58 protein-coding genes (2 of these 58 only partly in view) are annotated in these 57,671 nt (G+C 36.6%); 29 read left to right on the top strand and 29 right to left on the bottom strand.

Features of this window, described 5'->3' with window-relative positions:
- From MLC52_RS05795 to MLC52_RS05780, 4 genes are all read left to right on the top strand, one after another.
- On the top strand, positions 1–1,120 hold the 3' portion of the coding sequence (locus tag MLC52_RS05795) for a GGDEF domain-containing protein (protein ID WP_151900401.1). It extends 92 nt beyond the left edge of the window; 1,120 of the gene's 1,212 nt are visible here — the last part of the coding sequence; its start codon lies beyond the left edge, outside the window; its stop codon occupies positions 1,118–1,120.
- Positions 1,121–1,245: 125 nt separating this feature from the next.
- A complete protein-coding gene (sdhA, locus tag MLC52_RS05790; protein ID WP_418641369.1) occupies positions 1,246–2,958 on the top strand; it encodes a succinate dehydrogenase flavoprotein subunit in 1,713 nt (570 codons plus the stop codon).
- Between the two features lie 9 nt (positions 2,959–2,967).
- Complete coding sequence (locus MLC52_RS05785; protein WP_434581601.1) at positions 2,968–3,948, top strand: succinate dehydrogenase/fumarate reductase iron-sulfur subunit; 981 nt, start codon at positions 2,968–2,970, stop codon at positions 3,946–3,948.
- 102 nt (positions 3,949–4,050) lie between these two features.
- The gene (locus MLC52_RS05780; protein WP_151900404.1) at positions 4,051–4,932 is read left to right on the top strand and encodes a CoB--CoM heterodisulfide reductase iron-sulfur subunit B family protein; all 882 of its coding nucleotides are present in this window, start codon (positions 4,051–4,053) and stop codon (positions 4,930–4,932) included.
- A gap of 37 nt (positions 4,933–4,969) precedes the next feature.
- Here MLC52_RS05780 and MLC52_RS05775 read toward each other — a convergent pair whose 3' ends face one another.
- Entirely contained in the window at positions 4,970–5,371 is a 402-nt protein-coding gene (locus MLC52_RS05775) for a bacteriohemerythrin (protein ID WP_434581600.1), read from the bottom strand.
- Positions 5,372–5,504: 133 nt separating this feature from the next.
- Here MLC52_RS05775 and MLC52_RS05770 point away from each other — a divergent pair, with 133 nt between their 5' ends.
- Complete coding sequence (locus tag MLC52_RS05770) at positions 5,505–6,281, top strand: exodeoxyribonuclease III (RefSeq protein ID WP_151900406.1); 777 nt, start codon at positions 5,505–5,507, stop codon at positions 6,279–6,281.
- A 7-nt stretch (positions 6,282–6,288) separates the two neighbouring features.
- Here MLC52_RS05770 and MLC52_RS05765 read toward each other — a convergent pair whose 3' ends face one another.
- The 14 genes from MLC52_RS05765 to MLC52_RS05700 all read right to left on the bottom strand — a co-directional run bounded on the left by MLC52_RS05765 (position 6,289) and on the right by MLC52_RS05700 (position 21,214).
- Complete coding sequence (locus tag MLC52_RS05765; protein WP_434581599.1) at positions 6,289–7,116, bottom strand: helix-turn-helix domain-containing protein; 828 nt, start codon at positions 7,114–7,116, stop codon at positions 6,289–6,291.
- A 107-nt stretch (positions 7,117–7,223) separates the two neighbouring features.
- Positions 7,224–7,757: a molybdopterin adenylyltransferase gene (gene mog, locus MLC52_RS05760; RefSeq protein ID WP_434581598.1), complete on the bottom strand. Its 534-nt coding sequence runs from the start codon at positions 7,755–7,757 to the stop codon at positions 7,224–7,226.
- A gap of 140 nt (positions 7,758–7,897) precedes the next feature.
- Positions 7,898–8,419 carry a pimelyl-ACP methyl ester esterase BioV gene (gene bioV / locus MLC52_RS05755; protein WP_434581597.1) on the bottom strand — a complete coding sequence of 174 codons (522 nt, stop codon included), beginning with the start codon at positions 8,417–8,419 and terminating at the stop codon, positions 7,898–7,900.
- Positions 8,406–10,058 (bottom strand): AAA family ATPase, encoded by a 1,653-nt coding sequence (locus tag MLC52_RS05750; protein ID WP_151900410.1) that lies wholly within the window; start codon positions 10,056–10,058, stop codon positions 8,406–8,408. The genes bioV and MLC52_RS05750 overlap by 14 nt, the downstream gene beginning before the upstream one ends.
- Positions 10,045–11,319 (bottom strand): tRNA (N(6)-L-threonylcarbamoyladenosine(37)-C(2))-methylthiotransferase MtaB, encoded by a 1,275-nt coding sequence (gene mtaB / locus MLC52_RS05745; protein WP_434581596.1) that lies wholly within the window; start codon positions 11,317–11,319, stop codon positions 10,045–10,047. Before mtaB ends, MLC52_RS05750 begins: the two co-directional genes overlap by 14 nt.
- Complete coding sequence (locus MLC52_RS05740; RefSeq protein ID WP_434581595.1) at positions 11,319–12,950, bottom strand: mechanosensitive ion channel domain-containing protein; 1,632 nt, start codon at positions 12,948–12,950, stop codon at positions 11,319–11,321. The genes mtaB and MLC52_RS05740 overlap by 1 nt, the downstream gene beginning before the upstream one ends.
- A complete protein-coding gene (aroB, locus tag MLC52_RS05735) occupies positions 12,950–13,999 on the bottom strand; it encodes a 3-dehydroquinate synthase (protein WP_346388708.1) in 1,050 nt (349 codons plus the stop codon). Before aroB ends, MLC52_RS05740 begins: the two co-directional genes overlap by 1 nt.
- A gap of 70 nt (positions 14,000–14,069) precedes the next feature.
- Positions 14,070–15,476 (bottom strand): COG3400 family protein, encoded by a 1,407-nt coding sequence (locus tag MLC52_RS05730; protein WP_418641364.1) that lies wholly within the window; start codon positions 15,474–15,476, stop codon positions 14,070–14,072.
- On the bottom strand, positions 15,473–16,588 hold the full coding sequence (gene trmA / locus MLC52_RS05725) for a tRNA (uridine(54)-C5)-methyltransferase TrmA (protein WP_434581594.1): 1,116 nt from the start codon (positions 16,586–16,588) through the stop codon (positions 15,473–15,475). Before trmA ends, MLC52_RS05730 begins: the two co-directional genes overlap by 4 nt.
- Positions 16,589–16,609: 21 nt before the next feature.
- Positions 16,610–17,347, bottom strand: coding sequence for a flagellar type III secretion system pore protein FliP (gene fliP / locus MLC52_RS05720; protein WP_434581593.1), 738 nt, complete (start codon positions 17,345–17,347; stop codon positions 16,610–16,612).
- Entirely contained in the window at positions 17,344–18,123 is a 780-nt protein-coding gene (locus MLC52_RS05715; RefSeq protein WP_151900417.1) for a flagellar motor protein MotB, read from the bottom strand. Before MLC52_RS05715 ends, fliP begins: the two co-directional genes overlap by 4 nt.
- A 12-nt stretch (positions 18,124–18,135) precedes the next feature.
- Entirely contained in the window at positions 18,136–18,900 is a 765-nt protein-coding gene (locus MLC52_RS05710; RefSeq protein ID WP_151900418.1) for a motility protein A, read from the bottom strand.
- A gap of 48 nt (positions 18,901–18,948) precedes the next feature.
- On the bottom strand, positions 18,949–19,629 hold the full coding sequence (locus MLC52_RS05705; RefSeq protein WP_434581592.1) for a phosphatase PAP2 family protein: 681 nt from the start codon (positions 19,627–19,629) through the stop codon (positions 18,949–18,951).
- The gene (locus MLC52_RS05700) at positions 19,619–21,214 is read right to left on the bottom strand and encodes a phosphoethanolamine transferase (RefSeq protein ID WP_434581591.1); all 1,596 of its coding nucleotides are present in this window, start codon (positions 21,212–21,214) and stop codon (positions 19,619–19,621) included. The genes MLC52_RS05705 and MLC52_RS05700 overlap by 11 nt, the downstream gene beginning before the upstream one ends.
- Positions 21,215–21,550: 336 nt before the next feature.
- On the opposite strand from MLC52_RS05700, the gene glmU reads away from it, so the two are divergent.
- The 10 genes from glmU to MLC52_RS05650 all read left to right on the top strand — a co-directional run bounded on the left by glmU (position 21,551) and on the right by MLC52_RS05650 (position 30,898).
- The gene (gene glmU / locus MLC52_RS05695) at positions 21,551–22,855 is read left to right on the top strand and encodes a bifunctional UDP-N-acetylglucosamine diphosphorylase/glucosamine-1-phosphate N-acetyltransferase GlmU (protein ID WP_434581590.1); all 1,305 of its coding nucleotides are present in this window, start codon (positions 21,551–21,553) and stop codon (positions 22,853–22,855) included.
- Between the two features lie 72 nt (positions 22,856–22,927).
- Entirely contained in the window at positions 22,928–23,455 is a 528-nt protein-coding gene (locus MLC52_RS05690; protein WP_346388703.1) for a hydrogenase maturation protease, read from the top strand.
- Positions 23,456–23,463: 8 nt separating this feature from the next.
- On the top strand, positions 23,464–23,964 hold the full coding sequence (locus tag MLC52_RS05685) for a DNA-deoxyinosine glycosylase (protein WP_346388702.1): 501 nt from the start codon (positions 23,464–23,466) through the stop codon (positions 23,962–23,964).
- A 436-nt stretch (positions 23,965–24,400) separates the two neighbouring features.
- Complete coding sequence (locus tag MLC52_RS05680) at positions 24,401–26,323, top strand: nuclease-related domain-containing DEAD/DEAH box helicase (RefSeq protein WP_346388701.1); 1,923 nt, start codon at positions 24,401–24,403, stop codon at positions 26,321–26,323.
- Positions 26,324–26,442: 119 nt separating this feature from the next.
- Positions 26,443–26,703, top strand: a complete 261-nt coding sequence (locus tag MLC52_RS05675) for an AbrB/MazE/SpoVT family DNA-binding domain-containing protein (RefSeq protein WP_346388700.1) — start codon at positions 26,443–26,445, stop codon at positions 26,701–26,703.
- Complete coding sequence (locus MLC52_RS05670) at positions 26,697–27,023, top strand: type II toxin-antitoxin system PemK/MazF family toxin (RefSeq protein WP_346388699.1); 327 nt, start codon at positions 26,697–26,699, stop codon at positions 27,021–27,023. Before MLC52_RS05675 ends, MLC52_RS05670 begins: the two co-directional genes overlap by 7 nt.
- Positions 27,024–27,350: 327 nt before the next feature.
- On the top strand, positions 27,351–27,650 hold the full coding sequence (locus MLC52_RS05665; protein WP_434579638.1) for a type II toxin-antitoxin system HigB family toxin: 300 nt from the start codon (positions 27,351–27,353) through the stop codon (positions 27,648–27,650).
- Between the two features lies 1 nt (position 27,651).
- A complete protein-coding gene (locus MLC52_RS05660) occupies positions 27,652–28,023 on the top strand; it encodes a helix-turn-helix domain-containing protein (RefSeq protein ID WP_434579636.1) in 372 nt (123 codons plus the stop codon).
- Between the two features lie 74 nt (positions 28,024–28,097).
- Positions 28,098–29,717 carry a YcaO-like family protein gene (locus MLC52_RS05655; RefSeq protein WP_434581589.1) on the top strand — a complete coding sequence of 540 codons (1,620 nt, stop codon included), beginning with the start codon at positions 28,098–28,100 and terminating at the stop codon, positions 29,715–29,717.
- Positions 29,702–30,898, top strand: a complete 1,197-nt coding sequence (locus MLC52_RS05650) for a class I SAM-dependent rRNA methyltransferase (protein WP_434581588.1) — start codon at positions 29,702–29,704, stop codon at positions 30,896–30,898. The genes MLC52_RS05655 and MLC52_RS05650 overlap by 16 nt, the downstream gene beginning before the upstream one ends.
- On the opposite strand, the gene MLC52_RS05645 is transcribed toward MLC52_RS05650, so the two are convergent.
- Positions 30,895–31,335: a rhodanese-like domain-containing protein gene (locus tag MLC52_RS05645; protein ID WP_434581587.1), complete on the bottom strand. Its 441-nt coding sequence runs from the start codon at positions 31,333–31,335 to the stop codon at positions 30,895–30,897. The two genes, MLC52_RS05650 and MLC52_RS05645, sit on opposite strands and share 4 nt — an antisense overlap.
- Before the next feature lie 123 nt (positions 31,336–31,458).
- Here MLC52_RS05645 and coaBC point away from each other — a divergent pair, with 123 nt between their 5' ends.
- The 5 genes from coaBC to truA are packed head-to-tail and all read left to right on the top strand — an operon-like array spanning position 31,459 to position 35,964.
- A complete protein-coding gene (coaBC, locus tag MLC52_RS05640; RefSeq protein ID WP_434581586.1) occupies positions 31,459–32,733 on the top strand; it encodes a bifunctional phosphopantothenoylcysteine decarboxylase/phosphopantothenate--cysteine ligase CoaBC in 1,275 nt (424 codons plus the stop codon).
- Between the two features lie 3 nt (positions 32,734–32,736).
- Positions 32,737–33,414, top strand: coding sequence for a di-trans,poly-cis-decaprenylcistransferase (locus MLC52_RS05635; protein WP_434581585.1), 678 nt, complete (start codon positions 32,737–32,739; stop codon positions 33,412–33,414).
- Positions 33,414–34,229 carry a prepilin peptidase gene (locus MLC52_RS05630; protein WP_151901523.1) on the top strand — a complete coding sequence of 272 codons (816 nt, stop codon included), beginning with the start codon at positions 33,414–33,416 and terminating at the stop codon, positions 34,227–34,229. Before MLC52_RS05635 ends, MLC52_RS05630 begins: the two co-directional genes overlap by 1 nt.
- Positions 34,229–35,248: an LptF/LptG family permease gene (locus MLC52_RS05625; RefSeq protein ID WP_151900437.1), complete on the top strand. Its 1,020-nt coding sequence runs from the start codon at positions 34,229–34,231 to the stop codon at positions 35,246–35,248. Before MLC52_RS05630 ends, MLC52_RS05625 begins: the two co-directional genes overlap by 1 nt.
- Before the next feature lie 5 nt (positions 35,249–35,253).
- On the top strand, positions 35,254–35,964 hold the full coding sequence (gene truA, locus MLC52_RS05620; RefSeq protein WP_434581584.1) for a tRNA pseudouridine(38-40) synthase TruA: 711 nt from the start codon (positions 35,254–35,256) through the stop codon (positions 35,962–35,964).
- On the opposite strand, the gene MLC52_RS05615 is transcribed toward truA, so the two are convergent.
- Genes MLC52_RS05615 through MLC52_RS05605 form a run of 3 tightly spaced genes read right to left on the bottom strand, consistent with a single transcriptional unit; the run spans position 35,961 to position 41,445 of the window.
- On the bottom strand, positions 35,961–39,053 hold the full coding sequence (locus tag MLC52_RS05615) for an efflux RND transporter permease subunit (protein ID WP_434581583.1): 3,093 nt from the start codon (positions 39,051–39,053) through the stop codon (positions 35,961–35,963). The genes truA and MLC52_RS05615 overlap by 4 nt on opposite strands.
- Positions 39,043–40,116 (bottom strand): efflux RND transporter periplasmic adaptor subunit, encoded by a 1,074-nt coding sequence (locus tag MLC52_RS05610; RefSeq protein ID WP_418641341.1) that lies wholly within the window; start codon positions 40,114–40,116, stop codon positions 39,043–39,045. The genes MLC52_RS05615 and MLC52_RS05610 overlap by 11 nt, the downstream gene beginning before the upstream one ends.
- Complete coding sequence (locus tag MLC52_RS05605) at positions 40,117–41,445, bottom strand: TolC family protein (RefSeq protein WP_434581582.1); 1,329 nt, start codon at positions 41,443–41,445, stop codon at positions 40,117–40,119.
- Positions 41,446–41,578: 133 nt separating this feature from the next.
- On the opposite strand from MLC52_RS05605, the gene rd reads away from it, so the two are divergent.
- From rd to MLC52_RS05585, 4 genes are read left to right on the top strand one after another with little or no spacing between them, the layout of a single operon-like run.
- Complete coding sequence (gene rd / locus MLC52_RS05600; RefSeq protein ID WP_418641339.1) at positions 41,579–41,746, top strand: rubredoxin; 168 nt, start codon at positions 41,579–41,581, stop codon at positions 41,744–41,746.
- The gene (locus MLC52_RS05595) at positions 41,739–42,218 is read left to right on the top strand and encodes a cytochrome P460 family protein (RefSeq protein WP_418641338.1); all 480 of its coding nucleotides are present in this window, start codon (positions 41,739–41,741) and stop codon (positions 42,216–42,218) included. Before rd ends, MLC52_RS05595 begins: the two co-directional genes overlap by 8 nt.
- Positions 42,219–42,276: 58 nt before the next feature.
- Positions 42,277–42,753 (top strand): iron-sulfur cluster assembly scaffold protein, encoded by a 477-nt coding sequence (locus tag MLC52_RS05590; protein WP_434581581.1) that lies wholly within the window; start codon positions 42,277–42,279, stop codon positions 42,751–42,753.
- Complete coding sequence (locus tag MLC52_RS05585) at positions 42,740–43,555, top strand: iron-binding protein (RefSeq protein ID WP_434581580.1); 816 nt, start codon at positions 42,740–42,742, stop codon at positions 43,553–43,555. Before MLC52_RS05590 ends, MLC52_RS05585 begins: the two co-directional genes overlap by 14 nt.
- A gap of 201 nt (positions 43,556–43,756) precedes the next feature.
- Here MLC52_RS05585 and MLC52_RS05580 read toward each other — a convergent pair whose 3' ends face one another.
- Positions 43,757–44,506 carry an ElyC/SanA/YdcF family protein gene (locus tag MLC52_RS05580; protein ID WP_434581579.1) on the bottom strand — a complete coding sequence of 250 codons (750 nt, stop codon included), beginning with the start codon at positions 44,504–44,506 and terminating at the stop codon, positions 43,757–43,759.
- Positions 44,503–45,198, bottom strand: coding sequence for an alpha/beta hydrolase (locus MLC52_RS05575; RefSeq protein ID WP_434581578.1), 696 nt, complete (start codon positions 45,196–45,198; stop codon positions 44,503–44,505). The genes MLC52_RS05580 and MLC52_RS05575 overlap by 4 nt, the downstream gene beginning before the upstream one ends.
- 120 nt (positions 45,199–45,318) lie before the next feature.
- Here MLC52_RS05575 and MLC52_RS05570 point away from each other — a divergent pair, with 120 nt between their 5' ends.
- A complete protein-coding gene (locus MLC52_RS05570) occupies positions 45,319–46,053 on the top strand; it encodes a hypothetical protein (RefSeq protein WP_434581577.1) in 735 nt (244 codons plus the stop codon).
- A 9-nt stretch (positions 46,054–46,062) separates the two neighbouring features.
- Here MLC52_RS05570 and MLC52_RS05565 read toward each other — a convergent pair whose 3' ends face one another.
- From MLC52_RS05565 to glyS, 3 genes are all read right to left on the bottom strand, one after another.
- On the bottom strand, positions 46,063–47,181 hold the full coding sequence (locus MLC52_RS05565) for an NAD(P)/FAD-dependent oxidoreductase (RefSeq protein ID WP_434581576.1): 1,119 nt from the start codon (positions 47,179–47,181) through the stop codon (positions 46,063–46,065).
- A 386-nt stretch (positions 47,182–47,567) separates the two neighbouring features.
- The gene (locus tag MLC52_RS05560) at positions 47,568–47,786 is read right to left on the bottom strand and encodes an addiction module protein (RefSeq protein WP_434581575.1); all 219 of its coding nucleotides are present in this window, start codon (positions 47,784–47,786) and stop codon (positions 47,568–47,570) included.
- A 119-nt stretch (positions 47,787–47,905) separates the two neighbouring features.
- Positions 47,906–49,924 (bottom strand): glycine--tRNA ligase subunit beta, encoded by a 2,019-nt coding sequence (gene glyS, locus MLC52_RS05555; RefSeq protein WP_434581574.1) that lies wholly within the window; start codon positions 49,922–49,924, stop codon positions 47,906–47,908.
- Between the two features lie 109 nt (positions 49,925–50,033).
- Here glyS and MLC52_RS05550 point away from each other — a divergent pair, with 109 nt between their 5' ends.
- Together MLC52_RS05550 and MLC52_RS05545 are read left to right on the top strand one after the other, a co-directional pair.
- The gene (locus MLC52_RS05550) at positions 50,034–50,426 is read left to right on the top strand and encodes a YidH family protein (RefSeq protein WP_346388682.1); all 393 of its coding nucleotides are present in this window, start codon (positions 50,034–50,036) and stop codon (positions 50,424–50,426) included.
- Positions 50,427–50,571: 145 nt separating this feature from the next.
- Positions 50,572–50,958, top strand: a complete 387-nt coding sequence (locus MLC52_RS05545) for a class II SORL domain-containing protein (protein WP_151900453.1) — start codon at positions 50,572–50,574, stop codon at positions 50,956–50,958.
- Between the two features lie 29 nt (positions 50,959–50,987).
- Here the strand turns inward: MLC52_RS05545 and MLC52_RS05540 are convergent, their stop codons facing one another.
- Both MLC52_RS05540 and MLC52_RS05535 read right to left on the bottom strand, forming a co-directional pair.
- Positions 50,988–51,923, bottom strand: a complete 936-nt coding sequence (locus MLC52_RS05540; RefSeq protein WP_418641331.1) for an HD-GYP domain-containing protein — start codon at positions 51,921–51,923, stop codon at positions 50,988–50,990.
- 15 nt (positions 51,924–51,938) lie between these two features.
- Positions 51,939–53,531, bottom strand: coding sequence for an EAL domain-containing protein (locus MLC52_RS05535; protein WP_230973233.1), 1,593 nt, complete (start codon positions 53,529–53,531; stop codon positions 51,939–51,941).
- Positions 53,532–53,611: 80 nt separating this feature from the next.
- Between MLC52_RS05535 and MLC52_RS05530 the strand changes: the two genes are divergently transcribed.
- Together MLC52_RS05530 and MLC52_RS05525 are read left to right on the top strand one after the other, a co-directional pair.
- Positions 53,612–54,274, top strand: coding sequence for a uracil-DNA glycosylase (locus MLC52_RS05530; RefSeq protein ID WP_434581623.1), 663 nt, complete (start codon positions 53,612–53,614; stop codon positions 54,272–54,274).
- Complete coding sequence (locus MLC52_RS05525; protein ID WP_434581573.1) at positions 54,271–55,542, top strand: hypothetical protein; 1,272 nt, start codon at positions 54,271–54,273, stop codon at positions 55,540–55,542. Before MLC52_RS05530 ends, MLC52_RS05525 begins: the two co-directional genes overlap by 4 nt.
- On the opposite strand, the gene MLC52_RS05520 is transcribed toward MLC52_RS05525, so the two are convergent.
- The 3 genes in view from MLC52_RS05520 to MLC52_RS05510 are tightly spaced (at most 10 nt apart) and all read right to left on the bottom strand, a layout consistent with a single transcriptional unit that may run on beyond the window.
- Entirely contained in the window at positions 55,495–56,649 is a 1,155-nt protein-coding gene (locus MLC52_RS05520) for an MFS transporter (protein ID WP_151900457.1), read from the bottom strand. The two genes, MLC52_RS05525 and MLC52_RS05520, sit on opposite strands and share 48 nt — an antisense overlap.
- Positions 56,650–56,657: 8 nt before the next feature.
- Entirely contained in the window at positions 56,658–57,032 is a 375-nt protein-coding gene (locus MLC52_RS05515) for a YbgC/FadM family acyl-CoA thioesterase (protein WP_434581572.1), read from the bottom strand.
- Positions 57,033–57,042: 10 nt separating this feature from the next.
- On the bottom strand, positions 57,043–57,671 hold the 3' portion of the coding sequence (locus MLC52_RS05510) for a tyrosine-type recombinase/integrase (RefSeq protein ID WP_434581571.1). The gene runs 526 nt beyond the window's last position; 629 of the gene's 1,155 nt are visible here — the last part of the coding sequence; the start codon falls outside the window, past its right edge; it ends in the stop codon at positions 57,043–57,045.

Below are 57,671 nucleotides of genomic sequence, written 5' to 3'. Positions count from 1 at the left end.
TGAAGAACAACTCTCTTTTGATAAAGTCAATAATTTGAACAATCAAAAAAAGATTATTCAAACACTCACACACTTGGATACGGACGATATAGAACTGGCACTTATACAGTTTAACGGAAAAAGCACACAACTGCATCAAGAAATAGACAAACTGAAAATGCTTTATAAATACAACATTACAGACAGATATATACTGAGAAATGAGAAAGAGTATTTTGATGACTTACAAAGACTTTCTGTATTAACTGACAAATTTAACAATGCGGCACATAAATATTATGTCGGATCAAAAAATAAAAAACTTGCAAAAGAAGCAAAAGCAGAATTGGACAGATCACTGAATGAAATAATACAGCAGATAGATACTATGCTGTTTAAAAGTCTAACCTATAATCAGCAAAAATTTGATATTATAAAAATCCTGGTAATTATCACTTTCTTTCTTATTTTATTTGCAACATTTTGGTACAGAAAAATGCTGACGGCCATTTTACAGGATATTGAGTACCTGTTTCAGGTTGATAAAACTAAAAGCGATTATGAAATTTTTTCACTCGAGGCTGACGCTATTGCACTGAGGATGAACAGAAAAACTGTTGTTCAGAACAACCCCAGCATGCTTGATCCTGTAACAGAAATAAACAACTACAAAGGTCTTGTAAACTCTTATGGAGCAAAAAAAGGACTCAAAGACAGCAACTTTACAGCTGTTACTGTTCTTGAGGTGGATAATTTTTCAAAATCCAACAGAGCCTTTACCCAGGAAGTCACACAGGCAATACTGCGTAAAGTTGCTTACACTGTTTCTTTGCATGAGCAACCCATAGATGTCATCGCGAGAACAGACTACAATCAATTTACAGTCGTTCTTTCACGCTCATCGAAAGAACAGCTTTTCAAAGATATGGAAATAATACGAGAGAGTATTTCTGAACTCAAATTTAATGCACCTGGTCACGGTCCTATACATATAACTGTAACAGGTGGATTTGTCATCAAACCGAACAACACTTCACTTGAAGAGGCAATAAAACAGGCAAAGGAAATTTTAGAATATGCAAAAACAACAGGAAACAATAGAATTTTCCAACTAAGAGACTTAGCCCAAAGAGAGATGTAAAGAGTCACATGTCTCAAATAGTAACAAACACAAACTTCACAAAAACAAATACTGCATTTAACCTAGCCTAAGACTATTCACGCTATAATCAGCATTATTTTAGTTCTTTATTGAAGGATGGGTTAATGAGTATTCCTATTTATACTTACGATGCGATTATAGTTGGTGCAGGCCTTGCAGGATGTGCAGCAGCAAGAGAATTGCAAAATGCAGGAAAAAAAGTTGCTGTTATAACAAAGGTACATCCTTTGAGAAGTCACTCCGGTGCAGCTCAAGGTGGAATCAACGCAGCATTTAGTGATGAAGACAGTGTTGAACTTCATGAATTTGACACGGTAAAAGGATCTGACTATCTGGCAGACCAGGACGCTGTAGAATTTATGTGTAAAAATGCACCTGAAACAATCAGATGGGCAGAGAGAATGGGTGCTGCTTTTAGCAGAAAACCTGACGGTAAAATTGCACAGCGCCCTTTTGGAGGACAATCATCACCTCGTGCATGTTTTGCAAAAGACAGAACAGGGTTAACACTTTTACAAACAGTATATGAACAGGCGTATCGTGTCGGTGTAAAATTTTGGGATGAATGGTATGCAGCTGATATCATCTATAAAGACGGCAAAGTATCAGGTGTCGTTGCCTATAATATTCGTGATATGCAAATGGCTGTTTTTAATGCAAAAACTGTCATGTTTGCAACAGGCGGGTATGCCCGTGCCTATAAAATCAACTCAAATGCCCATGCAAATACAGGTGACGGACTCTCAATTGTAGCCCGTCACGGTCTTCCTCTTGAAGATATGGAATTTGTTCAGTTTCACCCATCAGGACTTTCCGGAAACGGTGTTTTAATTTCTGAAGCAGCTCGTGGTGAGGGTGGCCGTCTTTATAACTCCAAAGGCGAACGATTTATGGAGAAATATGCTCCAAATGCTCTTGAACTTGCATCACGTGATGTTGTTGCGCGTGCAATTTTAAATGAGATCAGAGAAGGTCGTGGTGTCGGACCGAGAAAAGATGCTGTATATCTTGACGTAACACATCTTGGGAAAGAACTTATTATGAATAAACTTCCTGAACTTCGTGAACTTGCGATGACATTTTTAGGCCTTGATATGATAAAAGAGCCTATCTTGATTTCTGCTACGGCACACTACTCTATGGGTGGTATTCCTGTAGATATTGACGGACATGCCCGTAAAAACAATGAAGAATTTATAGAAGGTTTTTATGCCGCAGGTGAGTGCTCTTGTGTATCAGTACACGGTGCAAACCGCCTGGGTGCAAATTCTGTGCTTGAAGCCCTTCTCTTTGGTCGTTTTGTCGGTAAAACAATGGTACGGGATGTAGATACTATTGAACTTCGCAAAGCAAGTGAAGAGGATGCGGCGACAGCACTCAAAGAAATTGAATTTTTACTCAATAATAACGGAAATGAAAGCGTGCCTGCCCTAAGAGAAGAGCTGCAACAGTGTATGACTGCAAATGCAGGTGCATTTAGAAGCAAAGAGACTTTGCAAATCGCAATTGACACAGTAAAAGAACTTCGTAAAAGATTTAAAAATGTACGTATAAAAGACAAATCAAAAGTATTTAACACCGAACTGCAGGAAGCTTTGGAGTTTGGGCATATGCTTGACTACTCTTTGTTTATTGTAGAGAGTGCTATTGCCAGAGAAGAGAGTCGCGGTGCACACTACAGAGAAGATTTTGAAAAACGTGATGATGAAAACTTTCTAAAACACACTATGGCATATATGGATGAGAATGGGAACATTACATTGGATTATATGGATGTTGTTCTTGGCAAACATGAACTCAAAGAAAGAAATTACTAAGGATAACTTATGAGTACAGAACATAAAATAACTACGCAAAAAGTAAACTTCAAAGTATTTCGCTTTAATGCTGATGAAGACTACCTTCCATATTATGAAAATTACGATATGGAAGTGACTTCTGAAGAAGTTGTATTGGATATACTAAACAGAATAAAATGGGATCATGACGGAAGTTTTTCATACAGAAGAAGCTGCCGTCACGGTATCTGCGGAACCTGTGCCATAAAAGTAAACGGAAGATCGACCCTTGCCTGTAAAGAGAGCATGAATGATATGGTAGAACTTTTCGGCAATGAGCTTGTTATTGAACCACTGAGTAAAAAAAGAGCTGTCAAAGACATGATTATAGACAAAGGTGACTTCTGGGAAAAACACGCTGCTGTCACACCATACCTTGTTGCAGATATTGATGAAAATCCGGAGTCTGAAAACCTTGTATCACCTGAAGATGCCGAAAAACTTGACGAAGCAGATCTTTGTATCCAATGCGGTGCCTGTCACTATGCCTGTCCTGCCGTTGAAATCAATGAAGATTTCTTCGGTCCTGCCGCTTTTGCAGCAGCATATCGCTTCAGTGCCGATGTACGGGACAACTCAACATCAAGACTCGCAGATGTCAATGAAGAGAAACAGGGTGTCTGGGACTGTGTAAAATGTTTTGAATGTGCCGAAGCCTGTCCAAAAGAGATTAATCCTATTGATAAAATTACAAAACTGCACCAAATGGCTTTCCAGGAAGGTATTGCCAAAAACAATGTTGCAGTTCGTCATGCCGTCGGCTTTAAAAAGTCAATTATGAAAAACGGTGTACTTGATGAGGGTGGACTTGTCCTCTACTCTGAAGGTCCGGCAATTGTTAAACATATACCTGTTGCATTTAAAATGTTTACAAAAGGTAAAATTGTTCCGCCGTGGGGTATCACAAAATCCCAAAATCTTGATGAGATTCAAAAACTTGTAAAATCTTCATCAACTGTAAAGTTTTAGGAGTGTAGCTAAAAGCTACTTTTTTACTAATAGTAAAAAACTTTAGTGATTGAATATTTATTGGACTTTGTTCAATAAATGTGAGAATGTAAGGAAATATAAATGGAAAAACTAAAATACGCACTTTTTACAGGATGTACTGCAAAACAAAGTACTCCTGAACAAATGATGTCAACTATGGCAGTTGCTGAAAAACTGGGAATAGAACTTGTGGAACTGACTGAGGCTTCATGTTGTGGCGCATCCCATCTTCAAGACTATGATGACTTTTTATCTTTGGTTTTAAATGCCAGAAACATTGCCTATGCTGAAAAACACGGGCTTACAATGGTTACTATCTGTAATACCTGTCAGCTCAATACTGCAATGACAAAGCACAGACTTGACAACAACGAAGAGCTCAAAGCAAAAGTCAATGAAAAACTTGCAGAAGTAGGTCTCGAGTATAAAGGTACTTCTGATGTTACACACTTTTTATATGCAATTATTGATGATTTTGGACTTGATAAACTCAAAGAGATGGTTGTTACACCGCTAAGTCAGTTTAATATTGCACCATTTTACGGTTGCCATAATATCCGCCCTTCAGAATTGCAAAACGAAACACATAAAACTGCTGAAAACCCTTATAATCCTACTTCACTTGATGACTTAATCATTGCCTGTGGCGGGGAGACTGTCGATTATGATGAAAAAAACAAATGCTGTGGTTTTCATGTTGAATTGCAGGCACCCCATACTGCAGCAGTTTTAACAGGAAATGCTATTGCCGGTGCGATGGATGGCAATGCCGACTGGATGGTAACACCATGTCCGCTTTGTCACCTTAAACTCGATACACAAACAGCACATGCAAGTGAAGCGATCGGTCGTGAAGTAGAACTTCCTGTACTGCATATGCAGCAAATGGTTGGACTTGCACTTGGTTGTACTCCGGCTGAACTTGGTCTCAACCATCACTTGGCAAAAGTAGACTTTGTTTAAAAAAATTTCCTAAACTGCCTGGTTTAGGAAATTTACATTACATTGTATCACCGATATGCATTGCAGTCTCAGAATCCCATCGTGCTACATGTAAAACAATCCAGTGTTTGAATTCCTCTTCCAAAAAAGTCTGTATTGCCTGAGGGTCTTTGTTTTTATTCCACTCTTCTAACAAATCTTTTATTTTTCCTCTCATTGTGTCATGTTCGCTCTTATGCATTTGCATTGCATAAAAGTTACTCTCTTCCATCATATCTTCTTCTGTTGTGAAGTGGTCCTCAACATCAAACAAAACAACCTGAAAAAGTTCATCTATTTTTTTAATATCTTTGGCAAGTACCGCATCGTGAAAATTATTAATTATTTCTATCTCTTCTTCATGCAAAATATTCATCATTGCATTTGATACCTGTTGTACATCTTTTGATTCTATTAACATTTTAATCCCTTTTACTTTTATAAAAAAATATTATAACATTAGAGTATTCTTGTCAGATTGATTTACATCAACTTTTTTCTATTGTACTCTCAGACTTGTGCTATAATTTTGAAAAAAAAAGTACAGGTCTTATATGTCAGATTCAATAGAAATAATATCATGGAATGTTAACGGAATACGTGCTGTAGCTAACAAAGAAGCGCTTAAATGGATAGATGAAAGAAGCACAGATATTTTATGCCTGCAAGAGATAAAAGCACAAAAAGAGCAAATTCCAGACAATCTGTTTGAAAAAGAGTTCACAGAAGTTGTCATTAATTCCGGAGAACGAAAAGGGTACAGCGGAACAGCCACTTTTAGTATGCTAAAGAGTGATTATACCTCACCATGTAATGACATTGATACAAAACATGAAGGACGTATCATTGAGACACATTATGGAGATATCGTTCTTTTTAATGTTTATTTTCCAAACGGTCAGAAGGATGAAGAGCGTCTTGCCTATAAGATGAAATTTTATGATGATTTTTTAGCCTATTGTGAAAAGCTCAAAGATGAGGGAAAAAGTATTATTGTATGTGGAGATGTAAACACCGCACACCGTGAAATAGATTTGAAAAATCCGAAAGCAAATGCCAAGACATCCGGTTTTCTCCCAATAGAAAGAGAATGGATAGACAAATTTTTAGATCATGGATATATAGATACATTCAGATATGTCCATGGAGACAAAACAGATGCGTACAGCTGGTGGTCATACCGTTCCAATGCACGTGTAAAAAATGTCGGCTGGCGCATTGATTATTTTTTCATATCTGAAGACTTGGCGGAAAATCTTGAAGATGCTTTTATTTTGGATTATATAGAAGGTTCAGACCACTGTCCTGTAGGCATTAAAATTGTTTTTTAATCATTGATCAGACTTCTGAAACTTTTAACTGATATACATTGAGTGTGTGTTTTTTATTTATCTCTTCAAAAGTCTGACTGGGGGATAGGCCGACTATATTATGAAAGACTTTGTTTAAATGTGCATTGTCGTTATATATGTACTGGGTGTCATTGAATTTCTTTCCATCAGAAATATATTCCATAAAGATCTGATAAAACTTACAGACAAAAATAAATTTTTTGGGAGAAAGACCAATGAATTTTTTAAACTGACGCTCTATAGTACGCCGGCTGCAGGCAAACTCCTGTGCCAACTCCTCTACAGTCACTTCATAATTATACTCTTCAATTCTCTCCAAAATATCCTCTATAAATTCTCTAGAATTATTTTGGTCATTATACATTTGCAAAAAAGCATCATCCAGATAACAAATATCCTGCTCCATACTTTTATGCATATAGAGTTTGGAAAAGTATTTATTGATCATTGTGGTTTCAAGAGGAAGATAGTGGTTATAAAGAGAAGCAGCATCTTTTTTAAATAACTTATAGAAACCTATTGGCAGAAGTTCAGCGAGTATCATAACAGCAGGTTCAACCTGCGGAATGCTTTCTAAGTCCAAAATGCTTTTTTGGGATTTAGCCGTTTTTATACTTGCAGAATACCCTTCCGGAATCTGATATTTTTTATTATTAAGAAGTGAGTAGCCGGTAATACCTCTGTTAAAAACTATAAAGTTCCCGCCATTTGGCAAAAAAAGCATATCAGAGAGTAAAGTAAAATCATATATAACAACATAGCACTTAATTATGCTGCTGAGTTTGATATCTGGTAAAAATACTTCATACTTCATATATCACCAATTGGATTTTATTTAACCCATTGTATCAGAAGTAGGAAGGTTTTTACTTGTACTTATACGACATAACAATTATTATTAAACAATAATTTATATATTCTTTACTTTGATTTAGGTCTAAATGCCTTTATAACATCCTCGTTTGTTTCTATAAACGGACCTTCAATAAGATCTATACAATAGGGAACGGCAGGAAAAACCGCATCAAGACACTCTCTGATTGATTTTGGTTTTCCCGGTAAATTAATAATTAAACTTTTACCTCTGATTCCTGCTGTTTGACGAGAAAGTATAGCTGTTGGAACATACTGCAAACTTACCTGACGCATCAGTTCACCAAAACCCGGCATCATCTTCTGACATACATTTTCAGTCGCTTCGGGTGTCACATCACGAAGTGCCGGACCGGTTCCGCCGGTTGTCACAACCAGGCAGCATCCTGCATCATCACACAACTCTTTCATTGTTGCTTCAAGCACATCCTGCTCATCGGGAATACATCTGTAAACTATTTCAAATTCACTTTTTAAATACTCTTTCATCGTGTCTTGAATAGCCACTCCGCTTATATCCTCATAAATTCCTTTACTTGCTCTGTCACTTGCAGTTATTACACCTATTTTTATTTCACTCATATTTTTTTCCTTTTTATTTTAATAATCAATATTCACTCTTTTATTTCACGGAGCTAGTATATAAATGCCTAAAGCGTAGAGGCTCAGACCAACGGGAGGATTTGCCCTCGGAGTTTTAGGCATTTATATACGGTAAAATTTCATGAAAGCTGCAAAAAGTGATTTGCCTCTTTTATGTATGTAACCGTTGCCACATCCAGAAAAAATTCTTTGGCACTCTTCGTATCAACTATCTGGTCTTTTCCACCTAAATAGACTTCAATTGTTACACCTTTATCTGCCAGTGTATATAATTTCTGTATATCCCATTCATAGTTTAAAAGTTCATCCAGCTCTTCGGACACTGTCACACTGCGTTCTACTTCTTTTCTCTCATATGGCAAAAAACAGGCATTTATAAACTGTTGCAAATAGACGTTTTCATTTTTCCTGTATGCCATCAGCTGCAGTTTCTTAAACTTTTCATTTTTACTTTGAAAAAAAGCCGGTGAAAAAAGCTGTAAAGTATCTACTCTTTTCCCCTCTTCCAAGGCTTTACATGTAAACTCAAAAGCTTTTATCGCTCCGTAACTGAAACCGCTTACGGTAAAATCACTTTTATACATGTAAGGGTCAAAAAAGTGTTTTTCATTTTTTAAAGAAAATCCGCTAAAAAACTTCATTTAAATACTCTTTTACTTCGGTTTTACTAATACTTTCACGTTCCAAAAGAACATATTCGATTTTTTCAAGCACTTTCAAAAGAGATTCAAGTAATACACGGCTCTCTTCATAAAGCCTTTTGAGCAGGAGTTCCTGCTCTTTTTCATCCGGCAGTAATGACGAGCACATACCATACTCTTCACACATTTTTTTCACAAGTTTTTTTGCTTCATCCAGATCATCTTTGGCACTGCTTGCGTGCTCATTGTACTTTATGTCACAGGCAGCTATTCCGGCTAAAAGCATTTTCACCCGAGATTCAAGTTCCTGTTTTATAAACGGCTCATCCGTAGCAGGTGTCAGCTTTTCGTTTGAAAGCATCAGTTTTTCAAAAGCTATATCATAATAGGTTGCCAGCACTACCTTTCCGGCCTGATAGGTTGCCCGGAATGCTTTTTGTCTTTCATTGAGCATTTGAAGTTTTTTCTTTCCAAACATCACTTTGTCTTTTACCTGCTCAAAATGTTCCAAAGTAACATGAAAATCATTCTGTCTCAAAGCCAACAAAGCCGCCTCATTTACAAGTGCTGCCAGTGCGGCACCGTTAAATCCCACAGTCATATTTGCTATTGTTTTGACATCCAGCTCATGCGGTACTTTTTCCAGATACTTCATCAAAATCGCTTCACGTTCTCGTTTGGTCGGAAGTTCTACAAAAATCCGTCTGTCAAAACGTCCTGCACGCAGCAGTGCCGAGTCTAAAACATCTATTTTGTTAGTCGCAGCAATAACAATCACTCCGCTTGAGCCTTCAAATCCGTCCATTTCAGTCAAAAGCTGATTCAGAGTTGCTTCTCTTTCATCATTTCTGTTGCCGTCTCTCTTTTTTCCTACGGCGTCGATTTCATCTATAAATATAATAGAAGGTGCATTTTTTTTCGCTGCTGCAAAAAGTTCATGCACACGTTTAGCCCCCATACCGACATAAATCTGCACAAATGATGCCCCGCTCTGATAATAAAAAGGCACACCCGCTTCATGCGCAACCGCTTTTGCTATCATCGTTTTTCCAACACCGGGAGGTCCTATTAAAAGCACTCCTTTTGGCATACGCGCACCAAAACTTTTGTATCGTTTTGGATTTTTCATGAAATCTATAATCTCTTCGAGTTCCACTTTAACATCGCTGATACCGCCTATATCATCAAAACTCACATCACTTTTTATCGCTTCAATGTGAGTATTTCCCTCAGAAGAAGAAAGATTTGTATCATTTTTGAGTTCATTTGCAGTAAAAATTTCTCTGAATGATTTTTTTTGCCATTTTCTAAAAGCTAAAGAACCAAGTCCCAAAACCAGTATAAACAGCAACAGATAAAGCAATATATTTGATTCATTGTCAACTTCAACTTTATAATCAGCAAACATATTAGGTGTTACCTGTGAAAAAGGGATTTTATAATATCCTTTTTTTGTTTTTAGGTAAACATATTGTTTCGTAGCAACAACCTTTTCAACATTATGGTTTTGCAACAGTTCTTTGGCCTGTTTCAGGGTTATGGCATCAGCATTGTCCCGAAGCAGAGCAAATAAAATCAATATTATAATAATAAATGCCGATACATAAATCGCAATTCTGTTTGTTTTAGATTCTGGCATAATTGAAGTCCTTTTTTACTTCATAGTTGGTAACAGTAATCCAGTTTCCAACCAGATCTTCTTGAGACTCTACAACAATTTTATTAAAATGCTGATCAAGCCCGTGATAGAATCCTTCTTTACAAGACTCTATCAGTACCTCAAGCTCTCCCCTGTAAGCCTTTCTGAAATCAAAATTTTTCTGTTGAATCAACTCTTGCAATTCGTGCAGTCTCTCTTTTGCTGTTTTACCGTTTACCTCCGGCTTCATAGTGGCAGAAGGTGTGCCATCACGCTTTGAATAGGTAAAAGCATGAATGTGTGTCAAAGGCAAATCTCTTGCATTTTGCATAGCTTCACGCCATAAATCTTCACTCTCCCCCGGATGCCCTGTTATAAAATCTGTGCCTATTGCGTATCCCTTTTCTGCCAGAAGTTCAAACAATGCTTTATCCTGCTTGTAAACATTTCTTCTGTTCATCAGTTTTAACATTTTTGGCGAGGTGTGTTGCAAAGCAATGTGCATATGTTTTTCCATCCACGGCTCATCCAAAATCTCTTTAAATTCATCTGTAATCTGAACAGGTTCAACACTCCCAAGACGTATGCGTCTGACACCACGAATTTGAGACATTTTTTTCATAAGTTTTGCCAAAGATGTTTTTGTATCCTGCCCGTAACTGCCGACATTCGTACCGGTTAGGATAAATTCACCGAAACCGTTCAGGGCAAGTCTTGCAACCTGCTCTAAAATTCTATTTTCATCCATGCTTCTGGCATCACCGCGTACATAAGGAATGATACAGTAAGAACAGCGAAAATTACATCCCTCCTGTATTTTTATAAAAGCTCTGCTTTTGCCGACAAACTCATCCACTATCATATCGTCTATATGGTTCAGATCACCCGGTTCGTAAAAGGGTTTTTCTTTTGCCAAAAGTGCATCTATCTTCTGCTTTTCACTCTGACCGAAAACTCCGTGTATACGGTTCTCTTTTAAAAGAGATTCTCCCTTGGTATGGGCACCGCAGCCGGTTAGAAAAAGCTTTGCTCCCCCATTGTTTTTTTCTACCTGTGAAATATAGGAACGCACATGGGTATCGGCACCATTGGTAACCGTGCAGGAGTTTATAACGATGACATCGGCTTCTGCCTCATTTTGGGTTATTTCATACTCTTTGAGCGAACTCATCATAACCTGAGAGTCATAAAGGTTTGTCCGGCAGCCAAATGTTTTAAAATATACTTTTTTTGCCCCGTGGACATTTTTTTTACTCTGCATTAGACTATTTCTCCGTTATGTGCACTCGGTGATTCACTCTGCATAGATACATGTAACTTCTGGGTAGGATACGCTATCGTAATATCATCCGCTTCCCTGAATGCATCCAAAATTTCCGTTGAAATGACACTTCTGAGTGTTAAAGTAGCATAGGCATTGGTAAGATACCAGGCTTCTATGTCTATACCGTTTGACTCTATAAAAGAGTAGATTCTTGGTTCTACGTTTGTGTTTTTCAAATTATAATGCTGTCTGAGTTTGTTAAGCTGTTTTCTTGTAATATCCGTATAACCCTTAGAAAATTTCTTAGTAATTTCTTTGACTATATGCATAGCTTTCTTATGGTTGGAGTCAAAGGTAATCGTAATCTTTACACCATCCCAAACCGTCTTGAGAGAATTATGTGTATAGTTTGCAATCATCTGGGTAAAAATATAGTTGTTCGGTATAAATATAATACGGCCTGCTCTTCTGTTGTGCATGATGGATGTCAAAGTTATATCTTCCAAAATCGTCATACGAAGGAGCGAAATATCTAAAACATCGCCGACATATTTCATCCCTCCCATATCTACACGGATTCTGTCCCCTACATGTATACTTCCGCCAAAGACGATAACAAGCCAGCCCAGCATCGACATGAACCAGTCTTTCATCGCAATGGCTATACCTGCTGAAGCAAATCCAAGGATTGTTACAAGATAGGAAGCGTTTTCAATATAGTTAAAAAACAGAATCAAAATTATAATGATGAAATTTGTAAATGTGATGATTTTGTTTGCCATATAAAAACGTTCGTTATCTGTAATATATTTCTTGACAACCAGCTTTAAAAGAAAAAATATAAAAAATACGAACAGTATTGCCATACCTATTTTTATCAGTCTGTAAACCTGTTTTTCAATGCCTTTGTTAATGTTTATCTCTGCAATATCCAGGCGTTTTTGATAGACATTCATTGTTACATTCATAGTATCAAGTGCCTGTTCAAACATCTCAAGCTGTGCAAGTTTGTTTCTGTATATCTGAGCATATTTTTTGTTTTTTGGCTGCAGTTGCAGAATTTTTTTATAAATCTTTTTCTCTTGTTTTAATTTGCTGATCAAATCTATCAGACTTTCTCTTTTTTTCTTGTACTCTTCAAGATTAGCATTGAGTGTTTTTATCATAGACAGACCGGTAAGAATATCAAAAGGATTGTTTATTTCCGGTACTTTGTCGATATTTGGCGGCGTTATCAGTTCTGAAAACGGTGCAGAACTGTTGGTGCCTTTTAATTTTTCAATCTGTGAAGCCAAAATATTTTCTTTGGATATCAAGGCGATGAGTTCATCTTTGTCAGCGTCTGTTTTAGCATGTTTTGCAAGATACCTGATTCTTTTTTTAATGGCATCAAGATTATGTTTCACATCCATAGATGTCAGGTAGGAAGAGTAACTTTTCATCCACATGTTTTCATCAGATATATCCGACTCTATGGTGTTTATCTGCTGTTCATATGCTTTTGTCTGTTCAAGTGCAAGTGCTTCTTCTTTTGTTGTATCTGTGGCATTTTGTTCAACAGAAATATCTGCCTGCAACAAAGAAGAAAAAAGTATACTAACAGTAAAAATGAAAGACTTTAGCAGCATCAGTTGTTTCCAAATGTACGAAGAACACTGAGAATCAACTCTTTATCAACTTCATCTGTAATTTTTACGCCACCAATACCTACGGGGATGATAAACGTTACAGAAGCATCCAGACTTTTTTTATCCAGGAAGAATGTTTCATAAAAACTGTTGACATCTTCGATGGTATAAGAAGTCGGCAAATCATACTTTTGTAAAAGCTCTTTTACCCTCTGTGCCTCCTGTGGCGTCATCAGGTTCATAGCCACAGCAACTTCGTTCGCCATCACCATACCGATGGCTACTGCTTCACCATGCAAATAGGTTTTGTATTTTGTTTCGTTTTCAATGACATGCCCAAATGTATGCCCGTAATTCAGAGCAGCTCTCAGTCCATGCTCTTTTTCGTCTTTGGCGACAACATCTGCTTTTGTCTGTACAGCCTGTTTGATGGCTTCTTGCAAAACTTCTTTATCATGCAGATCGGCTGTTTCTAAAAATTCAAAGAAATTTCTGTTAAAGGTTACTGCCATTTTGATAATCTCGGCAACACCGGCTCCAAATTCCCGCTTGGGAAGTGTCGATAAAAAATGAGGGTCAATATAGACAGCTTTGGGCTGATGAAAAGCACCTATTAGATTTTTTCCATACTTGTTATTTATACCTGTTTTTCCGCCTACACTGGCATCTACCTGAGAAAGCAGTGTTGTAGGTACCTGCACAAAATCAATACCGCGTTGGTATATACTTGCCGTATATCCTGTCATATCTCCTATAACGCCGCCTCCAAAAGCAATAAGCATTGATTTTCTGTTAAAACGGTGGTTAAACAAAGACTCCAATATCAAGTCAACAGAATCCTGGTTTTTATACTCTTCTCCGTCAGGTACTGTAATAATATAAAGTTCTTTTGCTGATATTTTTGAAAGGAAGTATGCCAGATGAAGTCCGGCCACTTTCGGGTTGGTAATAATAGCTACTTTTTTGTCAAAATGAACTTTTTTAATCGTATCTATAGTAATGTCATATGAGTTGTCAACTGTTTGTTTTAAAGGGATGTTTACCTGCATTGTCTATCCAAAATTATAATATGCTAGATAATACTTAACTTTTACTAAAAAAGGAATAAATTAACGCTGTTTATAGCTGTACAGGTATAAAAATTTGATGAAAATCATCCAGTTTAAAATAGAGTTTTTCACTGTCAGTTGAAAAAAGAGCATAAATATGGCGTGTTGTGAGTTTGTTTGTAAAAGGAATAATCTGTATAAAATTTTCTTTGTGCTTCAGGAGCCGAATCGGGTTTTCATTTTCTTTGAAGACTTTGATTGACTTGGAAAAAATCGTTGAAAGATTATAAAAATGCTCAATGACCTGTTCTTTTTCATCCTGGTGTTCGTTGATATAATTATAAAGCTCTATATTGAAATTCAGCTGCTCGGCTATATCAAAAATAGTAGCAGATATTTTTTCCAGGTCTCTGTTGTCTGAGAGTATCAAAGCGACATCTTTCACCTTGGAAAAAGATTTTTCTGAGAGTTTCAGTACCGGTACATGTACATCATACAAACATTTTCTCACATGATAATCGGCAAACATTTCTCTTGATACAATCACCAGTCCGACATGATACGACTTTACGTCATGCAAAAATGCAGATCGCAGATTAATACTGTCATAATCTATCTCGACAACAATATCCAGATCTCTTAAATCCTTGATTTTTTCAATAATATCAATATCTGAAGGGTTTACAATTTTTATAACAAGGTCATGTTTGAATTTTTCATGTATATACATTGCATGGTGCACAAGCCCAAGAATATTTGAGTGATTTACAATATTCATATCTATATATAAAAGAATATTTGTTCCAAAAGGCTCGGGGAACTGTCCGAGTTCACGCTTGATCGCTTTGTATACAGAACGCAGAACTGCCGGCTCACCAACAAGCAAAAGAGTGTCATTCGGCTGTATCATGCGTCTGCGCGAAGGCATAATGAGCTTTCTGTTTCTGTATATGGCAACTATACGCCAGTTCTTCTGCTCAATCACTCCGATATGCCGATAAACAAAAGAACTGCCAAAAGGCACAAGCACTTCCATTATTTCGCCCTCGCCTATACCGACATTCTGTGCTATAACCGGAACATTTGGCAGGTAATCCAACAAACGGGAGGCCAAAATCTCGTTTGCATTGATGAGTACAACATTCGGATCTTCATTGGTCATATTCCACTGATTTAAGACAACAACCCGCAACTGCTTTTTGACAACACGAATATTTTTAATCGTATTTTCCACTTCGATCTGGTTGTCCATCGCTATAACAACCTGAATAAATTCCATTTTTAGCAAATTTGCCAGTTTGTAAAAACTCGTAGGATCAAACTCGTAAAATTTAAACCGTGCAGGGCTTGCATCTTTGAATTTTTTCTCTTTTGTCTGTACTATATAGTATATATTTTCACTCGTATATGTCTCTGCGACCCGTTGAATAAAGTGTTGTCCTATCGGTCCGCTGCTTATTATCAGTATTTTTTTCATTTGAGATCTTTTTTAATAAGTTTCACACCCATTTCAACATGATGTGTGTAGGGAAACTGGTCAAAAAGCGCCATGTCTGTCACCTGATGTGTTTGGCACAATATTTCCAAATCATCCAGGAGGGTCAGCGGATTACAGGATATATATACTATATGATTATACCTTGAAACAAATTTACAGGAGTATTCGCCCATTCCGCTTCTTGGAGGATCTACAAAAACAGAGTTGATATTGTAGCTGTTGATATCAATATCTTTCATTCTTCTGTACTCTCTTACGCCGTCAAGTGCTCCGACAAAATCCTCAACACTCATGCGTACAAATTCTATGTTCTCTACCTGGTTTAAAACCATATTTTCTTTTGCCGCATTGATGGAGGATTTGGATATTTCTGTTGCCAGTACTTTATTGAATTTTTTTGCAAAAGGTATAGTAAAGTTTCCTGCCCCGCAGTAAAGCTCAAGCAGATCATTTTTCGTATCTGAAAACCTGTCGCTTGCCCAGACAATCATCTGTTCGTTTACTCTCGGATTTGGCTGGGTAAAACTGTTTTCAATATGTTTAAACTTATAGACATCCTTGTTTACATGTAAAGTTTCCGTGACATAATCCTGTCCAACCACAACTTTTTGTTTGCGTGACCTGCCTATGATATATATATTCAAATCTTCTGCTATTTCTGTTGCTTTTTTCTGCCATGCTTCATCCAAAGCCCTGTGATACAATAGTGAAACTACTATTTCTCCCGAGCTTGCACTTAAAAAATCTGCACCGAAAAGCTTAAAGCCTATCTCATGTTTTTGTATGGCTGAGAGCAGTTTTGGCATCAGTTCAGCGATATATTCATTGACCTGAGGACATTCCTCTATCAGAACAACCCCTTTTTTGTCAATATGGTTCATCGCATAGGATATCTCATCATCGGAGTGCCATATTTTGAACTCGCTTCGTGCACGATAATGTGCATCCAGGGATTTATACACAGAAATATCTCCGTCAAAGTAAGGAGAAAATCTTTCTTTGTTTATCTGTACTTTTTCATTGAGTTGCACTTCATACCCATCTTCATAGACTCTGCAGGCACCACATTCGCCAAAATATTTACAATCCAATTTTACATCCTTAGAAAATATTTATTTTACGGAGGCAATCAAATTGCCTATCAGTAAATTCCAGCCGTCAATCAATACAAAAACAAGTATTTTGAAAGGCAGAGAGATCATAACAGGAGGCAGCATCATCATACCCATAGACATCAAAATAGAGGCCACGACCATATCTATGACCAAAAAAGGCAAAAAGAGCAAAAAGCCTATCTCAAAAGCGGTTTTTAATTCACTGATGATAAAGGCAGGAATAACAATTGAGAGAGGAACATCTGCCACAGTTTTCGGATTTTCCATTTTTCGTATACGCAAAAAGAGCGCCAGATCTTTTTCTCTGGTATTTCTAATCATAAAATTTTTAAAAGGCAGAGTAGTTTTGGTAAAAGCCTCTTCATAGCCTATATCCTTGGCTATGTAAGGCTTGATACCCTGTTCATAGGCTTTTGTTCCTATGGGTTCCATCACAAAAAAAGTCAAAATCATTGCAAGCATGACAAGAAGCTGTGTCGGCGGAACCTGTTGGGTACCGAGTGCCTGGCGCAAAAACCCGAACACAATGACAAATCGTGTAAATGTTGTCATTACAAGGACCATCGAAGGAGCTAAAAAAAGCAAGGTAAGAACAACGAGTACATTAAGAGAAGAAACAAGCTGTTGCGGTGTATCAGGAGCAGAAAGGCTGAGATTCATTGTAGGCACAACAGGCGATTCTGCCCCAAAACCCAAAGCACTCAATGCAAAAAGTAAAAAAAGAACTCTTATCATTTTTTCTCGACTGTTTTATCTAAAATAGAATTGTTGATATTTTGCGCTTCTTCACTTTTTTTCCCATAAAAATGCAATTCAACTCTTCTGTTTTTTTCTCTTCCTGTGGCTGTTGCATTGGTCGCTATGGGCTGATACTGTGCAAAACCTGTTGCACTCAAACGTGCAGGATCAACACCGTCTAAAATCAACTCATGCAAAACGGCCAGCGCTCTTGCTGTTGAGAGTTCCCAGTTGTCTTTATAGGGACTGTTCGGTCCGGGATCTCTGTCATCAGTATGTCCCTGTACATCCACAAGCATATCATTTGGCAACTCTTGAATAATAAGCGTAATCCGCTTCAAAAACAACAAAGCGTCCTGGTTTTCTATCGTTGCACTGCCTGGTTTGAACAACAGTGTTGCCGGCAGTTTTATAACAAAACCGTCCTGAGCCTCTTTTACGGTAATCGCAGGAGACTGTGTTTTTTCCATCATCTCATTCGCATCAGTTGCAGCCTGCTGTACTCTGTTGACCACTTCACTCGTTTCGTCCTGAGAGTCTATAGGCGTGGCTTCAAGCATTCTTTTTTTTGAAATTTCTGTTTGCGTACCGCCCTCAAGGACACTCATCGCCCCTGAGAGTGAACCTATCGCTTCTGAAATCTTTTTTGCATCCATACTTGACATGGAAAGCAGCAAAACGAAAAAACACAGAAGCAGAGACATTAAGTCTCCAAACGCCGCGAGCCATGCAGGGAGGCACTCCTCGCATTCAGGACACTTTTTTTTACCCATCAGTGCTGTCCGTTATTCAAACTGACTGACACGGTCAGCAGGAGCCAGATAGGCAAGCAGTTTTGCTTCAAGCACTCTAGGCGCATCACCGGACTGAATAGACATGATACCCTCAAGAATCATCTCTTTAAGCATAGTCTCTTCATCATTTCTGATAGTCAGGATATTGTAAATCGGTGTTCCGAATATATTACCTATCATTGCACCGTACATGGTTGTAAGCAAAGCAACTGCCATTGATGGACCAATTGCAGAAGGATCCGCCATATTTAAAAGCATGGCAACAAGTCCGATGAGCGTTCCGATCATACCCATCGCACCGGCAAGCCCTGCCCACTGGTTAAATATGGAAGCGTGAATCTTATGGCGGGTACTTGTCTGTTCCATGTCAATTTCGAGCAAATCACGAATCGTATCAGGTTCGCTGCCGTCAATTGCCATGGAGAGCCCTTTTTTCAAGAACTCGTTCTCTTCATTGTTGACATCACTTTCCAATGCCAAAATACCGTCTTTTCTTGCCTTGGTTGCAAACTCTACCAGTTTTTTGATAAGCTCACCCACATCCTCTTCAGCAGGTTTGATAGCTTTCATAAAAACTTTGGTAAACTTTTTCATTTGCGCCGGTTTAAAGGAGATCATCAAAGCCCCGATACTACCGCCGACAACAATTAAAACAGAAGGAATATCGATATATGCACCGACACCAACACCCATTGTCATGGCCCCGAGCAAAAGAGCCATAATCAAAACAATACCAATGACCGTACCTAAATCCATCCAAAAACCTTATGAAAAATTTATAATTACATTATAATAGCACAATTATTATAAAGAGTAAATTTTATTGACTATCTTTGCGATGAGTAATATAATCAGCCATGCAAGTATCATTGTAATGACCGTATGGCTGAAAAAATGATCGCCGATAACCATTTTATACAGCCCCATACTCCACCCGATTGTCAAAGCAACTGCAGAGGCAATGATTTTGTTTCTCCGTTTGTGAAATAAAAATATCAGGCTCAAAAGCGCAAATCCGCCGCTTGCATGTCCGGCAGGCCAGCATTTGCTTTTGTGATGATGCAGTTTAAACTCATCAGTATAATTTTGCCAGACTGCCGTTCTGGGATACACTCCGCCATATCTTACTTCATCTTTGGGACAGGGCATATTTGTCTCTCCTTTTATAGAACTTGCAATAAGCGGCACAAATATAGCAGAAAGTATGACAATAATCATGCCTCTTTTGTAGTCATTGACCAGTTTTGTTTTTCTAAAAAAGATAAGTGCAAGCAACAGACTCACAGCAAAGGCAATGAGAAGTTTTTTAATACCGTCGTAAAATATAAACTTGTAAGGCTGCTCACCCCAAAAAAGAACCCATTTATGCGTCGTAAAATCAAAAAACTGATCTTGCAGGCGCAAATCTACATCGCTTATCCCGAAAAAAATGATGCTAAAAAGCAGAAGTATAAAAGTAACAACGAGTTGCTGGTTAATGTTCATCTTTTAAAATATCCAGCTTTTTGTTATACTCTTTTGTATGCACATCAAATATGCCCAGTAATGTATGAAAAAGATCATCTTGTGTATATTTTTCATCTTTACGTTTTCGCAAGGCATCTTCATCCACTTTTTTTGCCATATTTTTTCCAAACCACATCAACGCACCGATATGCACCTGCGCATCAGGAGCCATAAAGTAAGGAAGTCCGTGCAGATAGACACCGCCCTCGCCCAGACTCTCTCCGTGGTCGCTCATATATATCATAGCTGTATCGTATTTGTTCTCATATTTTTTTAAAAAATCTATTGTTTTGTCTAAAAAATAATCGGTATACAAAATAGCATTGTCATAGGCATTTGTTATCTCTTGCTGTGTACAGTCTTCGAGCTGATTTGTTTTACATGTAGGCGTAAACTTCTCGAACGCTTTTGGGTAACGTTTATAATAGGCAGGACCGTGATTTCCCATCTGATGCAGCACAATTAAAATATTTTTGCCTTTGTTCTTTTGTATAAATTTGTCAAGTCCGACAAGCATACCGACATCTCTGCATTCACCATCTGCGCACACAGTGTTGTTTTTGGGAATTTTATAATCTTCATACGGCACACGCAACGCAACACCTTTGGAGTCAGAGTTATTGTCTCGCCAAAGAATCGCTACATCATTTGTATGCTTTAACACATCCAGCACATTTTCTGTGCTGATGCCTTTTTTGTAGCTGTAGTCTGCTTTGCCGTATTTCGCAAACATGCACGGCACAGATGCAGCAGTAGAAGTGCCACAGGAGTAAAAATTCGGAAAATCCACGATGTCATCCTGCGCAAGCAGAGGGTTTGTCTCTCTTTTATAGCCGTTGAGACTAAAATGATCCGCTCGCGCTGCTTCACCCACAACCATAATAACAAGTTTTTTGCGATTGTCGTCATTGACTATTTTGGCATCAAGTCCTATCGGTTTGACAACAAGCGGACCGCTGTTAAATGTCAGATTGATATACTTTCCGATGGAGTACATCCAGTATGCCGGATTTATTGTATAACGCAGGGGCTTATGCTCTCTGACAAAAGATGTATAAAATTTGCTAAACAAAAAGAATGACGCGACAATAACCGCCAAAGAGAGCCCTATAAGTTTTAAACGTGCGAAAAATTCCTGCTTAAAAGGTCTATACGCAATTTTTGCCTTATATACGAAATAAGAAGGCAAAAGACCTAAAAAGACAAAGTATAAAACCTGTTTAAGCGTTACCAGATCCAGTGATTCGTGCATATTTGTCTGCAGAGTATTTCGAATCATACTTGCATCAATCACCACATGATAACTGTTCATAAAATAGTTTGTCAGCGATGAAACCAGCAAAAGTGTAATCAAAATCGGTTTGAGTGTGTATTTATAACAAACCAGACTCAGTAGAAATATCATAAAAAAGACTAGAATAACCGCAAGGGAAATCAAAAAGCCTATATTGTGCCAGTTCAGCGGATAGACCTGCAATACATTGTGAAAAAAGCTGTAATTGTCAAAAAGAATAAAAAATATGCTGACATAGATGATGAGTTGTGTTTGTGTAATTTTTTTCAAGGGGAAAATCTTCTTTAGTATAAAATATCTTATTACATGTAAGCAAACATAAATAAGTTTGAAATTATACACTTTATAATTAAATAATGGTAACATTACACTTTAAAGTAACTTGTTGGGACCCGTACTTTAGTGCCAATGCATCAAGTTAAGAAAAAAGTTCGATATTCTTTTGGAACCTAGGTTTTAACCTAGGCCTTAGTTTTGAAAGGCACAAAGCCCGCACTGAAGTACGGGTTCCGAAAAAGCCGCTTAACTTAATGGCATTGAGGTTAAAACCCAGGTTACTAAGACATAACTGAGTTTTGATACATAAAAAACAGATAAAGAGCAGACATGAAAAATGAGAAAATAAGCATAATAATTTTGGCAGCCGGCAAAGGCAGCCGTATGAAATCATCGCAAGCAAAGGTTTTACATTCAATCAGCGGAAAACCTATGCTCTACCATATTATAAAAGAGTCCCGTAAAATTTCTGATGATATTACCGTAGTGGTTGCCCATCAAAAAGAAGCGGTCATTGAAACAATGCAAAATTATTTTGAAAACATTCGTTTTGTCGAGCAAGACACTCAAAATTTTCCAGGAACCGGCGGAGCCATGATGCAGGTAGAACCAAAATATGACAAGGTGTTGGTTCTTAACGGAGATATGCCACTCATTACAGCCGATGCACTCAAAGGATTTTTGGAACTTGAAGCAGACATCATCATGAGTATTTTTGATCTTGAAAACCCTGACGGATACGGTCGCGTCATTATACGAAACAATCATGTTGAATACATCGTAGAACAAAAAGACGCTGATGATGCAGAGCTAAATGTCACCACCGTCAATGCCGGAGTCTATGCCTTTTCAAAAGTAATTTTAGAGCGGTATATTCCTGATTTAAGCAATGACAATGCGCAACAAGAATACTATCTTACCGATATCATAGCCATGGCAAATGAGGATGAGTCCAGCATTGTTCCCCTGCTTGTTGATGAAGAACAGTTTAAGGGGGTCAATTCCAAAAAAGACCTCGCAGATGCCGAAGAGATCATGCAAAACAGAATTCGCACCAAATGGATGAATGCAGGTATGACGATGCAGCTTCCTGCAACGATTTATATAGAAGAAGATGTTGTTTTTGAAGGCGAGTGCATCGTAGAAAACGGCTGTCGCATTACCGGAAAAAGCAAAATCATCAACTCGCATATAAAGGCCGGCAGCGTTGTAGAAGAGAGTATAATGAAAAACTCCGACTGTGGACCGATGGCGCATTTAAGACCGCTTTCAAACATAGAAAACACCCACATCGGGAATTTTGTAGAAGTAAAAAAATCAACCCTCAAAGGGGTAAAAGCCGGACATTTGAGTTATTTGGGCGATGCTGAGATAGACGAAGGCACAAACGTAGGTGCGGGAACCATTACATGTAACTATGACGGTGTTAAAAAATACAAAACAGTCATCGGCAAAAACGTCTTCATCGGCAGCGATTCTCAGCTAGTAGCCCCAATAACCATAGAAGATGACGTGATGATAGCTGCAGGAACGACGGTAACAAGCGGAGAAATAAAAAGCGGCAATCTAGTCCTCAGCCGAACAAAAATGCGTTGTGTGAAGGACTTTTATTATAAGTTTTTTGGGAAGAAATAGACATTTGCATAAAAAACTTCACTTATTTCAATTTCTTTATTTTGTAAGTAAAAAATTTTGTTAGAATGCCACATGAATAAAAAACAAATTGCTATTTTAAGTATCGGAAATACATTACACAAAGATGAAGGTATCGCTTTATATGCGAGTAAATATCTGGAGTCCAACTACACTTTTCAACCCAGGGTGGATATTATTCACGGCGGAGTTGAAGGAAAAAAACTGCTCAATATATTTATGGAATATCAAGAAATAATTGTCCTTGATGTCATCGGAATTGAGGATGCTCCAGGTTCAATGTATCAGTTCCCTATGGAGACCTTTCGCAGTTTCAGCACAAATGAAGATGATGACGAAACCGGAGTACTCGGGTGTCTTAATTTGCTTGAGAGGCAAGGAGAAACTTTACCAAAAGTCACGCTTCTTGCGATTATTCCCCAGAGTATTGAGCCAGGAACAGGTTTAAGCAGTTCACTTCTCAAACCCTTTGATGCTTATGTCTTAATGATAATAAAATCTCTTGAAGACAAAGGTATCAACTGTGAAGAAAAAGCCGAAAAACATACACTGGAAAATATAACAGCTGATCTCACCAGTTAGACGAAACATTGCAGTCACTTCATTTTCACACCATTGAACCTGTTATATTTGCTGATTCAAAAGTGCTTATACTCGGTTCATTTCCCAGTATAAAATCTTTTGAAGAGGGGTTTTACTATGCCCATCCACGGAATCAGTTCTGGCCTATATTGGCTGCGATTTACAAAGAACCTGTTCAGACAAAAGAAGATAAAACTGCCCTGTGCAAAAAACACAAGATAGCCCTTTTTGACAGTGCTGCAAGTCTGCAAAGAGATGCAAACAATTCCAGTGATACCAACCTGAAAAATATCACAGTCAATGATTTTGAAAAACTTTTAGCAGAATATCCAAACATCAAAACCATATTGTTTACAGGCAAAAAAGCACAACAGATTTTTGACAAAGAGTACAAACATCTGAAAATCAAAAAAGTCCTGCTCCCCTCAACCTCCCCAGCCTATGCCAGTATGAAATTTGAAGAAAAACTTGCGAAATACAAAGAGGCTTTGCCTCATCCCTTTCAGTAACATTTTGCATGTTATGCGATATATATGACAAATAACATACAAAATGAGCTGTTATTTATAAATACAGCATAAAACATATACTTTATTTTTAATAATGGTATTGTATTTTTTCAAATCAACTAAAAAAATAATGTTTTGGCATATTTTTCAATAAATATCAAAAATTAACAATCATATAAAGTGTATGTTATTTGTTAATTTAAGTGTTTTTGGAATATACTGTTTGTTGATAAATAGTTATCCGCTCACTGCGTGACCGGATAACGGGGGCGCGGGTTGAACACCCGCTAGTCATCTGTCGCACAGCGCCAGATAATAAGCGGGAGGAATGAGCAACAACATCAGAAAATAAATTTTCAGATGTCGCCGTCATTCACCCGCGCCCCCGTTATAACCACAGAACAACTTAATCTAAAATTGATATATAGAGAAGATAATGGCAAAGATATTACCTACAATTGAAAATATTAAAAGACTTAAAGTAGCACCTACAGATGGTGAATGGTACTTATTAAACTATCTTCTCGAGCACTTGCCTGAGAGTGTAGAAATATATTTTCAACCTTTTTTAAATGGTGATATGCCTGACATTATTTTAGTTCAAAAAGATGCTGGGGTTGCAATTATTGAAGTAAAAGATTGGAATCTAAACTTATATAATATTGATAAAAATAACCACTGGCATCTTACAGAAAATGGAGCTTTATTAAAATCTCCATTTCAACAAGTTTTTAGATACAAAACAAATCTATTTAATTTACATATTGATGGAATGCTAGAAGCAAAACTAAAAAATAAACAATTTTTTGGACGCATTAATTCATATGTATATTTTCATCATGCGACTAAACGAAGTCTTTCAGATTTTTTTAGTAATGTCATGAATGAATATAAAAAAATTGAATATGATTTACATGAATCATTTAAGAATAAAACTATTTCTTATGATAAATATGAGAAACAATTAGATTATCAAAAAAGAAAGAAATTGAAAATTGAAAGAGATTTGAATTATCATTCAATAGGGAATGATAATATTAATAAAATACATTTACCATCAATTGATTCAAAGATTTTCACAGAACATATATACAAAGAGTTTCAACGCTATTTACAACCTCCCTTTCATACAATTAATCAAGGTATAAAAATTGACTATACAAAAAAGCAAGAAAAATTATCTATTAGCAAACCAATACACCAAAAAATAAAAGGTGTTGCAGGATCTGGGAAAACAGTTGTATTAGCAAAAAGAGCAGTCAATGCGTATAAAAGACATGAGAATAGAGTGTTAATCCTTACATATAATATTACATTAAGAAGTTATATTCATGACAAAATAAGTGATGTTAGAGAAGACTTTAGCTGGAAATATTTTTATATTACAAACTATCATCAACTTATAACTCAATTATTCAATAATATAGGTATTGAAATAGAAATACCTGAAGACTTAGCACATAATCAATTATCAATATTTTTAGATGACAATTACTATTCAAATGCAAAACTTTTTGAACAGTATAAAAATGACATTCCTAAATACAAATCTATTTTTATAGATGAAATTCAAGACTATAAACCAGAATGGATAAAAATAATTAGAAAATATTTTTTAGAAGAAAATTCAGAAATGGTACTCTTTGGTGATGAGAAACAAAATATATATGAAAGAGAATTGGATAGCGAAAAGAAACCTAAAATAGTTCAAGGATTTGGTAGATGGGAAGCATTAAATAAGTCTATAAGACATCAAGGAAATGGTGGTAGAATATTAGACTTAGCAAAAAGATTTCAAACAACATTTTTTAAAGATAAATATGAAATAGACACATATGAAGATACTAAAAATGAACCTTCATTGTCATTAGATATATACAAAATAAAAAGTTATCAAAACGATAAAATCAATGAAATAGCATCAACTATAATCCAAGAAATTAGAGATTATGACATTCATCCAAATGATGTAGCGATTTTATGCTCAAATATAGATTTACTAAAAAATATTGACTATAATATACGAAAGAATCATACAGATAAAACATTGACGACTTTTGAGACATTAGAAATGAGTAAAAAGTTTCCACAAGAAATAGATAATATTAGAAAAAGAAAAAAAATTGGATTTAATTTAAATAATGGCATGATGAAACTATCTACTATACATAGTTTTAAGGGATATGAAGTTCCTACATTATTTCTAATTATTGATGAAGAAGATAATGAAGAGATTGTTTATGCTGGAATAACTAGAAGTAAGTTTAATATAATGGTCTTTACAAAAGAAAACAGCAAATATAACGACTTTTTCAACATAGATTTAGAAAGAGTTATAACAAAACAGAGTAGCCAATAAATTACCTAGCGGCAATTTATGGTTATCTTCAACCGTTATCATAAAATCACTCTCTAAGACTTGACAATTTCAGTGTTATTACAATATAATTACATATCAAATATATTTGGAGTTATTAAATGACAATGCTTACAAAAATAGGAAACTCACAAGGTATAAGAATCCCTAAACCAATAATTGCTCAAGCACATCTTGAAAACAAACAGCTTGATTTTGAAGTTGTTAAAGATGGTTTGTTGATTAAACCTATAGAAATAAAAAATAGAGAAAAATGGCAAGAAAATATTCAAGAAGTTTTATTAAAAAATAAAAATATTCAAGATGAAGCAATTTTAAATGATATGCTCAATGACAGTGATTTAGAAGATTACGAATGGTAAAAAATATTAAAAGATTTGATATAGTTTTAGTTAAACTAAATCCAACAGTAGGCTCAGAAATACAAAAAACAAGACCGTGTATTATTATATCTCCAGATGAAATGAGTATGCTAAAAACGGTTATTGTAGCACCTATGACGAGTATAGGTTTTGATTTTATATTTAGACCAAAGATAAAATTTGAAGCTAAAAATGGTTTAGTATTGTTAGATCAAATAAGAACTATTGATAAGTCAAGAATAGTTAAAATATTAGGAAGAGTAGATACTAAAACACAAAAGATTATAGCTCAACTTTTAGTAGAAATGTTTGACTATTAAAAGAATGATAACAAATCAGAGAAGTTCAATTTTGTGTGAAGTATGAATGAGCCTATCCATCATAGCACAGGTTGGTTTATGAAGTAAAAGAACTTGATAAAATAGTAAGAGTTTTAAGAATGTGGTCACACTATGGAGAATGAGATACAAAAAAAGCTCATCAAATAAGCAAAGATACACCAAAAAATTACGAATTACACCCCCTATAATTAAATATCTAGGGTGTAAAATATAACAAAACGAAGCTGAACTCCGAACAAACCACTAAAAATTTTATCTTGTATATAATTTAAGTTCTATAAACGGGAACTGTGTTACAATCCATCTATGAGAATAATTTCAAAGAAAAAACTAAAAGATTTTTACGAGCAGCCAAAATACACAGATTCTAAAAATCCTTTAGAAGCTTGGCATAAAGAAGTTCTAAAACTTGATTGGAATAATCCAAATGAAGTAAAAGAGATGTATCGAAGTGCTAGTATTATTGAAAATGAAAAAGTTGTTTTCAATATTGCTGGAAATAAGTATAGATTGATAGTTTCAATAAACTATTATGCAAAAATTGTTTTTGTAAAATTTATTGGAACACATAAACAATACGATAAAGTTAAAATGGAGGATTTATAAGATGAATATTAAACCAATCAAAAATGAGCAAAACTATAATGAAGCACTGCAAAAAATTGAAGCTTTAATGGGTGCCACACCAAATACACCAGAAATGGATGAGTTAGAGGTGTTAACAACTTTAGTAGAGGCTTACGAAGAACAACACTATAAAATCGATGCACCTGACCCAATAGAAGCTATTAAGTTTAGAATGGAGCAAGAAGGCTTAAAGCAAAAAGACTTAGTTTCTATTGTTGGAAGTAAATCTAGAGTATCTGAAATTTTAAATAAAAAAAGAAAACTCACTATTGAGATGATAAGAAATTTACATAAGCAGTTGCACATACCAGTAGAAAGTCTTTTTTTAGACTACAAGACTAACTGTGCTTAAATGCTAACAAATAAAGATTAGGAATGATGATTGCCAACTTTACTCAATAAAAACAATGCAGGAAAAAATATTTAATGAATTTTTTATCAAAAGAAGCTCCGCTTCAAAGCTCTATATCTTCGATGAAGGCTGTTTTGTCTGATGTCGGATGCGAAACGGTTTTTCAAGAACACAAAAATCCCCTCACTCACTGTTATTCGGTGAATCTCAGCTCAAAAGAAGCACCCGGACATATTTATTCCAACGGTAAAGGTGTACTCAGCGATGCTTCTGTGGCAAGTGCTTTGGGTGAATATATTGAGCGTCTGCAGACAAACAACTTTTTTATAGATTTTCATTTGCCAAAGAGAAAATATTATCCTGATGAAGTTGTTTTTTCTTTTGATGAAGCGTATCTCAGCGATGAACTTATGGCAGTGTACAACCCTGAGAACAATCTCTCAGCTGAAGATTTGGTGGATTTCAACAGCGACTATGAAGACAAAATTGTCGCACTTCCTTTTGTCAAACAATCCACACAGGAGCGTGTTGCCATTCCGCTTAATATTTTAAGCAATCTTTATGTGAGCAACGGTTTGGCGACGGGAAACACCCCTTTGGAAGCAAAGGTGCAGGCTCTGAGTGAGATTTTTGAACGCTATGCAAAAATCACTATCATTAAAAACGGCTATGCTTTGCCGAAATTTCCTGATGACGTTGTTACAAGTTTTCCAAAAGTCTATGAAGATGTACAGGCATTGCAAAAACTCGGCTATAAGGTCGAAGTGTTGGATGCTTCTTTGGGCGGACAGTTTCCCGTCACTGCCATTTCATTGATAGATCCGAAGAATGCTACACTTTTTGTCTCTTTTGGAGCACATCCTATTCTTGAAGTCTCACTTGAACGCACAATGACCGAGCTTATGCAGGGACGTTCTCTTGAAAATCTTGACAGTTTTGAAGTGCCTACTTTTGACATGAGTCTTGTCTCAGACAGTTTTAACCTTGAATCACACTTTATAGACTCCAACGGCAAACTCGGATTTCCTTTTTTGAGTGCCAAAAAGAGTTTTGGGTATTCTCCTTTTTCGTATAAAGGAAACTCCACGCAAGATGAATATAACTATCTTACAAAGATTCTTCAAGATATGGAGAAAGAATTTTACATCAGAGAATATGATTACCTCGATTTTTACTCCTGTCAAATCATTGTTCCCGGTATTTCAGAAGTTTATCCCATAGAGGATTTGATATATAACAACAAAAACAACGGCAAACTTATCCGTGATATGGTACTCAATTTTACAAAATATGACCCGCAGGAAATTATGCTTGAGATTGAATCATTGGAAGACTCACTCAATATGGAAAAATACATCGGTGTCATCTTTGTGAAAAATTTTACAATGGCTGAATTTAAAGCACAGATTTTATTGCGCCTGGGTGAGTATGACGAGGCACTGGAGTTGTTGGAATACGGGACAAACAAACTCGGTCATCTCGTAGTAGAACTTGCTCGAATGCAGGAGATGCAACTTGATTATGAAGAGTACAAAGAAGCTTTATATGAGGTGTTTTCCAAAGAAAAAGTAGTAAAATCTTTGGGTATTCTCAATAATACAGACTTTTTAATAGAAACAACGCTGCATAAAGACTATACCAATATGCTGAACCTATATGACAAACTTGAGAGAAAAAAATGCACAATGAAATAGACCTGATACTCAAACCTGAATTTACACAGCAGATACAAAACGGTTATCCTCTGCTTATGAAAGAGTATTTTGAAGATTGGCATAAACTCGAAGAAGAAGGCAGTCTGCTTCACTTGTATGACAAAAAAAAGAGATTCATTGCAAAAGGTTACTACGGATTACAGAACAAAGGACATGGCTGGGTTCTTTCACAAAAAGAAGATGAAACCATAGACAGCGAATTTTTCAAAAGAAAAATCAAAGAGGCACTCTCCTACAGAAAAGATTTCTTTGCCGACACGCAAACAACTGCCTTTCGGGTTTTTAACGGTGAGGGCGATGGCATCGGCGGCTTGAGTATTGATTATTTTGAAGGCTATTATCTCTTTACGTGGTACAGCATCGGTATTTATACATTCAAAGAGAGTATACTCGAAGCTTTTAAACAGAGTATCGACTTTAAAGGAATCTATCAGAAAAAACGCTTTAATACAAAAGGCATGTATCTCGATGACAAAAGTGACTTTGTATCTGGGCAAAAAGCACCACAGCCTTTACATGTAAAGGAAAACGGGGCAAATTTTGCCGTTTATTTGGATGATGGGGCAATGGTGGGAGTTTTTTTAGACCAGAGAGAGGTCAGAAAAGCCATTCGTGACAAATATGCAAAAGGAAAAACCGTTTTAAATACTTTTTCCTACACGGGCGCTTTTTCAGTATTTGCAGCCCTTGGCGGTGCAAAAAGCACGACAAGCGTTGACTTGGCAAAACGAAGTTTACCAAAAACACAAGAACAGTTTTCCATCAACAACATTGATTTGAAAAATCAAAATATCATTGTTGAAGATGTCTTTTTATACTTTAAATATGCCGTGAGAAAAAAACTGCTTTTTGATATGGTTGTCGTTGATCCGCCGAGTTTTGCACGTTCAAAAAAACACACATTCAGTGCCAACAGAGATTATGTAAAACTCCTCAAAGAGGTGATACAAATCACAAAAAAAGGCGGTATTATCGTAGCTTCCACCAATGCTGCCAATTTCAGTATGATGACTTTTGGCAGATTCATAGATAAAGCTTTCAAAGATGTAAAAATAAAATACAAAGTGCTAAAACGCTACTCTCTTCCAAAAGATTTTCGCGTGGCAGAAAAATTTCAAGAGGCTAATTACCTCAAAGTCGTTTTTATAAAAAAACTTTAGTTTGTCTCAAGAATAAAATATCCGAGATAATTTTTTATCGGTTTATGCGCATTTACCCAACTTGAAATACCGCCTTCGAGATTGACAACATTGCTAAAACCCAAATCTTTGAGGGTTTTTGCAGCCATCAGACCTCTAGCCCCTTTGAGACAATAACAGACTATTTGATGATCACTTAAATCAACAAGTTTGTCATCAACGGCGAATTCCAATTTCCCCCGAGGAATGGTAAAAACAGTTTTAGCAGGGATGACACCGCTTGCAAACTCGTCAGATTCCCGCACATCAATCAAAACCATATTTTCCAAGTCAATCTCTTCAACCTGAATTTGCTTTATCTCTTTCTTTGCCGCAGTCAGCAGTTCTTTTAAATGCCCCTTGATAAGGTTAATATCACACCTTTCGTAATACTTTTTCATCTGTTCGTTATGGTTCATGAAAGCTCCTTTACATGTATTGCATACTAAAGTATACAACCAAACAGCTTAATCATTAAGTTCCTTTAGTATTTCTAAGTATTTTTAGATAAAATACTAGAAAATATAATGAAGAGATTTTGAATGAATATTCCAACAAATTTAATCAAAGATAAAAAAATTCTCCTTGGTGTAACCGGCTCTATTGCTGTGTACAAAACACTCGAACTCGTCAGAGAATTCATTAAAGCCGGAGCAGAGGTAAAGGTTGTTATGAGTGAGAGTGCAAAAAAATTTATAACTCCGCTCACTTTTGAAACCCTCACTTCAAATCAGGTCCTTGATGACACAAACGAGTCCTGGGCAAATGAGCATAACCACATTAAAATCACCCAATGGGCAGACATCATGGTCATTGCTCCTGCAACGGCAAACACCATCGCCAAACTTGCCAATGCCATTGCAGACAATATGCTGCTGCAATGCGCGCTTGCTTTTAGCGGTATGAAAATTTTGGCACCCTCGGCAAATACAAATATGCTCCAAAATCCAATCACTCAGGCAAATTTGAAGATGCTCGGCATTGCAAACTATACTATTTTAGAGACGCAGACAAAAGAGTTGGCCTGCAAGACTGTCGGTGACGGCGCTATGGCCGATCCTTTGGATATTTTTTATCAAACCTGCCGTGAACTTTTAAAAGAGGAGTTTTGGGAACACAGACGGGTGATAGTAACCGGCGGAGGCACGATAGAAAAAATAGATGAAGTGCGCTACATCTCAAACTTTTCAAGCGGAAAAATGGCATCGGCTTTGGCAACGGCACTCTATTTAAAAGGGGCAGATGTTAATCTCATCGCCACAAAATTTGACCGTGACCTGCCTGTCAATATGCATAAAATAGACGTAGAAGACACACAGGAGATGCTTGAGTATCTTGTAGATTCCATACGCATTGCAAAAAAAGGCAAGCTTTCAAAAGCGACACTCATACGTGACGAGCATATTCATCTTATCCAAAAAAAGCCCTATCTCTTTATGGCAGCGGCGGTGAGTGACTATGTTCCTGAATTTCCTCAAAATACCAAACTTAAAAAAGAGGATTTGGGTGAAAAGTGGGAACTGAGTCTGAAAAAAAATATTGACATTTTAAGTACAATTGAAAAAGAAGGCATTACAGTCATAGGTTTTAAAGCAGAAATGGACAAAGAAAAAGCCGAAAAAAATGCAAAAAAGATGTTACAGGAGAAAAAACTTGACGCGGTCTGTCTCAATGTTTTACAAAATGCCTCAAGCTTTGGCAGTGACGAAAATGAAATAGACTTTATTACACCACAAAAAAATGTGCACATACCAAAAGCGGACAAATTGCATGTATCTTTTGAAATAATCAAAAATGCAAAAGAGCTGCAAGAATAGATGATGAACAAGGCCAGACATATAGCCATCATAATGGACGGAAATGGACGATGGGCAGAGCAACAGGGCAAAAAAAGAGTCAAAGGGCATGAAGCAGGTGCAAAAGTCGTCAAAGCAATCACAACCTATTGTTCAAATGATGAAGATATAGAACGCCTGACACTTTATGCCTTTTCAACGGAAAACTGGAAAAGACCGCGTCTCGAAGTTGAGTTTTTAATGAAACTTTTGGAAAAATATCTCAAAGACGAATTGCCTTCTTACTTGCAAAACAATGTCAGGTTTGAAGCTATCGGCGACATTCGTGCTTTTTCAAAATCACTGCAAAAAACCATACAAACGGTAGAAGAAAAAACGGCGCATTGTGACGGGTTGGTGCAGAGTCTTGCCCTGAACTACGGTTCGCAGGACGAGATTCTTCGTGCAATAAATTCTTTAAAAAAACAGGATGAAAACATCACACTGAAGATGCTTAACAATGCGCTTGACTGCAAAGTAGCCGTAGATATACTCATTCGTACCGGAGGAGACAAGCGGCTTTCAAACTTTCTGCTTTGGCAGTCGGCATATGCAGAGCTTTTTTTTACAGATACGCTCTGGCCGGACTTTACATGTAAAGAATTAGAAAAAATTCTACAAAAATTTACAAAAATTGAAAGACGATTTGGTGGTTTAAAATGATGGAACTTGGCATAGCTTTTATACTCGGTATACTTTTTGGTTCTTTTTTAAATGTTGTCATTCTTCGCATACCAAAGGGAGAAAGCGTTGTTTTTGATGCGTCACACTGCCCTGCATGCAATGAAAAGCTCAAACCCTGGCATAACATTCCGCTTTTTTCATGGATTTTTCTAGCAGGAAAATGTGCCTACTGCAAATCACATATTTCTGTGCAGTACCCGCTTATAGAACTTCTCTCAGGTTTTATTTTTGTCATTCTTGCCAATAAATTCGGACTGAATCTACCGGCATTTTTCATAGCTTTGAGTTTTTTGATGCTTTTAGCGCTTTCGGTTATAGATTTCAGATACAAAATGGTACCCGATTCACTCAACCTCTTGGCTATTTTCTTTGCCATACTCGGCGCATGGAGTATTCAAGGTTTTGTTCTTAACCTGGAAAACGCCCTCCTTTTTGCCGGTGGTTTTACACTCCTGCGTTTTACTCTTTCTTATTACTTAACATCATCTGTATTTAGAGCCGGACTAAAAACGAAAACATCCTGGAACAGGCACTATGACAGAACACCTTTTATAGAAGCTATGGGAGAAGGCGACATTATGGTAGCGGCTGCTATGGGCGCACTTTTGGGAGTCAAACTTGGTCTTGTTGCCATTTTTCTCTCAGCCCTCTTGGCTTTGCCGGTTATGCTCTTGCTTCTTAACAAATCAAAAGAGGAACAACGCGTCCCCTTTGTGCCTTTTTTGGCACTTGCAACTTTCATAGTCTATGTGTATGATTCTCAAATACTCAGATACATCGAGGCAAACTACTAATGCTGAGATTAAAAAAATATATACTGAGTAACTTTTCTGCTCTTTTTATGTCCATATTTTTGCCGTTGTTTGTCATAGCATCGGTAATATTTTTAATTAAACTCTCTACCTATACGGCGGTTATTCAACTGACTATTTTGGAAATGGGCAAATTATATCTTTTCATACTGCCTGAAATTCTTTTTTATACGCTGCCTATTACATTTTTTGTCGCAGCCACACTTTCTTTGTTTAAACTCTCAAATGACAATGAAATAATCGTTATTTTTTCACTTGGAATTGCACCGGGTTTTATCATCAGAACCTTTTTCAAACCTGCTTTCATATTAAGTCTGCTGCTGGCATTTAACTTTCTGGTTGTTGCACCCCATACGACTACTTTGTCAAAAAACTTCCTCTCCTATAAAAAGAGTGAAGCAAAATTCAATCTTGCAGCAAGTGAATTTGGAAACAGTTTTGGAGACTGGCTTTTATACATCGGAGCAAAAAACGAAGACGGTACCTTTTCCAAGGTATTTTTGTTTAACAAAAAACAGGAAGAAGAGATACTCATTGCTGCAAAAAAAGCCAAAGTTATTAACGATTCGGGAATTTTACGTCTTCAGTTAATGGATGGAGAGGGTTACAGTTATTCAAAAGAAAAATTTTCTCAGATAAATTTCCAAGAAATGCTTATCAACGATACGCTCAAAGCAGACTTGACCACCTATGAACAACCCTTGCAGTACTGGCTCTCAAAAGAGAATGCCGGGAGAAAAAAACATATCTTCATTAAAGATACCTTGCTGAGTCTCTTTCCGATGATAACACTTTTTTTAATCGCAAGCATCGGTATAGTTCAGGTAAGACATCAGAAGTCTAAAGTCTATTTATATCTCTTTGTAAGCATAGTTTTATTTTACGGGATGACAATAGGTTTGGAAAAAATGTTTCAATACTATACGATTCCTGTTGTTGCACTTTCATGGCTGATAATAACATATGCCATCTATAGAAAAACCATCGTCAATAAGTTTTAATTCACATGAGAGCAGCATTGCATTTAGCCTATAACGGCACTCATTTTTTTGGTTCTCAAACACAAAAAGAGACATCTGATACAGTCCTTGGCGAACTTGAAAATGTTTTGAAAAAACTGGGAATTGAACAGAAAGTCGTGGCAAGCGGGCGAACTGACAAAGGCGTCCATGCTACTATGCAGGTCTGTCATATAGATTTACCGCCCTACTGGGATGATATGGAAAAACTCAAAAAAGTTCTCAATAAAATGCTCTGTGATGCTTTACATGTAAAAAGAATCATACATGTAAAGGATGATTTTCATGCACGATACAGTGCAAAAAAAAGAAGCTACCGTTACATCATTAAAACAAAACAGAAAAATCCTTTTGAAAGTGATTTTGTTACTTTTTTAGAGGATGCAAACCTGCAACAGATACAGCAAAACATCGCTCTTTTTGTCGGAGAGCATGATTTCAGACAGTTTATGAAAACAGGCAGTGACGTAAAATCTACTACAAGAATTATATACAGAGCTTTTGCCTATCAGCACAAAGACTACATTGTTTTATACTTTGAGGCCAACGGATTTTTGCGCAGCCAAATCAGACTGATGGTCGGTGCACTTTTGACACTCACTAAAGATGCAATACAAGCACAGCTCAACTGCACCCAAAAGTACAAAATCAAACCGGCACCTCCAAACGGGCTTTATCTTGCAAAAATCAAATACTAGACTTCCTTCGGTTTCACGCTCCAGATAAATACAAGCGGTATAAACAGCAGAGTCAAAAAGGTACCTACAATCAAACCGCCAATTGCTACCGTTCCAAGCGGTGCCAAACGCTCCAACCCAATGGCAGATCCAAGCGCGACAGGCAGCATACCGGCAGAAGTTGCAAACGCTGTCATAAGAACAGGCCGCGTTCGTATCTTGATACTCTCAACCATTGCTTCAAAAGTACTGTATCCTTCTTTCATCTTTTCGAGTGCAAAATGGATTAGAAGGATCGCATTGTTGACGATAATACCACTCAAGAGGATAAATCCCATCATTGCCGGCATAGAGGTATGGTAGTGCATAAGAAGCATCATCCACGAAGCCCCTATAATGGTAAGCGGTATCGAAAAGACTATCATCATTGAAATTTTTACAGAGTTGAACATGGCGATGAGGGTAAAAAGTATCAATATAACTGCAAAACCGATGGCCCCTACCATTCTTCCTGCAGAGTTTTTAAACTGTTTTATATCTCCCGTCTGCTCCATTGTTACACCATCGGGCAATACTTTACCCGCAAAGGCTTTGTCAAAATTTGCCATTATATGAGAAATCGCCGCCTTTTCCCGAAAACCGTACACATTCAGAGTATATTGCAATCCTTCTCTTGTAATCAGAGACGGTTCCTGCACCATTGTGATCTTTACCATATCACGCAAAGGTATTTTTCCTCTTTTTGTCGTAATAAGATAGTCTTTAATCTCTTCAATACTTTCTCTCTTTTTCTTGTCTACCCATACTCTTATGCCAAAATCCGCACTGTTTTGCAGATAAAATGAGGCTGCTTTTGCCCCGCGTACAAAGAGTTGGAGTTGTTTGGCTATCTCTTCGTTGCTTAAACCGTAATAGGCAGCTTTTTTCTCGTCTATACTGAATTCATAAACTCTTTTGCTCGCAAGCCAGGTTCTTGAAACACTGACGACCCCACCTGTATGTTGCATTGCATCCGCAACAATGTCACCGGCCTTTTGCAGTTTTGTCACATCATCGCTGTAGAGTGTTACATCAATATTTGCACGAAGACTCGCAATCGCTGTTGCACCATAATCTACAACATCCACACTGTTTACATTTTTTATTTTATTCAGTGCTTCACGCAGTTTGCGTTCTATCTGCCAGATACTCTCTTTTCTTTTGTATCTGTCTACATAGGTTGCCGATATGCTGATGTGGTCTATAGAACTGCCGCTTCCTATACTCATAACACCCGCTTCACTTCCAATGGCACTTGAGAGATACAAAAGTTCTCCCTGTTTTGTTATGATTTTGTTTGCCTCTTCTACTACTTTTTTACTCGCTTCTATAGGCAGATTCGGATCCACTGTGATGCTGATTCTTACTCCTCCTGTATCCATAGGCGGCATCAGTTCCTGTCCGACAGTTGGCATAACACCTTTGACACTTGTAAAAAAGAGCAGAAAAAGTACCGCCACATACAACAATGCAATGCTTTTTTTCTTTGCACCCAAAGAGACGGCACGCACAAAAAAATCGGCGATTGCACTGCTGAATCCTCCTGTGATTTTTTCAAAAAAAGCTTCGCTCTTTAAAACAAAAGGAGATTTGATGGTAAGAATTTTCAGTGACAGCAAAGGAACTGCCGTTATAGATATAACATATGAAGCTGCCAGTGCCAAAAGCAGTGTTGCTACAAGCGGTTGGAAAATTGTCTGCGGATATCCTCCTACAAAAAGCATAGGAGAAAGGGCTATCATCGTTGTGATCGTTCCGCTCAAATCTGCAAACATAATCTCTTTGGTTCCGTTATAGACAGCTTTGTGTATCTCATCATGGAGTTCTCTGTAATGCCTTTCAATGTTTTCCATCACGACTACAGCATCATCCAAAAGAAGTCCCAGTGCCAATATAATGGCGGTAAGTGTGACGACATTAAACTCTATACCCATAATCCACATAAGGGCTATAGTGGTAGCATAAACAAGTGGAATGGTAACCAAAACAACCAAAACCTGACGAAAAGATGCCAAAAAGAAAAAAACAACAAGCGTCGACATTATGATGGCATCGCGCAAAGATTCAAACATATTGTTTGTACTTTGCACTATAGTGTCTTTTTGCGTATCGGTAATTACAAAAGAGAGATTTTTATATTTGTTTTGCAGTTTTTGTATCTCTTTTTCTACTCGTGCGATTGTTCTTATTACATCAGCATTACCGGTTCTCTGTACAGCAATGGCGATAGCATTTTTTGAATTTCCATAGTATTCGGCACTGTTGTCATAATGTCCAAAATAGACTTTTGCGATATCTTGCAGTTGTATCTCTTTGGTAATACTGACTTTTTTCAGATTGGCTACAGTATCACGTTTTCCCTGGGCCCGTAAAAGATATCTTTTGTCTTTTCCTGTAATAAATCCAATAGCAAAGTCATTATCATTTGCCCGTAATTTGGCAACAACCAGGGCTATATCAAGATTGTAGCGCTCAAGTTTTTCTTTATCGACGATAACCTCTATCTCTTTTTCATAGCCGCCAAATACATCCACATTGGCAACACCCTGTACTTTAATAAGCTTATGCTTTATCTGTGTTTGCACAATTTGCCTGATATCTTCCAAAGAGACATTTCCCTCTTTTGCACTGACTGCATATGTCACTATCGGGGCAGTTGCTTCTGTTATTTTTATAATCTGGGGATTTAAAATGGATGCAGGCAGTTTGGCCCTGATTTTATCAAGCGCATTGGAGACATCACTTGTAGCACTGTCAATATTTTTTGTATACTCAAACTCGGCAGAAATCACACTCACTTCATCAATGGTTGTTGAGTAGACTCTTCTTATTTTGTCCAGTGTATACAGCTCCTCTTCCACAGGAATGGAAACATTTGCCGCCAAACCTTTCGCTGATTCTCCCGGTTCTACAATTACCACAGCTACAGTTGGATAATTGGAATCCGGAAAAAGTTTTCTGTCTATTTTGTTGTACCCGACAAGGCCCAAAAATAAAAACAGTGCCAAAAATGAAATAATAAAATAGGGTCTTGAAAGTAAAAAATCCACTATGGAAAAACTATTTTTCATGCGTCTGCGCCTTGTCGATTATTATCTTTCCATAGGCTGGAAGCATAGAAAGTTTTGCTTCAGAACCCAGAGCCACTCTATACTTTGGACATGGAGATACGACAGCCGCTCTGTTGTCTTCCAAAAGCAGGTCAACGGCAAGTTTTGAAAATTTGCCTTCTTTGTATTGCATTACATATACACCCTCTTGTGTATGCAAAAGTGCATTTAAAGGAACACTGCATCCCTTTGCATTTGCAATTTCAACGTTGATATGAACAAAAGATTTGTTTGCAAAATCTATGCGTTTTTGCAGTGTGACTTCGGCAACGAGCAGAGCATTTTTTGCATCATCATAAACCTTGCTGACTCTTCCTATCAAGCTTTTTTGCAGGTAAACCTTTTGTCCTTTGGCTATTGGTATCTGATTTTGGGAAAAAGAAAAAGTCAGCTTTTGCTTCTGTGTATTGAGCGTGACAACAGGTTTTCCTGCCGGAGCGATGGACCCTTCATCCAGGAGTTTAGAGCCGATAACACCGTCAAAAGGGGCTACAAGATTCAGGTAATTCAACTGTACCTTTGTTTGTGTTATTTTTGCCTCCGTCGATTTGACAGCTGAACGTTTTGTCTGATACTTTGCATTCGAAGCATCAAGTATCTCTTTGGAAACAGCTTCGATTGCATAAAGCTTTTTATTTCTTTGCAAAATATCCTGAGCATTTTTTAAATCAAGCATAAATGCTTTTTTCTGTGCTTTGAGTGATGCAAGATTTGCTAAAATATCCTTATCATCAAGCGTCACTAAAAGTTCCCCTTTTTTTACTTTGTCATTTTCATGCACATATATTTTTTTGATATTTGCTGTAAATTTTGAAGCAATATCTGCCTGCTTCAAAGAAAACACCTCTGCCAAAAACTCTCTCGTACGAGAAACATTTTTCTCCTTTGCTACAGTTGTCTCTACACTTTTACTATACTCTTTTGCTGCAGGCAAAGCAGCCACATGTTCTTTTTGTTTTTTCAAAAAAATTCCTGCGCCTGCTACTAAAATCACACCAAAAATAATTAATACAGTTTTTTTCATCTACTTCACTTCCTTTTCTAAAAGATATTCTTTATAGTATTTCGCCTTTTGATACCCGTATTTTGCTTCTGTCATTTGGGCATAGACCAGCTCTTTTTTTGCCTGTGTATCCAACAAATCCACAAGGGAAAGTGCATTGTTTTCATACTTGATCTGTTGGGCTTTTTCTATCTCCTGCAAAAGTTCATACTGGCTTTGCAAAGCTGTATAGTCTGCCTGTGCGATTTCTATTTTGGAATTTGCAATTTTTAAATTTTTTTCCAACTCCAACCGTGTTATGCTTTTGTCTATTTTTGACTGCATCAGAGCAATCTTTTCTTTGGCCACATCTGCACTTTTTGCTCCGAAATCATAAAGATTCCACTGCAGGTGCAAACCTATCTGCCATACATTTTCACTGTTAAAGTCATTTTTGTTTAAATATGTCACACCTGTCTGAGCAAAAGTATTTGTCGTTGCATTGGGCCCCATACTGTAGCCGTAATATGCACTGAAATCCACCTTTGGATAGTACAGTGCCTCTGCGGTACGGACTCTTTTTTGTGCTATATTGCTTTTTAGTGCAGCAATTTTTAATCGGCTTAAGCTTTTAAGGTCCGGTTCGCCTTCTTGCAAGCCCTCAAAAGTGACACTGACCTCTTCTGCTTTGTCAAATTTGTCCGAGGCAATCATTTGCGAAAGAGAAGCTTTTAAAATTGCTATATTGGAGGTTATCTTATTTTTATTTGCCACTGCTTCCACATAGGCATTTTTTGCCTCCAGCATGTCAAGTTTTGATTTTCCTCCAAGCTTATATGCTTTTTGTATATACATGTAAAGACTCTTTTTTGCCTCTATATACTTTTTTTGTGCTTTGAGCTGCTCCTGCAGTGATAAAAGAGAGAGATAAATATTTTCTACATTGTAAATGAGCTCTGCTTTTGCAAGTTTTATTTTAAAAAGACTGTTTTTATATGCCAAATCCGATATTTTATAGCTGTTTTGTTTGGCAAATCCGTCAAAAAGCGTCACATTGTAAGAGATACCCGTAGAGACCAAATCATTTGTTGTCGGCATCTCATAGGCACCTGTTGGAGAAGAAACGATTTGCATTGGTGTTAACGGCACCAGTGTTCGTGCATTGTTATAATGGTCATAATTGAGGGTAGCATCAAATCGACCAAGGTTCTGTGCCTGCTTTATACGCCTGTTTTTTTGTGAAACCTCTTTATCCAAAAAGATTTTTTTCAAAGAGTTATTGTGCTGTAATGCCTCATCTATTGTCTCCTGCAGACTCATCGCTTGCAGCGAAAGAGGCAAAAGAAAACCTAAAACCAGTTTTTGTATCATGTTCATCCAGACCTTGTAAAAAATATAGCTAATTCTAACACTTTCGTATTAACTCATTGTTAAGAGGACATAATTCTGTATTGACTCTTTTTATGATATGATATAACTGATTTTTATATATGAAGGATATTTCATGCAAAAATACAGATGTACCGTATGTAATTATATTTATGATCCTGAAGCGGGTGATGAAGAGAATGGCATACCTGCAGGCACACCCTTCGAAAATTTGCCTAAGGATTGGGTATGTCCGGACTGCGGCGAACCCAAAGATGTTTTTGAACCTTTGGAAGATGAATAATCTATTCCTGCTCCTTCTGCTCATAACTGCAAATATTTTTGCGGCGCATACTAAAAATGATGCATCGCAGGATTTTATTTTTCCTAAATGGAGAGAACTGCATAAAATCAACAAAGCACTCCTGCACTCACATGACCACCATGCGGCAGTCGATATTTATACCAATGAGATTGCGACAAAACCGTATATCGAACAACAGTCGTTCTTTCCCGAGGGCTCTGTAATTTTAAAACCTTTGTATAAAAAAAACAGTAGACGAAGCTATTTGGCACGTCTTGTTGTGATGGTTAAAATGCATAAAGGGTATGATACAAAAAACAGTGACTGGTGGTACGGAGTCTATGACAAGACAGGAACAGATGTCTGGTTTGAAGGCAAGATCAAATCCTGCATCCAATGTCATGAAATTGCCAAAAAGAGCGATTACCTTTTTACCGAAAAAGTTATGGAAGAAATTGAATTTCAAGAGTAAATTTATGCTTTTCTTGCTACACTTATAAAAATTATAAATATTTCAAAAGAGAAAACAAATGTTTGAAAATGTAAAAATGCCAGAAGGCTTGAACCCTGAAGTCCTGGAACACCTGATGAATCCGAAAAATTACGGAAAACTGGATGATGCCGACGGAGTGGGTGTGGCTCTGGATGAAAAAACAAAAGAGTATGTCATCTTTTATACAAAACTTGATGACAACATCATAAAAGATGTAAAATTTGCAACAAACGGATGTCAGGATACCGTAGTTATCGGATCGATGTTTACGCAGATGATAAAAGAGAATGATTTGGACTACGCAAATACTGCTGTCGAAAAAATACATGAAAAACTGGGAAAACTCTCAGCACAGCAACTTATCTGTGCAGAGATTGTTTTTAGTGCCTTTTTGGCATCACTTCAAAATTTTGAAAACAGAAAGAACGGCGCAGATGAAGAACTGCATCTGTTTAAAATGAAAGAGAGCTGCGAAACAACTGCAACAAAAAAGGATGATGATGAAGATAAATAAAACATATCAAAAAAAACATGAACTCTGGCTTGCTGTACTTTTTGCCTCATTTGCCATAAACGATGAAACAATCAAGTCCCGTTTGTATGATTTTTCACAAATTGCCTTTCGACATATGAAATGGCTTGGCGAAGAGGCTTTGGAAACAGGAGAGGATTATAATTACGACAGAGATATGCTCTTGTATAAGCGTAATACAGTTTTTGAAGTCATTACAGCGCTCAAAGAACAAATAGAAGAGATTCAGCCATTTTATCCACAAAACATTTTAGGTGAACGCATCAAAACGGATGACGCCTATCTCTTAGAGTATCTTTCTCAAATTTTAAAAGATGAGAAAAACAATCAAGAGGTTACCGCATTTAATATGCAGCGTAAATGGGGAGACAAAAACCTTTCTCAGGAGCAAATTGATGCATTGACACTCTTTTTGTTTGAAGAGTCGTACAAAGAGTATGAGCTTATCTTAGTCTATGCCTACATGCAGGCACGAACCAGAAACGTACTGCATTTTAATGTTTTTCAAGATTTGGTTGACGAGTCACACTTTCATCTCAAGTCATTTGGCAACATGATGGCGAAATTAGGCATTTTAGCACTTCCGAGAGAATTGCACACTATGACCTATGTTGTCAAAGATTTGGAAGAGTTTGTCAAAGACGGCATTGCCGAAGAAGAGGCTGCAAAAATTATGTGCAAAGAGTTAAGTGATGCTATCAAAGATGAAGAGCTTGCCAGGTTTTTTGATTTTATCAATTATCAGGAGAGTTATCATATTGAGTTGATGAAAAAACTTTTATAAGTTCTTTTATCTTGAAAGACGCAAAGCCCGCACTGAAGTACGGGTTCCGAATTTGAGTGCCGACTGTTTTTTTTTGCTTTTATGCCATTCTTGCCCGTACTGAAGCACGGATTCCGAAGAACTGCACACTCTCTTGGAATCGGTACTTCAGTGCCGACTGTTGCTATTTCCTTGTCACTCTTGAGGCACTAAAATACCAATTCAGAAAAAACTCCTTTTTGCCCAGAGTATCCCCAGGTATTCATGAACTGCTATACTTGAAATATAAAAATAAACAGGTTTGGGAACCTGCAGATACCCTCTGAACTCACTTTTGTAATAATTTGTCGGTGCAGCTATGGGATGCATACCGAGTGAGCGAAAAAGCAGCATAGCCCGTGGCATATGTGTGGCAGAGGTTACCAGTACAAAAGGCTTATCTGTGACAAGTGTTTTGGTGAAAATTGCTTCTTCTTTTGTATCGGCCGGTTTGCCGTTTATAATCATATCTTTATATGCCACACCCAAAGCATGTGCCAGTTTTGCATTCATCGCTGCATTTGTTGTATTTGTATCTCCCTCGTATCCTGTAAAAATCAATTTTGATTCCGGCATCTTTTTATGTATGAGTATTCCTTCTAAAACTCTTTTTGTGCCGGTACTGCTGATTTGGGAAGAGAGTGGCTGAGACGGATCCGTATTATGTCCGTTGCCGAGTACATGTATATATTTAACCTGCTGTTTATAATCAAATTTTGGGTACTGGTTTTCCAGATTCTGTACCAAAAAGTTTGCAAAAGGCGGATAGGAGAAAAGTAACAGTAAAAACAGGCCCGAAAAAAACAGTATTTTTGCAAAACGAATCTTCTTTACATGTAACATGTAAAGCCCGACAGCCAACAGTGTAACAATCAAGCCAAGCGGTTCTACAAAAAATGTTAGAAATTTTTTCAGATACAAACCTGCACTCATGTGATAACTTCATTGATTTTATTTGTAACACGCGGATCCCAAAACAGTTCCGTATGCGAAAGTCCTTTGAACTCTTCATAATGCACTAAATTTTTTATATGCTTTTTTAAATTTCTGGAATTTTGCAAAGGAATAAGTTCATCATCCCGACTCACAAACAAATAAGTATCGGCTTTTACATTTTCAATATAGTGCATCGTTTTGAACTTATACCGTAAAAGCTTTGCCATATAAGAAATTTTAGAATATTTTTGGCGTAAAAGCTGTCCTATGGAGTCAAAGGCCCCTATCAAAAAGAGTGCTGATACCTTATGTTTTGAAGCAACATACGCAGCAACACTTGAACCTAAAGAGTAGCCCAAAAGATAAAAATCACCATAGTTTTTCTGCACCAACTCTGCAATTTTCAGACTGTCTTGCAAAATATTTTTCTCATTTGCCACACCTTCACTTTTACCGTAACCACGATAGTTAAAGACTACTATTCGTGACTTTGGATAAACCTGAGATAGCCTGTTGAGAAGGGCCACACCGTCATGACTCCGACCTACAAACATAAGCAGGGTACTTTTCGGATTTTTCGGCTCATACACAGCACCCTCAAGTTCTATACCGTCATCCATTTTCGCACTTAAAAGGGAGCAGTCTTGGCACAAACGCCTCTCTTTTATATATGTAGGACGAAAAATCATAAAATATTGCCATTGATAAAAAGCAAACAGTAATATTAAAAAAGTGAAAATTAAAAAAGCTATATAAATCATGAAAAGAATTATAGTATAATTCGCCTAATAAGTGCCAGAGGATAATAAATGCAAGTATTTGGAAAATTTTCAACAAACTTTGATATGGACTATTTAGTCGAACAGTATATGTATATCAATGAGAACGAAGAGGAAAAAATCACCGTTGATGATTTAGAAAACATGCTTAAGAAAAAACGCAAAACTGTCGCAGGAACTGTTTTTTTGTATAACCCTGAAGTCAGTCCGGTCGGTTATAAAATGAGCCGTTTTTTGCAAGAAGAAGGATTTGACAAGTATGATGAATTTGTCCCTCTGAATGAAAGTCCAAAAGACTATGTTTTAAACGCAGGCTTTAAAGAACACTACAAAGGCAAGCTTGTCCAGATCAGATATCTGTTTAATTATAACAGGGAAAACATCGAACCGACGCCGATTTTGGAAGAGTTTGATGCTGACCTGGACAAAATCACCTCTTCTCAGCTTACACGATATGACAAGCAGCTGAACTATATTGATATACCGAACATCAGACTCAGCGGAAAATTTGTCTTTTTCGGTATAGGAAACAAATACGACAGACACCACAAAGCCATCATCGCCTATGCCAGAGCACTCTCTTTACATGTAAACAAACTCGATAAAAACGTGGTCTTTATGTATGACAACAATTATGACCCGGACGAGTGTATAGAGAGGGCCTACTATCTTTCACCTTTTGCCGGCGGAAAAGCAAGAGAGGTCCGTGCCAATGCAGTCAAAGCAATTTTCAAAACGCTCCCGCCGCAACGCGTAAAAATCTAATCTCTCTGATTATCTCTTTTTAGCCCAACGCGCAAAAAACCTTGCCGGGCTGATTCTCTCACTGATATTTTTTCCGTGCAGTATATGCTCTGTCAGTATTTTTGCCAGATACGGTGCCAAGACAAAACCGTAACCTCCACTTCCGTTTATCATAAAAAGGTTTGGATAATAGACATACTCTGAATAATCAGGCTTTTTCGTATGCAAAGAGCCTTTACATGTAAGCAGTGTTTCGCTTGAAAGTACCAAAGAACCGATTATCGGCAGATAATCAAAAGAACCCGAACGCAGTCCCGTATAATCTTTTATGACTTTCACATTTTCCAACTGCATAGTTTGTGAAGCTTTTTTCAACAGCTCTGCTCTGCCCTGCTCAGCGTTGTACGCTTCTTGATTTTTTTCGGGATGATAATGCACATTATGTGTGGCACCTATGGCTATTTTTCCATTCTTTGAAGGGGAGATAGAGACATGCTGATGCACAGAACAGCAGTTTTGCGTTGTTGTTGTGACATCTATGCGATGTCCCCAAACACCACGGAGTTTGATGTATGGCTCTTTAATGAGCATATCATATGCTCCTGTTGCCAACACAACATTTTTGGCGCTGTAACTTTCATTGATGACCCAATACTCATCATCAAACACCAGTGTCTCTGCTTTTTCTTGAACAAATGTCGCTCCGCAGGACATATCACTGCATACTTTTTGGGCATCGACGACACCGGCATCTATAGAAACACTCTCTCTTTTTTTTGCCTCTGCACTCAATTGCGAGTATAAATCAAGCGGAATGTTTTGCAGTGGCAGCGGTGCACTTTGTTTATATACATCCAAGCCTGCATCATCCGCTTCCTCTTTTGCAATGTGAACAAGCTGTGCTTTTGTGAAGGTTAAAGGGAAATTTTTATCGTAAAAATCATAAGAGTAGACAAAGGCTTCTTGAAGCAGCTCTTTAAGCTCGCCGGCTTTGGAAAATTTTGGAGATATAAAAGCACCTGCAGCACCGCTTCCTCCACTTGCTATGCCTTCTTTGTCCAAAAGAAGCACACGCTTACCCTCTTTTATAAATTCATACGCCACAGAGCAGCCGTTTATACCGGCTCCGATAATGGCTATATCATACATGTAAATCCATCTAAAAGCTTATATTTTGCAGTCTCTTGAAAAACTTTCTCTGGGATTTCTCCTTTTTTTATCAGAGTATTTTCTTTGTAAAGCATTTAAGAAAGTCTTTCATTAACATAGACAGGGTTGCTTCTTGTGTCCAAAACTGCATAAATATAGATTGTTTTGTTATCATATTTATAATAAATTGCATATGGGAAACGTTTTGATAAAAGACGGTAGTAATTTTCAATTTTGATATGAACTCCGCAATATATTCGCAATGATTCTATATCTGAAAAAATTGTATTTAAAAAGTACTGTCCCAATCCCTGTGATTGGCACTCATAAAAGTCAGCACCACTAGAAATATCAATCTTCGCGGAAGTTAATATTTGTATATTCATTTATGAGAATTTTTTTAATAAATCTTGTTTAGCATCATCAAAGTTCTCAAATACTACTTCGCCACTTACAATTTGCTTTTCTCTTTCATGTAATACAGCTTTGTGCCACTGTGGTGTCAGAGATTCATCATTTATGTTTTTGCTCATATCTTCCCAAAGCTCTTCCATTGCCATAAACTTTTGCGATGTTGTCATAGTCTTGAGATTTAATATTGACATTTTAACTTCCTTGTTCTTGGTTCTCTATTTTATCATACAATTGTTTTACTTTTCACATAGACAGCAGGTATATGCTTTGCACACCAAGTTCGACTACAAAAAGTTTTTAATATAATGAATTATATACTTACTTCTTTAATGTCGGCAATCTTCAGAATACTTTTATAGATGGATGCGACCAATGCTTTACGGTTGTTTTTCAGCTTTTCATCTTCTGCATTGACCATAACATTGTCAAAAAATGCATCCAATTCAGGTTTAAGCCCAAGGAGTGCATCCAACTCTTCTTCATAGCTTTCATAAGTTTTTGATATCACTTCTTTGTATCTTTTGTATAGTATTTTTTCAGCTTCTTCTTCAAACAGGCTTTCATCTACATGTAAATCAGCATTTAGGTCAATATCTTTCGTGATATTTGCCACACGTTTAAAAGTAGATGAGACTTCATCAAAACCTTCCGAATTGACCAAAGTATTGAGTGCTTCTATTTTTTTACCGAGTGCCAGGAGTTCTCTCTCACCGGAGGCTAAAACCGCTTCAATAATAGACGGATTGACTTTATAGTATCTTCTGATGCGCTCTATAATGAAGTTTTCAAGTTTTTCCAAATCAATTGCATCATAATTTGCGGACAACTCTTTTAAAGTCTTAACAATGTCAAATTCAAAACCGTACTCATTGACAATACGGATAATGCCGTTGACTGCACGACGCAAGGCAAAAGGGTCTCGAGAACCTGTCGGGATTTCATTGACAGAAAAAAGTCCAAGCAGTGTATCAAGCTTGATGCTCATCGCCACTATGGCACTCAAAGGCGCAGAAGGGAGTTCGCTCTCTTCACCCTCAGGCAGATACTGCTCTTTTACAGCCAAGGCAACAGCCTCGTTTTCGCCTGCTTCTTTTGCATAGTAGTAGCCCATCAATCCCTGAAGTTCTGTAAACTCATACACCATTTCACTCATCAGATCGGCCTTTGCAAGCTCTATAGCTCTTTGCAAATCCTCTTTTTTTACATCAGGCTGATACATATCATATAAAGCACTGGCAATTTTTTCTTCACGCTTTATTTTGTCCGCAACACTGCCCAAGCCTTTAAAAAAGGCAACTTTTTCCAGTCCTTTTGTACTCAAACCGTTTTTCAAGTCATTTTCATAAAAGAAAAGCGCATCTGCCAAACGAGGACGAAGCACACGCTCATTTCCGGCTATTACTTCAGAAAAATCATCTGTCAGGGCATTGGAGACAACTACAAACTTATTGATAAGTCTGCCCTCTTTGAATACAGGAAAATAACGCTGATGCTCTTTCATAGAAGTGATAATAACCTCAGGAGGCAATCGTAAAAATGCTTCATCAAACGAGCCTAACAACGCCGTCGGATTTTCCGTAATAGCAACCACTTCCGCAAAAAGATCTTCATCTATCTCAACATTGACACTGTTCTCATCTTCAATTGTTTTAATGTCGGCAAGTATTTTTTCTTCTCTTGTCTGTTGAAAAAGTGTCACACCACCATTTTTGAGTGTTTCAAAATACTCTTTTGTCCCTGTTATTTCTACAGGATTAAAATTTGCTATACGGTGAACACGTGTAGTTTTGGCAGCATCGATGCCATACATGTGCATAGGAACAAGCGTATCATCCAGTTGCACATTTATCCATCGTACAGGACGAATAAAACTCTCATGCAAACTGCCCCATCGCATAGATTTGCCAAAATCAAGCGACTTGAGCCATGCATGTATAATCTCTGGCAAGAGTTCCGCCGAAGGTTTTCCTGCAACATCTTTTTTATAGTAAAGTACCTCTTTACCGCCTTTTTCTGCCGTACTGAGTTCGTCTAGTGAAACTCCGCATTTACGGGCAAATCCCTCAGCTGCTTTGGTAGGGACGCCATCTTTGTAGGCAACTGCCAAAGGCGCACCAAAAAATTCTTCTACACTGTCAGCCTGCTGCATTGGAAATTCTCTGTGCCACATTACCAAACGGCGAGGCGTATAATAAAATTCAAATTCACTCAAGAGAGCATATTTTTCTAAAATATCGGCATATTTTTTTTCAATATTCTTCATCTCTTTTAAAAGAGGAACCGCAGGAAGCTCTTCAACACCGATTTCAATTAGTAATGGTTTTAACATATTTAGACTCTTTATGTATTAATTAACGCGATTTTATCTCTTTATTGGTTAAAAACTCTTAAAATGGTTCACATATGTCTTAAATAAATTTCAGTTAGGAAATATAAGTATGCAAGAAAAAAAATCTTCTATCGACCCGAAAGACTTAATGGCAGTAGAAAGAGCGACTACCGCACTTATCGGAACCTCTATCTCCCTTATTATTCTCGGTTTTATTATTGAAAAATTTGAACTGTTTCTGCATATTATATCTGTCGAGCTAACAGGAAAAAAACATGATACCATACCGCAGTTGACACATATTGCCTTTTACAATTATCTGGGTATATTTATCACGATATGCGGCATGCTTCTGGCTGGATACACCTATAAATACTACCTCACATGGATCACACATCTGGAAAAAGGAGAAATAGATACCGACAAAAACATCTATTTTTATCTTTCATTGACAGTTTCACTTGTCGGTTTTGTACTTTTACTCAGTATGATCTTTATTTAAAATAGAATCCGAGTTAAAAAGAGTGTTAAAAAAAACAAATAATCTTAGTATAAACTTAGACAAGATAAATATGCTCTGATTTATGATAATGCTAAAGATTTTATAGATACAATAACGTTAAATAAATTAACACAAGGAATTTAATATGCCAAAGATTAACAAATACGTTGACATTGACACAGTAGAAAGAGAAGCAAAGAAAGATTTAATTGACCGTCACTCACCATTCATTACCGTACCTGGTGTTGCTAAAAAAGGCGAAATGCTTGCAGTAAACGTAAAAATGGGTAACGAATATACTCACCCGGATGATTTCGATCACTACATCGAGTCTATCACTCTTTATGACGGTGACACTAAATTGGCAACGGCTACTTTTGTTCCTGGAACTTTAGGAAATGAAAAATCTCATGCTGAAGTAACTTTCAACATCAGACCGATGAAGAAAAAACTTACTCTTGTAGCACATGGTTACTGTACTAAGCACGGCATCTGGGAAAGTACGCCTGAAATCGTAGAAGTTACAGAATAACTTAAATTCTTCAGATAGAATTTTTAATTCTATCTGAGCATTTCTATCATTTTATTTAAAATCTTCACATCCAGCTGTTTACTCATTTTCGTTTTCATCAACAACAATGCTTCAAAGACTCCCATTGCTTCTTTATAGGATCTTCTGCTCGTTAACGCATCAAAAACATCACATACAGCTATAATTCTTGCTATATAAGGAATATTTTCTCCATTGAGTCCTGCAGGATACCCTGAACCGTCCATTCTTTCCTGATGATACTTGATACCCATGAGAATATCTTTGTTTTTTATTCCCAGTTTTAATCCGATGGCATAGCCAAACATCGGGTACTTTTTCATTTCAGTAAATTCTATTTCTGTCAAGCGTCCTTTTTTTTCAACAATTTCAGGATTGATTTTACTTTTTCCGATATCGTGCAAGAGTGCCGCTTCTCCCAATGCCTCAAGCATTTCTTTGGAAAATTTCAAGTAAGTGCCAAGATTTAATGCGTAAATGCAGACATTAATAGAGTGTGTCATTATTGTATACTGATGTTCAGCTATATTTATAATAGAGTCAATAGAAAAATTCTTATCTGCAACAGTTTCCACAAGCTCATATATCACATGTTTGGATGTTTTATAAGTCTCGAGATCTTCCGGATTTGAAAACAGAGTATGAAGGATAACAGTCGCTTTATGATATATTTTAGCTGCTTTTTCTTCAAAGTTTATGTATTTTTTTTGAGCATGCGCAACTCTTTGGTTGTAATATCTGAGATAATATGCCCGCTCTTTTTCATTGATATAAACAGCGTTGATATCTTTAAGCTTTTCTACATCCTCTGCAGTCACCAAAGTGCCTGCATGTTTAAAATAGTGCATCTTTTTTTCTTTCTCTGAAGGAATAAAAAGATTAAACTCAAATACTGCATTTTCTTTTATGATATCTTTGTCTATTGAAATATATTTAGTTGACTTCAAACATACTGCCTGTTATTATAAATTTAATTTCACAGATGGTTCATCTATATAAAATCCTTGTGAATAGTCTATACCCAATTCACACACTCTGTCCATAACAACACTTGAATGCACATATTCTGCTATTGTTTTTATTCCCAGTTTTTTAGCAAACTGAACAATTGTATCGACAACAATTTTTGAAGCCTCATCCACATCAATATTTTCTATAAGTGAACCGTCGATTTTTATATAATCTGCATCAATTTTTGTTATATATGAAAAATTGGAGTAGCCGCTTCCAAAATCATCTATCGCTATTTTCGCGCCATACCTGACAACTTCACTGACAAACCTGTCTACCCTTTTAAAATCCTGCACGGCTTCTGATTCCAAAAGCTCAAATGTTACCCTTGAAGCTGCGTGAGAGTTTTTCAGTTTATTCAGGATAAAATTAAATATTTCGCTGCTCATGATGTCTTCTATGGAAAGGTTAATACTGAATTCAAACTCATTCTTTTCAAAAACAGCAAAGGATTTGTTGATTATTTTTTTTGTCACTTCATTATAAATTTTAATATTTTTAGCAATAGGAATAAACAACAAAGGAGAAAGAATCTTTCCGTTCATATCTACGAGTCTTGCCAGGCACTCGTATTTTGTAATTTCTTTCGTTTTGTTGTCACGAATTGCCTGAAAATATGGAATGATTTTGTCATTTTGCACCGCTTCGCGAACAATTGAAGAGAGTTGTAAATTACGCCGATATTCATCTTCAAAATGCATTTTGTCTTCATAAATCCAAAAGGGAACACCCTTTTTCTTTGCATACATCAAGGCCATGGAAACTTTGGAAAAAATATTATTGTTTATTCTGTCTGATGACGATGCCAAAGTAAAATCAACAAAAATTTGTGTTTCCTGATAAGTGACTTTTATGTTTTTTATCTTTTCGTAAAGTTCACTCAGATAACTCTTTAAATGATAAAAACCAAGATTTTCATCCAGTGAAATGGCAAATTCTGCACCTGAAAGACGATAAACCTGATTTGGCGAAAGGACTTTTTTTAAGTATTTTCCGACATATTCCAAAACATAATCGCCAACTACAAATCCGTAAAAATTATTGATTGTCTGAAAATTATCAATTTTCAAGAGAATCAAACCGCACTGCTCACAGTTTTCCAGGTCTTTGCGAAGTTGATACAAGTTTGGAAGATTAGTCAGGTGGTCTGTAAAATAACGTTTAAAAAGTTCTCTCCTGTACTCTTGAATACTCAAATTTTTGCTTGAATGGTCTTTATAAAGCTCTTTGAGCACTTCATCACTTATATGCTCTGTATCATCCGTATCTATCGTAAAAACCACAACAGAAGTTTTTTGCTTGTCATCATGCTTTAAAAGTACTATTTTTGCATCCGGTACTGCCTTATTGATCTCTCGTACTAGAGTTTGAACCAATACAGTATTGTGTATATATGAGAGGATATGAATCAATACTTTATGTTTCGCCAAAAGCCCAATTTCATATATTACATCTGGAACTTCAGCGGATGAACTTAATGTAAAATTTTCAACTTCAAAAGTATCACTATTCATACTGTCTTTGCCTTTATACCTGTGTTTCATATGTATAATAACATATTTTTAATCCATAAAGTAGAATTTAACCGCAGTTTGACTATACTCTTGTCATATTTTCAGAAATGGTGGCAGTATTGAAATCCTATCAAAATCTTGTTTTACTTCAAAACCTGTACCGCTTAAAAGCTATCGGTTTTGAGTATATAGAACACTTTAATATAAATGATAAAACAAACTATGAAACGCCAACAACATTAGCGGCTCTGTCTCAAAATATATCCTCATGTCATCTGTGTGATTTGAGCAAATCAAGAACGCAAAGCATGAGCGGATACGGAAACCGGAATGCAAGCTTGTTTATAATAGATTTCAGTGTTTCACAGGCACAGGACCGTGCAAATGCATACTATACAGGCCGATCCGGAGAAACATTAAAAAATATGATAGAAAAAGTTGTACATCTCAGTATAGAAGATGTTTTTATAACACATGCTGTCAAATGCAAACCCCTGCAATCAAACAAGCCTTCTGCCTCCGAATTCAATTCCTGTAAAAATTATCTGTTTTCTCAGCTGGATTTTATAAAGCCAAAGGTCATTGTAACACTTGGAGAAGATGCCTATACTCACCTGACAGGTGATGTGAATTTTAAAAATGTAAAAGGGCATGTTATAGACTACAAAGAGTATAAACTCATCCCTGTTTATCATCCCCAGTATCTTTTGAGAAACCCCGAGTTGAAAAAAATCACATTAAATGATCTAAAAACCATAAAGAGTTGCCTATGAAAAAACTACTATTTCTGCTTGCGCCCTGTATCATTTTTGCACAAAGTTTTATGATATCCAATATTCCTATTCCAAAGATATATATTCAGGACCTTGACCCTTATACATGTAACGACAAATGTATGAAAGAGCTTTTACAAAACGGACAGATATTCTCTTTTCTCTCCCATGCAAACAAGAAACTGACAGACAAAGAGTTGGATGAGGCGCGCATTATTAACATTGCCGTACTCAATCTTGGCGCATCAAACGCCGGCATGAAATTAAAAATAGCCCTGCTCCTGCCTTACAAGAAAATAGGAAAATACGCATCCACCACCACAAATGCGGCTTTTGCCTATCTGATGACAAAAAGTAACTCTTTTATGCTCAAAAGCTACAAAATTTCGACAGAAAACAGATCAGATTTGCAAGAAGCTCTGACGCAAATAGAATCAGATGGATTTGAGTATGTCATAGCACCGCTTACAGCACAGGGAGTAAACAACATTATTGAGATTGATCCAAATGTAAATATATATTTTCCTACTATGAATAAAAAAGATGTTCATACTGTCTCCTCTTCTCTTGTTTTTGGAGGTATTGACTACAAACAGCAAAGCAAAATGCTACTTCATGAAGCAGTTTCACCTCTGGTTATTTTTTCTGACAAGTCACAAACAGGCAGAAAGTTGGCATTTTATCAAGAAGACGAGTTTTTGCACCCTTGCGCTGATATAAACGATACTATGTATTATAATGATGAAATCAGTGTTTATAACGAAGATGTCAATCTTTCAGAAGAAAAAAAAGTATTTACCTATTTTATTTCACGAAGAACAACCAATCTTGAAAGATATTTAAAAGAAAATAAAGACATTGTCAATGCTTCATTTTTTGTCAATACCCCAATCATTAAAACAGGAATGATATTATCACAACTGACACTTTACGATGTAAATGCTACAAACATCCTCTCAACACAGATCAATTATGACCCATTGCTGCTCTCTATGACGCAGTACAATGACAGAAAAAACATGATTGTAGCAAATTCTATAACCAAAGATAATAATATTTTGATTGAGACAAATTCACTGTTGGGAAATGACATTGTGTATGACTGGATTAACTACACTACAACTGTCGGAATAGATTACTTTTATGCACAAATCACCGGTGAAGAAAGAGAATACAATATCAACCTTCTGGACAATCAAATGATGTATGATATAGAACTTTTACGCCCTGGAATATCGAGATTTTTCAAATATATTCCAGACGAGTAGTGTCAAGAACATTACTCCCATGCCTCCTTCACTTACTATCACTGCATTTTCAAAACCGTAATTTTTCCAAATATACCCTATAACAATTGCTCCCAAAGCACTAAAAACAGCAATGCCGCCATAAAAAATACCGTAAACAAATCCTTTGGAATTTGCATATTCAGAAATGTAGGCACGGGTAGCATTTAAACTAAAAACAGTAAATAGACCCAAAAAAGCAAATGCCAGCCATAGATTTATATTTAACATAGATATAGAGACAATACCAAAAACAAAAGAAAGCAACAACACCCTGATAACACCTATCTTGTCACTTAAAACTCCGCCATAATAACTCATAAGAGTCTGTACAGCCGTCAGCATCATTACAAGAAGCGGAATAGTTGCCAAAGAAAAACCCTCATTTCTCGCCTTTAAAATAAAAAACTGGTCACTCATGATAAAAAACAAAAATCCGAAATAGATAAACAGGACCGGAAGTAACTTATAATCCTCCTTGTTAATAACCTGCTTATCTTTTTTTATCTTTTTTGGTGCATCTTTTACAAGAAAGACTACTATGGCAACCGCAATCAACCCTGGTATGATCGTCAGTTCAAAAATGAATCTTATTGATTTTTCATCTTGCGCAATAAACATAAAAATGACAAAAATTAAAAATGCTCCACTCAATTCTCCGGCAATATCGAGCATTTTATGAAAACCAAAAGTTCTGCCATGCGCATTGTTTTTAACATAACTGCTGATAAGCGAGTCTTTTGAAGCACTTCGTATGGCTTTACCCATTCTTTCGACCCCCTGCAATAATGCGACACTTATAAAACTGTGTGAAAAACCCAACAATGGTTTAGAAACAGTCGATAAAAGATACCCTGCAACAAGAAACGGTTTCACTATTTGATATTTATCACTTAAATATCCAAAAAGAATTCGAAAAGCATAGGATATAAATGTTGCAATAGCGATAATAATTCCAAGCTTATCAACCCCTTCATTCAAAACATAGACGACAAAAACAGGTAAAAGAGTAGTAACCATGTTTGATGACATATCTGTAAAAAAACTGACCCAGCCTATATATACTACATTTTTATCTATACTTTTCATATAATTTCCTAAAATAAAGAGAGAATGAGTTCTTTGCTTTCATTATCTAATTTCTGTACTTTCCCATCAAAATCAATATATACCAAAAGAATTTCCAATTCAAATATTTTTTCATTTTCTTTATAAATTTCCTGACTCAGTGTAAAGGAAGCTGCTTTCATTGTAACAAGTTTTGTATATATCTCAAGCATATCACCAAGTTTAGCACTTTTATAAAAATCTGCGGTAACTTTACGGGCCACAAAATGCCCGTTTTCCAAAACTGGGGTCATACCTTTGGAAAAAAAAGTCTCACTCCGTGCCCGTTCGCAAAAATTTAAATAATTTGCATGATACACGACACCACCTGTGTCTGTATCTTCGTAATAGACTCTTAATTGCATATTTTACTCCTTATTTTTGGGATTTAAGCCATGTTGGATTATCTTGTGTGCCAAATATGTGCCATTTTTGGATGAATTTTGCACGATTTTTTACATCTTCTTTTATAAATCTTGCATATTTTTCAAAAGTAATATTTGCTGTTTTATGTCCAAGCATTTGTGACACCCACATGATACTTTCATTATTTGTTAGCATTAAACTTGCAAAAGTATGCCTAGTATTATAAAGTGTCCGCTCAGATATATCACACACTTTAAGAATCTTTTTTAAAGATAAATTCAATACATCACTTGAGTAATAAGGTTTCCCTTTGTTATTAAGAAAAACATGATTTGTAAATTTAAAATCATCTCTATCCCCATACTTACTTTCTAAGTATTTTCTGTTACTGATTGTATATTGTTCTTTTAAGTAATCCTCAACAATTGGAAGCATATCAATAGTTCTGTTTGATGATTTTGTTTTTGTGTGACCTTTTGCTCTACCTCTATTTTGTGTTTTATAAATTCTTATCTCATTTCTATCATAATCTATATCATCCCACTTTAAAGCTATCAATTCTCCCGTTCTCATACCAGTAAAAATAGAAATGATAAAAAAATTCCTCATTTTTACACTTGCAGTTTTAATAATCTTTT

Origin of the sequence: Sulfurimonas sp. NW15 (assembly GCF_051132285.1) — a bacterium.
Lineage (GTDB): Bacteria > Campylobacterota > Campylobacteria > Campylobacterales > Sulfurimonadaceae > Sulfurimonas > Sulfurimonas hydrogeniphila.
This window is presented reverse-complemented; position numbering and strand designations above follow the sequence as displayed.

Excerpts from the sequence above, each read along its gene's own strand:
- MLC52_RS05785 (WP_434581601.1), top strand. The coding sequence starts at position 2,968 with ATGAGTACAGAACATAAAATAACTACGCAAAAAGTAAACTTCAAAGTA.
- MLC52_RS05615 (WP_434581583.1), bottom strand. The coding sequence starts at position 39,053 with ATGAAAAATAGTTTTTCCATAGTGGATTTTTTACTTTCAAGACCCTAT.
- MLC52_RS05670 (WP_346388699.1), top strand. The coding sequence starts at position 26,697 with ATGGTAAAAAATATTAAAAGATTTGATATAGTTTTAGTTAAACTAAAT.
- MLC52_RS05690 (WP_346388703.1), top strand. The coding sequence starts at position 22,928 with ATGAATAAAAAACAAATTGCTATTTTAAGTATCGGAAATACATTACAC.
- glmU (WP_434581590.1), top strand. The coding sequence starts at position 21,551 with ATGAAAAATGAGAAAATAAGCATAATAATTTTGGCAGCCGGCAAAGGC.
- MLC52_RS05645 (WP_434581587.1), bottom strand. The coding sequence starts at position 31,335 with ATGAACCATAACGAACAGATGAAAAAGTATTACGAAAGGTGTGATATT.
- bioV (WP_434581597.1), bottom strand. The coding sequence starts at position 8,419 with ATGAAGTTTTTTAGCGGATTTTCTTTAAAAAATGAAAAACACTTTTTT.
- MLC52_RS05765 (WP_434581599.1), bottom strand. The coding sequence starts at position 7,116 with ATGAAGTATGAAGTATTTTTACCAGATATCAAACTCAGCAGCATAATT.
- MLC52_RS05635 (WP_434581585.1), top strand. The coding sequence starts at position 32,737 with ATGAACAAGGCCAGACATATAGCCATCATAATGGACGGAAATGGACGA.
- MLC52_RS05780 (WP_151900404.1), top strand. The coding sequence starts at position 4,051 with ATGGAAAAACTAAAATACGCACTTTTTACAGGATGTACTGCAAAACAA.
- MLC52_RS05605 (WP_434581582.1), bottom strand. The coding sequence starts at position 41,445 with ATGATACAAAAACTGGTTTTAGGTTTTCTTTTGCCTCTTTCGCTGCAA.
- MLC52_RS05655 (WP_434581589.1), top strand. The coding sequence starts at position 28,098 with ATGAATTTTTTATCAAAAGAAGCTCCGCTTCAAAGCTCTATATCTTCG.
- MLC52_RS05560 (WP_434581575.1), bottom strand. The coding sequence starts at position 47,786 with ATGTCAATATTAAATCTCAAGACTATGACAACATCGCAAAAGTTTATG.
- truA (WP_434581584.1), top strand. The coding sequence starts at position 35,254 with ATGAGAGCAGCATTGCATTTAGCCTATAACGGCACTCATTTTTTTGGT.
- MLC52_RS05680 (WP_346388701.1), top strand. The coding sequence starts at position 24,401 with ATGGCAAAGATATTACCTACAATTGAAAATATTAAAAGACTTAAAGTA.
- MLC52_RS05630 (WP_151901523.1), top strand. The coding sequence starts at position 33,414 with ATGGAACTTGGCATAGCTTTTATACTCGGTATACTTTTTGGTTCTTTT.
- MLC52_RS05565 (WP_434581576.1), bottom strand. The coding sequence starts at position 47,181 with ATGTATGATATAGCCATTATCGGAGCCGGTATAAACGGCTGCTCTGTG.
- MLC52_RS05590 (WP_434581581.1), top strand. The coding sequence starts at position 42,277 with ATGTTTGAAAATGTAAAAATGCCAGAAGGCTTGAACCCTGAAGTCCTG.
- MLC52_RS05625 (WP_151900437.1), top strand. The coding sequence starts at position 34,229 with ATGCTGAGATTAAAAAAATATATACTGAGTAACTTTTCTGCTCTTTTT.
- MLC52_RS05675 (WP_346388700.1), top strand. The coding sequence starts at position 26,443 with ATGACAATGCTTACAAAAATAGGAAACTCACAAGGTATAAGAATCCCT.
- MLC52_RS05750 (WP_151900410.1), bottom strand. The coding sequence starts at position 10,058 with ATGCCAGAATCTAAAACAAACAGAATTGCGATTTATGTATCGGCATTT.
- MLC52_RS05705 (WP_434581592.1), bottom strand. The coding sequence starts at position 19,629 with ATGAACATTAACCAGCAACTCGTTGTTACTTTTATACTTCTGCTTTTT.
- MLC52_RS05610 (WP_418641341.1), bottom strand. The coding sequence starts at position 40,116 with ATGAAAAAAACTGTATTAATTATTTTTGGTGTGATTTTAGTAGCAGGC.
- MLC52_RS05710 (WP_151900418.1), bottom strand. The coding sequence starts at position 18,900 with ATGGATTTAGGTACGGTCATTGGTATTGTTTTGATTATGGCTCTTTTG.
- aroB (WP_346388708.1), bottom strand. The coding sequence starts at position 13,999 with ATGCAGGTAAACATCCCTTTAAAACAAACAGTTGACAACTCATATGAC.
- MLC52_RS05520 (WP_151900457.1), bottom strand. The coding sequence starts at position 56,649 with ATGAAAAGTATAGATAAAAATGTAGTATATATAGGCTGGGTCAGTTTT.
- MLC52_RS05585 (WP_434581580.1), top strand. The coding sequence starts at position 42,740 with ATGAAGATAAATAAAACATATCAAAAAAAACATGAACTCTGGCTTGCT.
- fliP (WP_434581593.1), bottom strand. The coding sequence starts at position 17,347 with ATGATAAGAGTTCTTTTTTTACTTTTTGCATTGAGTGCTTTGGGTTTT.
- MLC52_RS05730 (WP_418641364.1), bottom strand. The coding sequence starts at position 15,476 with ATGAAAAAAATACTGATAATAAGCAGCGGACCGATAGGACAACACTTT.
- sdhA (WP_418641369.1), top strand. The coding sequence starts at position 1,246 with ATGAGTATTCCTATTTATACTTACGATGCGATTATAGTTGGTGCAGGC.
- MLC52_RS05515 (WP_434581572.1), bottom strand. The coding sequence starts at position 57,032 with ATGCAATTAAGAGTCTATTACGAAGATACAGACACAGGTGGTGTCGTG.
- glyS (WP_434581574.1), bottom strand. The coding sequence starts at position 49,924 with ATGTTAAAACCATTACTAATTGAAATCGGTGTTGAAGAGCTTCCTGCG.
- mtaB (WP_434581596.1), bottom strand. The coding sequence starts at position 11,319 with ATGCAGAGTAAAAAAAATGTCCACGGGGCAAAAAAAGTATATTTTAAA.
- MLC52_RS05550 (WP_346388682.1), top strand. The coding sequence starts at position 50,034 with ATGCAAGAAAAAAAATCTTCTATCGACCCGAAAGACTTAATGGCAGTA.
- MLC52_RS05740 (WP_434581595.1), bottom strand. The coding sequence starts at position 12,950 with ATGCTGCTAAAGTCTTTCATTTTTACTGTTAGTATACTTTTTTCTTCT.
- MLC52_RS05665 (WP_434579638.1), top strand. The coding sequence starts at position 27,351 with ATGAGAATAATTTCAAAGAAAAAACTAAAAGATTTTTACGAGCAGCCA.
- coaBC (WP_434581586.1), top strand. The coding sequence starts at position 31,459 with ATGAATATTCCAACAAATTTAATCAAAGATAAAAAAATTCTCCTTGGT.
- MLC52_RS05770 (WP_151900406.1), top strand. The coding sequence starts at position 5,505 with ATGTCAGATTCAATAGAAATAATATCATGGAATGTTAACGGAATACGT.
- MLC52_RS05535 (WP_230973233.1), bottom strand. The coding sequence starts at position 53,531 with ATGAAACACAGGTATAAAGGCAAAGACAGTATGAATAGTGATACTTTT.
- MLC52_RS05660 (WP_434579636.1), top strand. The coding sequence starts at position 27,652 with ATGAATATTAAACCAATCAAAAATGAGCAAAACTATAATGAAGCACTG.
- MLC52_RS05525 (WP_434581573.1), top strand. The coding sequence starts at position 54,271 with ATGAAAAAACTACTATTTCTGCTTGCGCCCTGTATCATTTTTGCACAA.
- MLC52_RS05775 (WP_434581600.1), bottom strand. The coding sequence starts at position 5,371 with ATGTTAATAGAATCAAAAGATGTACAACAGGTATCAAATGCAATGATG.
- mog (WP_434581598.1), bottom strand. The coding sequence starts at position 7,757 with ATGAGTGAAATAAAAATAGGTGTAATAACTGCAAGTGACAGAGCAAGT.
- MLC52_RS05570 (WP_434581577.1), top strand. The coding sequence starts at position 45,319 with ATGCAAGTATTTGGAAAATTTTCAACAAACTTTGATATGGACTATTTA.
- MLC52_RS05715 (WP_151900417.1), bottom strand. The coding sequence starts at position 18,123 with ATGGGTAAAAAAAAGTGTCCTGAATGCGAGGAGTGCCTCCCTGCATGG.
- rd (WP_418641339.1), top strand. The coding sequence starts at position 41,579 with ATGCAAAAATACAGATGTACCGTATGTAATTATATTTATGATCCTGAA.
- MLC52_RS05575 (WP_434581578.1), bottom strand. The coding sequence starts at position 45,198 with ATGATTTTTCGTCCTACATATATAAAAGAGAGGCGTTTGTGCCAAGAC.
- MLC52_RS05595 (WP_418641338.1), top strand. The coding sequence starts at position 41,739 with ATGAATAATCTATTCCTGCTCCTTCTGCTCATAACTGCAAATATTTTT.
- MLC52_RS05580 (WP_434581579.1), bottom strand. The coding sequence starts at position 44,506 with ATGAGTGCAGGTTTGTATCTGAAAAAATTTCTAACATTTTTTGTAGAA.
- MLC52_RS05545 (WP_151900453.1), top strand. The coding sequence starts at position 50,572 with ATGCCAAAGATTAACAAATACGTTGACATTGACACAGTAGAAAGAGAA.
- MLC52_RS05650 (WP_434581588.1), top strand. The coding sequence starts at position 29,702 with ATGCACAATGAAATAGACCTGATACTCAAACCTGAATTTACACAGCAG.